The following is a 57,671-nucleotide window of genomic DNA, read 5'->3' as shown; positions in this document are numbered from 1 at the left end:
CCCTCTGGGCCAGCTGCGACCAGCTGCGCGGCGGCATGGACGCCAGCCAGTACAAGGACTATGTGCTCACCCTGCTGTTTATGAAGTACGTGTCCGACAAGGCCAGGGACAACCCCTACGCCATGATCCAGGTTCCCAAAGGGGCCGGCTTCGACGACATGGTCGCCCTCAAGGGGCACAAGGAGATTGGCGATAAACTGAACAAAATCATCAGCGCCCTGGCCGAGGAGAATGACCTCAAGGGCGTGATCGATGTGGCCGACTTCAACGACGAAGACAAGCTCGGCAAGGGCAAGGATATGGTGGACCGGCTCACCAAGCTGGTCGGCCTGTTCGAGGGCATGGACCTATCCGCCAACCGCGCCGATGGCGACGACCTGCTGGGGGACGCCTACGAATACCTGATGCGCCACTTCGCCACCGAGTCCGGCAAGAGCAAGGGCCAGTTCTACACCCCCGCGGAAGTGTCCCGCATCCTCGCCAAGGTGGTGGGCATCACCGGCGACACCCCCCAGTTCGCCACCGTCTACGACCCGACCTGCGGCTCCGGCTCCCTGCTGCTCAAGGCCAGCGACGAGGCCCCGCGCGGCCTGTCCATCTTCGGCCAGGAGATGGACAACGCCACCAGCGCCCTGGCGCGCATGAACATGATCCTGCACGACAACGCCACCGCCAAGGTCTGGAAGGGCAATACCCTCTCGGAGCCCCAGTGGAAGGACACCAACGGCCGGCTCAAGACCTTCGACTTCGCCGTGGCCAACCCGCCATTTTCCAACAAGAACTGGAGCAACGGCCTCAACCCCGCCGAGGACGAGTTCGGTCGCTTCACCTGGGGCGTGCCGCCGGAGAAGAACGGCGACTACGCCTTCCTGCTGCACATCCTCGCCTCGCTGAAGAGCACCGGCAAGGGCGCGGTGATCCTGCCCCACGGCGTGCTCTTCCGCGGCAACGCCGAGGCGCGCATCCGCGAGAACCTGCTCAAACAGGGTTATATCAAGGGCATCATCGGCCTGCCCGCCAACCTCTTCTATGGCACCGGCATCCCCGCCTGCATCATCGTGGTAGACAAGGAACACGCCCGGGCCCGCAGCGGCATTTTTATGATCGATGCCAGCAAGGGCTTTATCAAAGACGGCAACAAGAACCGTCTGCGCAGCCAGGACATCCACAAGATTGTCGATGTCTTCACCAAACAGACCCAGCTGCCGCGCTACAGCCGCATGGTGCCGTTGAGCGAGATAGCCGCCAACGACTACAACCTGAACATTCCGCGCTATATCGATGCCTCCGAGCCCGAGGACCTGCACGACCTCAGCGCGCACCTGCGGGGCGGCATCCCCGAGCGCGACCTGGACCAGCTAAAGAGCTTCTGGCGGGTATTCCCCAGCCTGCGTCGGACCCTGTTTGCGCCTTTTGATGAAGCGGGGCGCGACGGCTACAGCAGGGCGCTGGTGCAACCGGCCCAGGTCAAGGCCACACTGCTCGCGCACCCGGAGTTCACCGCCTTCCGCGATCGGGCGCTGCTGCCCTTCAGCCAATGGGCGGATGCCCAGCCGTTTTCAGCACTCAAGCGGGGCGATAAGCCCAAGGAATTTATCCACGGGATCTCCGAGGCACTGCTCGCCGCCTATATCCCCGTGCCCCTGCTCAGCCGCTACGACGTCTATCAGATACTGATGGACTACTGGGCGGAGACCATGCAGGACGATGTATACCTGATCGCCCAGGGCGGCTGGCGGGCCGCCGCGCAACTGCGCGTACTCTCGGCCAGGAAAGGCGAAAAGCTGCAGGAGACCCCGGACCTAGTGTTGAACAAGGTCAAATACAAGGCGGACGCCATACCCCCAAGGCTGATCGCCGAGTGTTTTTTTGCGGCGGAACTGGCGCAGGTCGATGCCGCCCAGCGCCGCCTGGACGCGGCCAGCGCGGAACTAGAAAGCTACCTGGAGGAGCAGGGCGGAGAAGAAGGGCTGCTCAGCGAGGCCGTCAACGACAAAGACAAGATCACCAAGGCGAGCGCCGGCGCGCGTCTGAAAGAGACCGCGGATGCCGAGGAAAAACAAGCGTTGAAACAGGCCAAGAAGCTGTTCGAGGCCGAGGCCGCGGCTAAAAAGGCCCTGAAAGAAGCGCAGGAAACACTGGATAAGTTGGTGCTGGCCAAGTATCCCAAGCTCAGCGAGCGGGAAATCCAAACGCTGCTGATCGACGACAAATGGCTCGCCAGCCTCGAAGCCGGTATCAACGCCGAGATAGAGCGGGTGACCCAGCAGCTGGCCAATCGGGTGAAGCAGCTGGAGGAGCGCTATGCCGAGCCGCTGCCGCAGTTGACCGCGCAGGTGGAAACGCTCAGCGACAGGGTGGCCGGGCATCTGCGGGCCATGGGACTGGAGTGGTAGTCATGGCGCAAAGTGATCAAGTGGCGGAGGCCAGCGCCAAGTATCTGGTGGACTTGCAGAAGGTGCAGCGGGCGGAAAGCGCCTGCCCGCCGGGCTACAAGCAGACAGAAGTGGGGGTGATTCCAGAGGATTGGGAAGTGAGAACTGTTGGCAGTTTCTCTCCATTTGTCACCAGCGGTTCCCGGGGGTGGGCTGAATATTACGCTGACTTCGGGAACCCTTTTATCCGCATCACGAACCTAAGTCGGGAATCCATTTATTTGGACTTGAGGGATACCAAATATGTTGCCCTCCCAAAAGAGTCAGCCGAGGGTAAAAGAACACAACTGTTGGATGGTGATATTCTCATCTCAATTACCGCGGATATAGGTATTATCGGTTACGTAAATGAAGAAATAGAAAAACCTGCGTATATTAACCAGCATATCGCTATGGTTAGGTTTGGCAGAAACGAGGTAGACACTAAGTTTCTTTCTTACTATTTGGCCAGCGAGTCGGTCCAAAAACTATTTAGGGGAGCTACAGATCAGGGCGCTAAGGCAGGGATGAACCTTGATGGTGTTCGAGCAATTAAATTTTCTTCACCGCCTCTATGTGAGCAAAGACACATTGCCAGTGCGCTTTCGGATACCGATGCCCTAATTGAAAGTCTGGAAAAACTGATCGCCAAAAAACAGGCCATCAAAGCCGCCACCATGCAGCAACTGCTCACCGGCAAGACCCGCCTGCCGCAGTTCGCCAAGCGTCCGGACGGCACGCCCAAGGGCACCAAGCAGAGCGAGCTGGGGGAGATTCCGGAGGATTGGAGAGCGGTTTCTTTGGCCAGTATCGGATCGTTTTCAAAAGGAAGCGGAATAAGCAGAGCAGAGGCAAACAGCGGTGAAATTCCTTGTGTTAGATACGGTGAGTTGTACACGAAGCACAATGACGTTATTCGAGAGTACTCCTCATTCATTTCGCGATCAGTAGCATTATCAGCTCAGAAACTGCAGCAGGGGGATATTCTCTTTGCTGGTTCAGGTGAGACTAAGGAAGAGATCGGGAAGGCGGCTGCCTTTCTGGACGAATTTGAGGCATACGCTGGCGGGGATATTGTGATCCTATCGCCCAGAAATTGCGACCCTGTCTATCTTGGCTACTGTCTCAATTCCCCCTATGTTTCCGTACAAAAAGCAAGTCGCGGACAGGGTGATGCCGTAGTCCATATCAGCGCTAGCGCGCTTAGTTCGGTGGCTATCATGCTGCCGGGGTCACTTGAGGAACAAGTAGCAATATCAACGGTTGTCTCTGAAATGGATCACGAGATCCACACCCTGCAACAGCGATTAGCCAAAACCCGCCAGATCAAACAGGGCATGATGCAGCAACTGCTCACTGGCAAGACCCGCCTGGTGCAACCAGAGGAGGCCACGGCATGACCCCCACACGCGGCTTTTACCGCATTATGGCCGGCCCCGGGAGCGCCCATGCCGAGGAGTGCTTCCGCGAGGGCTTTATCGGCGGCGACTGGGGTATCGAGGTCGATCTTACCGGCAAGTTGTCGGAGGACTGGCGGGAGTTCAATCGCGAGCTGATCCCCGTCTTCCTGCAGAGCAGGCCGGACAAGAGCAAGGTCACCGCCGGCCTCGCCTGCGGCATGCTGCACACCATCTGCAAGGGCATGCAGGCCGGCGACATAGTGCTCTGTCCCAACGGCCAGGGCCTCTACCGCGTGGGAGAGGTGGCCGGCGACTATTTCTATACGCCCGATGGCATACTGCCCCACCGGCGCAGAATCAACTGGTTCGACAAGGGCATAGCCCGCGACGAACTGAGCGAACCGGTCCGGAGGTCCGCCGGCTCCATCGGCACCGTCAGCAACCTGAGCAAATACGCCGACGAGCTGGAGAGCCTGCTCAAAGGCCAACAGCCGCCGGCGCTGGTGCACAGCGACGAAAACGTCGAAGACCCGACGGTATTCGCGCTGGAAAAACACCTGGAGGACTTTCTGGTCGCCAATTGGCAGTACACCGAACTGGGCCGGGACTACGAGATCTTCAGCGAAGACGGCGAACTGGTTGGCCAACAGTATCCCTCGGACACCGGCCCCATCGATATCCTCGCCATCAGCAAAAACCAGCAGACCCTGCTGGTGGTGGAGCTGAAGCGCGGCCGCGCCAGCGACGTGGTGGTGGGGCAGGTCCAGCGCTACATGGGCTACGTCAAAGAGGAACTGGCGGAACCGGGCCAGCAGGTGAGGGGCGTGATCATCGCCCTGGAAGATGACCTGCGCCTGCGCCGCGCCCTGAGCGTGACCGGCAATATCGACTTCTACCGCTACCAGGTGAGCTTCAAGCTGTTAAAAGACTAAAACCAGCATGAAAGAATCCCAGCACACCGAATTCAAGCGTCAATGGAAGGATGACTACCTGAGGTGGATCAGCGGCTTTGCCAATGCCGAGGGCGGTGTACTGTTGCTGGGGATGGATGATGACGGCCGGCCTATTGGCGTGCGCAATGCCGCCAAGCTGTTGGAGGATATTCCCAACAAGGTGCGCGATCTGCTGGGCATAGTCGTGGACGTAAACCTGCTGGAGCGCGACGGGCGGGATGTGATTGAGGTACGGGTGGAGCCCTATCCCTATCCCATCAGCTACAAGGGCGAATATCACTATCGCAGCGGTAGTACCAAGCAGGAACTGAAGGGCGCCGCCCTGGATCGTTTTCTGTTGCGCAGGCAGGGGCTGCACTGGGACGGTGTGCCGGTGCCCGGCCTCGAGGTCGGGGATCTGAACACTGCGGTCCTCAAGCGGTTCCGGCAGTGGGCTATCAACAGCCAGCGCCTGCCGGAGCAGGTATTGCAGGATACCGATGGGCTGCTGCTGGAGCGCCTGCGCCTGGTGAGCGGCGACTACCTCAAGCGGGCAGCAGCCCTGTTGTTCCATCCGGACCCGGAGCAGTATGTCACCGGCGCCTATATCAAGATCGGCTACTTTGAGCGCGGCCATGCGGACCTGCGCTACCAGGACGAAATCCACGGGGACCTGTTCGCCCAGGTTGATCAGGCACTGGATGTGCTGAGGCTCAAGTACCTGAAGGCCCTGATCAGCTACGATGGCCTGCACCGGCTGGAGACCTACCCCGTGCCCATGCCCGCCCTGCGCGAGGCCCTGTTGAATGCGGTGGTGCACAAGGATTACGCGAGTGCCATTCCCATTCAGATCAGCGTCTACCCGGATCGCCTGATGATCTGGAATCCAGGGGTACTGCCGGATAACTGGACGATGGCGGATCTGCTGGCCAAACATGCCTCCAAACCCTTCAATCCGGACATTGCCAATGTGTTTTTCCGCGCGGGCCTGATTGAGTCCTGGGGGCGGGGTATCGAGCGGATTGTAGATGCCTGTAAGAAGGGTGGCTGCCCCATTCCGGAGTGGAAGCTGGAAACCGGCGGCCTGTGGACGGTGTTTCACTACCCCGAGACCTACCTTGAAGAGTTGGCCGGTCAGGCCACTACTCAAGAATTAACCACGGAAGTCACCACGGAAGTCACCACGGAAGTGGGGAGATTGTTGAAGGCGATGCAAGGGGAGATGTCCCGCCAGGATATCCAGCGGGCTTTGGGTTTGGCAAATGCCGAGCATGTGCGGAAGGCCTATATTGCCCCCGCTTTGGAAATCGGGGTGATTGAGATGACAATGCCGGACAAGCCCAAGAGCTCCAAACAGAAATACAGGATCACAGCCAAGGGAAAGCAGTTGCTATGAGCAATGTCGGCCAACGGGAGCGCATTACCCAGAATCGCGTAATCAAATTGTTCCAGGAGGACCTGGGCTATCGCTACCTGGACGATGGGCTGGAGCGCGACAACAACCGCAATATCGAGCCGGAAATCCTCTCCGCCTGGTTGCGGGGCTGCGGTGTCAGCGAGGCGCTGATCAATCGCGCCCTGCGCCAGTTGGATGATGCGGCTTCCCTGGGAGAGGGGAAAAAGCTCTACTACGCCAACAAGGAGGTCTACCGCCTGCTGCGCTACGGGGTAAAGGGCAAGGAGGGCACTGGCGAGCTGAACCAGACTGTGTGGCTGGTCGACTGGCAGAACCCCGAGAATAACGACTTCGCCATCGCCGAAGAGGTGTCCGTCAAGGGCGAAAACAAGAAGCGCCCGGATGTGGTGCTCTATGTAAACGGCATAGCGCTGGCGGTGCTGGAGCTGAAGCGTTCCTCGGTGTCGGTTTCCGAGGGCATTCGCCAGAATCTGGACAACCAGAAAAAGGATTTTATCCGCAACTTTTTCACCACCGTGCAGCTGGTGCTGGCCGGCAACGACACCCAGGGGCTGCGTTACGGCACCATAGAAACGGCGGAGAAATATTACCTGGAGTGGAAGGAGGAGCGCTTTCCCAGTCCCTACGAGAGCCCACTGGATCAGCACCTGTGCCTGCTGTGCGGCAAGCGCCGCCTGCTGGAGCTGGTGCACGACTTTATCGTCTTTGATGCCGGTATCAAGAAAATCTGCCGCCACAACCAGTATTTCGGCGTGCGCGCCGCGCAGGAGCGTATCTACCGCCGCGAGGGCGGCATCATCTGGCATACACAGGGTTCCGGCAAGAGCCTGACCATGGTGTGGCTGGCCAAGTGGATTCGCGAGCATGCGGCCAACGCGCGGGTGCTGATCGTTACCGACCGCGCCGAACTGGACGAGCAGATAGAGCAGGTGTTCAGCGGGGTAGATGAGGATATCTACCGGGCAAAGAGCGGGGTGGACCTGATTGCCACCCTGAACGAGGTGAATCCCTGGCTGTTCTGCTCCCTGGTGCATAAGTTCGGCCGCGGTGGTGAGAATGACAGCGAGAGCGAGCGGGATAAGGCCACTGATACGTTTATCCGCGAGCTGACCGCCAGCCTGCCGGAGGACTTCCGTGCCAAGGGTGACCTGTTCGTGTTCGTGGATGAGTGCCACCGAACCCAGTCCGGCAAGCTGCACGAGGCCATGAAGAAGATACTGCCGACGGCCATGTTTATCGGCTTTACCGGCACGCCGCTGATGCGGAAAGACAAGAAGCAATCCCTGCAGGTGTTTGGCCCCTATATCCACACCTACAAGTTCGACGAAGCGGTGGCGGACGAGGTGGTGCTGGACCTGCGCTATGAGGCGAGGGATATCGATCAGCGGATCACCTCGCAGAAGAAGGTGGATGACTGGTTTGAGTCTAAAACCAGGGATCTGAGCCCGTTGGGGAAAACCCTGCTGAAGCAGAAGTGGGGTTCCATGCAGAAGCTGCTGTCCAGCAAGAGCCGTTTGGAGCAGATCGCCAACGATATCCTGATGGATATGAGCACAAAACCGCGGCTGATGGATGGCCGCGGCAACGCCATGCTGGTGTGTACCAGCGTCTACCAGGCTTGCAAGATCTACGAGATTTTCAGCCATACGGAACTGGCCGGGCAATGCGCCATCGTCACCAGCTACAAACCGGCGCCCGCTGATATCAAGGGCGAGGAGACCGGCGAGGGACTGACGGAAAAGCTGTTCAAGTACGATACCTACCGCAAGATGCTCGCTGACTTCTTCGAACAGCCGGAGGATGAGGCAGCCAAGCGGGTGGAGGAATTTGAGAGCAAGGTCAAGGAGCGGTTCAAGAAGGAGCCGGGGCAGATGCGCCTGCTGATCGTGGTGGACAAGCTGCTCACCGGATTCGATGCCCCCTCCGCCACCTATCTCTATATCGATAAGAGAATGGCAGATCACAACCTGTTTCAGGCCATCTGCCGGGTCAACCGCCTGGACGGTGACGATAAGACCTACGGCTATATCGTCGATTACAAGGATCTGTTCAGGTCACTGGAAAAGTCCATTGAGGATTACACCTCGGACGCCTTCGAAAACTATGACAAGGAGGACGTGCAGGGCCTGTTGAAAAACCGCCTGAGCGAGGCCAGGGAGGATCTGGATAATGCCCTGGAAGTGGTGCGCGCCCTCTGTGAGCCGGTGCGGGCACCGCGCAATACCGCCGATTATATCCGCTATTTCTGCGGCGAAGGCACTATGGAGGCGGATGCGCGCGCGGAGAAGGAGGCGCTGCGCCTGGCCTTCTACCAGACTGTGGCCAAACTGCTGCGCGCCTATGCCAACCTCGTCGGCGAAATGGGCGAGGCAGGGTACAGCGCGGCGCAGATAGAAAGAATCAGGCAGGATGTTACCCATTTCGAGAAGGCGCGCGACGAGGTGAAGTGTGCCAGTGGCGACCTGGTGGATATGAAGCGCTTCGAGCCGGGCATGCGCCAGCTGCTGGATATGTTTATCCGCGCGGAAGACAGTGAGCAGCTAATGGATTTCGAGGAGCTGGGGCTGGTCGAGCTGATCGTCAACCGCGGTGAGGAAGGCTTCGAGAAACTGCCGGAGGATATCCGCAAAGATGAGGAGGCCATGGCGGAAACCATCGAGAACAATATCCGCAAGGCCATCGTCGATGAAAACCCGGTTAACCCCAAATACTACGAGCGGATGTCCGAACTGTTAGCGGAGTTGATTGAACTGCGCCGCCGGCGGGCCGTCGATTATCAGGATTATCTGGAGAAGGTGCGCGAGTTGGCGGGCAGAGTGGTTGATCCCGCCGGCACCAGCGGCGACCGTTATCCGCCGTCCATGGATACGCCCGGTAAGCGCGCCCTCTACGACAATCTGGGCAAGGACGAGGTGCTGGCCATCAAGCTCGACACTGCCATTCGTCACACCAGGAAGGCCGATTGGGTAGGTGATCGCTTCAAGGAACGTGAAGTCGCCAACGCCATCCGCGAGGAGGCCGGTTATCACGTGGATATTAAGCAGGTGTTGGAGCTGGCCAGGGCCCAGAAGGAGTATCAGTGAGCGGGACCACCATGCGGGTGGGCAGCGTCGAGCTGATCCTCACGCGGAAGGCTATCAAAAACCTGCATATCAGCGTACACCCGCCCGAGGGCGCGGTGCGTGTATCCGCACCCGATCACTTGTCCGACAACGCTGTCCGCCGCGCCATAGTGCAGCGAATCCCCTGGATCAGAAAACAGCAGCAGAGTTTCGCTGAGCAGCCGCGCTTGTCGCAACGGGAAATGGTCAGCGGCGAGAGCCACTATTTCTTCGGTCGGCGTTACCGGCTTGAGGTGATCGAGTGGCGGGGCCGGTATGAGGTTCGGCAAAAGGGGAGGGCGAAACTGCAGCTGTTTGTCGGCCCCGGCACGGAGCGAGAGGGGCGACAGCGCGCGTTGGACGCCTGGTATCGACGGGAATTGAAACAGGAGGTGGCGCGGCTGATGGACTACTGGCTACCCGAGATGGACCTGAAGGGCTGTGCCTGGCAAATCAAACGCATGAAGACCAAGTGGGGCAGCTGTAATGCTGCGTCGCGTCGCATCTGGCTGAACCTGGAGTTGGTGCAGAAACCGCCGGAGTGCCTGGAATATATCCTGGTACACGAGTTAGTGCACCTGTTTGAGCGCCACCACAATGACCGTTTCAGAGCCTTGATGGATCAATACCTGCCAGACTGGCGCGAGCGGCGCGACTTGCTGAATCGGGCGCCGCTGGCGAATGCTTCTTGGCAGTATTGAGCTGTGCTGTTGAGCCTAAAAGGCCGTCCCCGGAAAGAAAGTGTGCCTTGTCTTGCCAGCGATTTACTTGTCGATAATTTCTTGCAGGCCCTCACTTTGCTTTAGGTGAAAACACTTGTTTAAAGACACGCTAATGTTATTTTTGGACTCCAGTTGAGGAGAGTAACTTTTAACAAACAGCGATATTTCCTGGAATTTTTCTGCTGAAATATTACTGCGTTCGACAATTCCACCGGTTATTGATCGTATATCATCGGTATCGTAGCCCTTCTCCTTGAAATGCCAAAATAAGCAGCTTGCCTGAGCATATTGGTACAACACCTCTTGATCACCTTCCCCGCTATTGGGTGATGGTGCACAGGAAGCAAGAACAAAAAGCACCGGAAAAAGAAAGCCAACCTTTGACATCAGAATGCCTCCCAAAACATTATTCGACTAGCCCTCTCACCATAATCTGACCCGACACATGCCGCCCCATCCCATAAGTCCGCATGTCCGGTCGCATCGGTCCAGCCGGAAACCTCAAAGATTATTATCCCCTTTTTGCCTGCGAGATCTGTCTTATAAGTATCAGAAGATATTAGTCTAGGCGGCCCGTAGGCCTCCCGAAGATACTGAGCAAGTATTCTAACTCTGTATATATACCAAAGCTTCTTCCCTCCAGATGACACCTGGACTACATCATTTCCATGGCTGTCTTGTGTCTTATAAAAGGGAATTTGGTGCATTTCTCCAGAATGGTTTAAGGCCTTTGATATTCTGGTCGCACAAGCATTGCTAAACACACCTATATCGTAATTCAGCTTAACTTTACCTCCAATCTCCGTGAAAACCTCCCCTGCGGGCTTGTCAGGAAAGTTTTTCAACAAAGTTTTCCATTGTGGCAACTTCTTCATCATTTCTCCTTGGTTTCACAAAAGCACTAACCAATCATCACGGAATGCTGTGTCAATCCAAAGCTCGACCCTTTGCCGGACACCGTTGTTCCATTTGTTAGTTTATTTCTATGCTGCTGGTGATGATGGTCAGGTGTGGTCTTGCTGTTTTTATGTCTTCATCACTTAAGCTGAAAACCGCAAAAACGTCGTATGGGTTATCGATTACTTTTGTGACTGTGAGTTCATAGTGAGTTTCCCCTAAGAAGGTGTCTTTCCATGTGATGGTTTCAGCGGGGTGCCCATTAACTTTTGCGGTGCTTCGTGTGAAGCCCTCTATGGTGTCTTTGGCTTCTAACTGGAGCTCGTCGATAAAACGATCCATTACCTGGCTGAGTCTGAGTTCTTTATCCTTTTCAATCAGAATGGTTGCTGAGGAGAACTCTGAAATCTCGAAACCTATACCTCGAGTGGTGTAGATGGAGGGAGTGCTGTCATAAGCCAGGGTCCAGGTGCTGGGGTAGTCTAAATTCAGACCGTCGTTTTGGTATGACTTGTAGTCGGCGAAGAAGGCGGTTTGGTCTGTGCCTTTGTCCAGTTCACAGCTGGCGATCAGTATCGAGGAGAGGATAGCGAGTAGTACCGCCCAGAGAGGCTGCCTGGGAATGGTCATTAGGCTTCCTTTTGATGATCTGTCCTTGACGCTTCGCCTTGGCGGAGCGAAGCGTGTAACAAAAAAGCCCGTGTTGGCAATGCAAGCGCGGGCTTTCGTATTTGGTACCAGAGGCCGGACTCGAACCGGCACGCTATCGCTAGCGGGGGATTTTGAATCCCCTGTGTCTACCAATTTCACCACTCTGGCTTAGCGGGGTAGCAATTATAGCCATCACCCTTAGACGGTCAACCGGATTTCGGGTACCCTTCGCCGCCGTTGCCAACTGCCTACACTGAGCCCATGCGCCGCCAGGATTTCCACTTCGAGCTGCCCGACGAGCTGATCGCCCGTGCTCCCGCAAAGGAGCGCCGCGGCAGCCGCCTGCTGTGCCTGGACGGTCCCAGTGGCGCGCTGGAGCACCACCGATTCGCTGAGCTGCCGGGGCTGGTGGCGCCGGGGGACCTGCTGGTGTTCAACGATACGCGGGTGATTCCCGCGCGGTTGTACGGGCGCAAGTCCAGCGGCGGCCAACTGGAGATACTGATCGAGCGGGTGCTGGACGGGGGGAGGGCGCTGGCGCATATCCGCGCCAGCAAGTCCCCAAAACCCGGCAGCGAGATACTGCTGGAGGACGGCACGCCGCTGCAAATGACTGCCCGGCACGAGGCGTTGTTCGAGCTGGAATTCCCCGCGGAGGGAGTGTTGCCGGTGCTGGAGCGCCTGGGGCATATGCCGCTGCCGCCCTATATCGACCGGCCCGACGACGATACCGACCGGGAGCGTTACCAGACGGTCTACAGCCGCACCGCCGGCGCTGTGGCGGCCCCCACGGCGGGGCTGCATTTCGATGACGAGATGCTGGACCACCTGCGCGAAATGGGGGTGGAAACCGCTTTCGTGACCCTGCATGTGGGGGCGGGCACCTTCCAGCCGGTGCGGGTGGACAATATCTTCGAGCACCGGATGCACAGCGAGGTGCTGGATGTGCCCCAACGGGTCTGTGAGGCGGTGGCGGACTGCCGTGCCCGCGGCGGTAGGGTGACGGCGGTGGGCACCACCAGTGTGCGCGCGCTGGAAAGCGCCGCGGCTCAAGGGGAAGGCGCCGCGGCCAGCGGCGAACTGAAGCCCACTGTGGGCGAGACGGATATCTTTATCTACCCGGGCTACCAGTTCCGGGTGGTGGACCGGTTGATCACCAACTTCCACCTGCCGGAGTCCACCCTGCTGATGCTGGTGAGCGCCTTCGCCGGGTACGAGCAGACGATGAGTGCCTATCGCGAGGCGGTAAAAGAGAAGTACCGTTTCTTCAGTTACGGGGATGCGATGTTGATTAACAGGCGGGACCCGGGAACTAGGGACCCGGGTCCCGGGCGCGAGACAGGTGGTGCCGATGAATAGTCCGGTGCTCGCGCTCAAAAGTTGGAAAAGAACCCGAAGATTCTTCGCGGCCTTCGGGCTTTCAATCCGGGTCCCGGGTCCCGGGTCCCGTGGTCCCGACCGACGAGGAGCTATCCGTTGACCCGCCACTGTTTCATGCAATTCGAACTGGACACCACCGACGGCCTGGCCCGCCGCGGGCGCCTGCGCTTTCCCCGCGGCGTGGTGGAAACCCCGGCGTTTATGCCGGTGGGCACCTACGGCACCGTCAAGGGCATGCTGCCGCGGGATATCGAGGCCATCGGCGCGCAGATTATTCTCGGCAACACCTTCCACCTGATGCTGCGCCCGGGGACCCAGGTGGTGAAGGAACACGGCGACCTGCACGACTTTATGCAGTGGCACGGCCCCATCCTCACGGATTCCGGCGGCTTCCAGGTGTTCAGCCTGGGGCAGATGCGCAAGATCACCGAGGAGGGGGTTTCCTTCAAATCCCCGGTGGACGGCAGCCCGGTGTACCTGGACCCGGAGGAATCCATGCGTGTGCAGCGGGAACTGGGTGCGGATATCGTGATGATCTTCGACGAGTGCACCCCTTATCCGGCCACATCCGACGAGGCGCGCAAGTCCATGGAGTTGTCGCTGCGCTGGGCGGAGCGCTCCAAAAAAGCCCACGGCGACAGCCCCTCCGCGTTGTTCGGCATAGTTCAGGGGGGAATGTACCCGGAACTGCGGGATGTCTCCCTGAGAGGGCTCAGCGAAATCGGCTTTGACGGCTACGCCATCGGCGGGCTGTCCGTGGGCGAGCCGAAAGAGGAAATGATCAAAATCCTCGACCACCTGCCCCGCAGGATGCCCGCGGACAGGCCCCGCTATTTGATGGGAGTCGGCAAGCCGGAGGACATCGTCGAGGCGGTGCGCCGCGGGGTGGATATGTTCGACTGCGTGATGCCCACCCGCAATGCGCGCAACGGCCACCTGTTCACCGCGGAGGGCGTGGTCAAGATCCGCAATGCCCGCTACCGCCACGACATCGGCCCGCTGGAGCCCGGCTGCGATTGCTACACCTGCGAGAACTTTTCCCGCAGCTACCTGCACCACCTGGATCGCTGCGGAGAGATACTGGGGGCGCAGCTCAACACCATCCACAATCTGCGCCACTACCAGCGGTTGATGCAGGGGTTGCGCGATGCGATTGCCGCGGGCGGGTTGGAGGCTTTCGTAGTGGACTTCTACCGCCGACTGGGCCGCGAAGTGCCGCCGCTGGCCGTGTAGGGGCTAACTCCGCTTTCGCCCGGACGGGCCTGCAGCCCGTTTGCCGGGCTGGGGCCCGTGTCCCCTTCGATTTGTACCGCGAGGGGATGCCCGTATAATCGGCCCCCGATTCGGGGGAGGCGGCGCCGTCTTGCAATCCGCGGGGGCCGCCCGCATATCTCCCGACACTGTCGCGAATGACCGGCCTTCCGGGCCTGAATACAACAATGAGAGCAGCATGAATCGCTACCCCTTCTGGAAGTACCTCCTGATTCTCGCGGTTGCGGGCCTCGGCTTCCTGTACGCCGCCCCCAATCTCTACGCACCGGACCCCGCAGTGCAGATCTCCGGCCAGTCCAGCACCACCAGTATCGGGCCGGCGGTGCTGGAGCGGGCGGAAAAGGCCCTCGATGAGGCCGGTATCGAGTATTTCGGCGGCGAGGTCGGCGATAAAAACTCCGTGCTGCTGCGCCTCGAGTCCATTGAGGAGCAACTGCCCGCCAAACGCGCCATCCAGGAGGCCCTGGGGCACGGTGACTATGTGGTGGCCCTGAACCTGGCCTCTACTACCCCCGAATGGCTGAGCAACCTGGGCGCCAGCCCGATGAAGCTGGGCCTGGACCTGGCCGGCGGCGTGCACTTCCTGATGGAAGTGGACACCAACTCCATCGTGAAAACCAATATGGAAGGCTACGAGGCCGACGTAAAAGCCAAGCTGCGCGCGGCGGACGCCCGCTACCGCAGCGTGGACCTGGTGGACGACCGTGAGATCGTCGCCCGCTTCCGCAGTGAGGAACTGCGCGACCTGGCCATGTCCACCCTGCGCAAGGAATTCCCGCAGCTGCAGCTGGCCGAAGCCGGCAGGGGTGAGAACCTGGAGGTGCGCGCGACCCTGTCCGACCAGGAGATCAAGCAACTGGAGGACTACGCGGTAACCCAGAACCTCACCACCCTGCGCAACCGGGTCAATGAACTGGGCGTGGCCGAACCCATCGTGCAGCGCCAGGGGCGGAACCGCATCGTGGTGGAACTGCCGGGGGTGCAGGACACCGCCGAGGCCAAGCGCATTATCGGCAAGACCGCCAACCTGGAATTCCGCATGGAGGCGCGCCAGGACGCGCTGGTGACCAACAAGGAATATTTCGAATACCGCAACGAGCGGGACCGCCAGATGTACGGCGGCGCCTGGCTGGAGCGCAAGGTGATCATCACCGGCGAGCGGGTGACCGACGCCCGTGTGGGGTATGACGAGAGCGGTTTCCCGCAGGTGAACATCACCCTGGACTCCCGCGGCGGCGAGATGATGCACCGCGCCACCTGGAAAAATGTCGGCCGCCGCATGGGCACCCTGTTTATCGAAAGCCGCTTTACCCCGGAAACCAGAGTGGATGCGGAAGGCAATGAAATCGTGGTGCAGAAGCGCACCGACGACAAGAAGATCATCAGCCTGGCCACAGTGCAGAGCGCCCTCGGCCGGCAGTTCCGCACCACCGGCCTGGACAGCCCGGCGGACGCCCAGGAGCTGGCTCTGCTGCTGCGCGCTGGCGCCCTCGCCGCGCCCATGTATTTTGTGGAAGAGCGGGTGATCGGCCCGTCGCTGGGCGCGGACAATATCGAGGTGGGTGTCACATCGGTACAGATAGGCCTGCTTGCGGTGGTGATCTGCATGCTGCTGTTCTACCGCGCCTTCGGCCTGGCCGCCAATATTGCGCTGGCGATGAATATGGTGCTGCTGGTGGCGGTGATGTCGATCCTCGGCGCCACCCTGACCCTGCCGGGTATCGCCGGTATCGTGCTTACCGTGGGTATGGCAGTGGACGCGAACGTGCTGATCTTCTCGCGAATACGGGAGGAACTGCGCAACGGTATGCCACCGCAATCGGCGATCACGGCCGGTTTTGACAATGCCTACAGCACTATCGTGGATGCCAATATCACTACCCTGATCGTCGCGGTGATCCTCTATGCGATCGGATCCGGCCCGGTACAGGGCTTCGCGGTGACCCTGTCCATCGGCATCCTGACCTCTATGTTCAGCGCCATTATGGGTACGCGGGCATTGATCAACTTGTTCTACGGCGGCCGCCGTGTACAGAAGCTTTGGATATAGGAGCGCCGACCGTGAGTGAGAGCAAAAGCAAAGCCACTGAAACAACAGTGGAAAACGGCAGGATCACCGAGTATATGGGCAAGCGCGTGTTCGAATTTATGCGCTGGCGCAAATTGGCCGCGGCCTTTTCCATCACTCTGCTAATCGCCTCCATCGCCGCGCTGGCGGTGAACGGCCTGCAGTTCGGCCTGGACTTTACCGGCGGCACCCAGGTGGAGGTGGGCTATGAAAATCCCCCGCGCATTGAGGACGTGCGCAGTCAACTGGTGGATGCCGGCTATGCCGGTGCCACTGTGGTGCGCTTCGGTTCCGACAACGAGCTGCTGATCAAGCTGCCGCCGGAAGTGGCGGAGGAGCAGACCCAGCGCAGCGCGCGGGATGAAGAGGCGACGGAGTCCATCGGCGACAATGTGGTGGATGTACTGCGCCAACGTGCTGACGGTGGGGTGGAGCTGCGCCGGGTGGAAATGGTCGGCCCGCAGATCGGTGAAGAGCTGCGCGACGACGGCGGCCTGGGAATGCTGTTTGCCCTCGTGGTGGTGATGGCCTATGTGGCACTGCGTTTCCAGTACAAGTTTTCCATTGGCGCGGTGGCTGCGCTGGCCCACGATGTGATAATCGTGCTGGGCTTTTTCGCGCTGCTCAAACTGGATTTCGATTTGACGGTACTGGCGGCGGTGCTGGCGGTGATCGGTTACTCTCTGAACGACACCATCGTGGTATCGGACCGCATCCGCGAGAATTTCCGCAAGGTGCGCAAGGCCAGCCCGGAGGAAATTATCAATATTTCCCTGAGCCAGACTTTGGGCCGAACCTTGATGACCTCCGCCACAACGTTATTGGTGCTGATGGCACTGCAATTTTTCGGCGGCGAGCTGATTCACAATTTCTCGCTGGCGCTGATTGTCGGCGTGTGGGTGGGTACCTATTCTTCCATCTACGTGGCCGCCAACACACTGATGCTGCTGGGAATCACCCGGGAGGACATGATGCCACCGGTGAAGGAGGGAGCGGAGCTGGAGGAAATGCCCTGAGGCTAGTGGATGGCGGTTAGTGGTCGGTGCTTTTCACCCTCGGTGCTTTTCACCACTGGCCACTAACCACTGTTAACTGCGGGGTTTCTTACCCAGGGTAATATGCTTGGGGCCGGAGGTGCTGGTCTGGCCACTCACTCCCTTCGGTACCTGCTGGATTTCACCGCCGGCGGCGAGGAAGGCTTTCACCTGCTCCTCGATATTCTCGCGGCTCTCGAGGGTGGTGGGTTGCTTGCGTTTGGAAGCGCTGGAAGCTTTCTTGGCCACAATAAATGTCCCGATTTTCTACGTGAATCGGCCATTGTACAACAGTTTGCACAAAAAATCACCCAAGTGCCTAAGCGCTGCTCAGCTGACTCAGGACTGCCCGGTAATCCCTGGCCAGCCGGGTCGGAGTGGTTGCGTCCAGCAGCCCGTAACGGCGCATTTTCTTTACCAGAGTGGGCTGCACGTGGATCAGGTAAAGGGTGGTGTGGCGCCCGGCCAGGTGCCTGGCGATAGCCTCCAGGTTTTCCATGGCGGTGGCATCCAACACCGCAACATCCCGCATATCCAGCACCACCGTGTGCACATCGCGGTCCACCGCGGTGACGATTTTCAGGGCCTTGTAGGCGGCGCCGAAAAACAGTGGGCCGTCCAGGTCGTAGAGCACTACCCCTTTTGCCTGCTGGTGTTCCGCTTCCTCGTGGGGTGTGATCAATGTGGTCTGCGTCAGTTCGGTCACCCGGCGGATAAACAGCACCGAGGCCAGCGCCAGGCCCGCGGCCACCGCCACCTGCATATCGATCGCCACGGTGAGCGCGAAGCAGGTGAGCAGCACCGCGGCGTCCGCCCGCGGCGCCCGGCGCAGGATATGCAGTGCGTGGCCCGCCTCGCTCATATTCCAGGCCACGACCAACAGCACCGCGGCCATCGCCGCCATCGGAATCAGCGACAGCCAGGGGGCCAGCAACAGCATGGCCAGGAGCACAAACAGTCCGTGCACCACTGCGGAGAGCGGGGTGCTGCCGCCGGAGCGCACGTTGGTCGCTGTACGCGCGATAGCCGCCGTGACCGGGATGCCACCGAAGAAAGCCACCGCTATATTGCCCATTCCCTGACCGACCAGTTCGCCGTCCGGATCGTGCTGCTGGCCGCTCATGCCGTCTGCCACTACCGCGCAAAGCAGGGATTCCAGCGCGCCCAGGAGGGCGATGGAAAACGCCGGTCCGATCAGCGCGCGCAGCAGTTCCCAACTGAAACCGATGGGTGTGCCGTCCGGCCCCGGCAATTGCCAGGGCAGCAAAAAGTGTGGCGCCACCGGCGGTATTCCGCTGCCCTCGACACCGCCCAGGGAAAAGCGGAAGCGCGAGGCAATGGTGTCCACGTCCGGCAGGTCGGCGTTGCCGTTGAACACCGCGGCGGCGAGACTGCCCACCAGCAGCGCCACCAGGTAGGCGGGAATGCGGCCGGGTGCCTTTTTCCACAATATCAACATGCCCAGGGTGAGTGCACCGATAGCGAATTCCTGCCAGCGAAAGCTGGGCAGCGCTGCCGCCAGTGCGCCCAGTTGCTGCAGAAAATGTGTGCCCCCCGGTTCCGGCTGCAGGCCGAGGAAGTCCTTCATCTGCAAAAAGGCGATCACCGTGCCGATACCGGAGGTGAAACCGACGATGACCGGGTAGGGGATAATCTGGATCAGCCGCCCCAGTTTCAGCAGGCCAAACCCGATGGTGATCAGCCCTGCCATCAGGCCAGCCATCAGCAGGCCGCCGAGGCCGAACTGCTGCACCACCGGCAGCAGCACCACCACAAAGGCGGCGGTGGGACCGGAGATATTCACCCGCGAACCGCCCAGCAGTGCCACCACGATACCGCCCACGATGGCGGTATAGAGCCCGTGCTGCGGCGGTACCCCACTGGCGATGGCGAGCCCCATGGACAGCGGCAGTGCCACTATGCCGACGGTGATTCCGGCGATCAGGTTGCGCGGCAGGGTATCGAAAAGGCTGCCGTCGGTGAGGGATTGGCGCAGGGCGGAGGCGAACAAGTGGAGAACTCCCGGTTTTCAGTGGCACAACCGGAAAGACCCGACAAAAAGCCGGGTCTTTCTGAAGAGCGGGATTATAGCGCCCCGCCGGGGGCGCTGTAAGTAGCGGGAATTAGTTCCAGCGGGCGCTACCCACCCATGGGAAACCGCTTACAGACGATTGTCTCAGGCCCTGTTGGAGAGCCTCCACAGCCAGATGCACAGTGTTGCGAGGATTATCAGCGCCAGTACGCTCGGCCAGACGGGCATGGGTGCGCCGCCAACCAATACTTCCGGGGTGGCGAATACCCGCCACAGCTGGCCCAGGGCCATCAGCCCGAACAGCACGCTGGCCACGCGCAGGCCACCTCTCGGAGTGTTCATACAACACCTCCTTTCACCAGTAGAAAAATCGCTTCTCCGCTGGATTCTAGTGCAGGAACCGGGGGCTTCCCCAGGGCTCGCGCGGGTTTCAGACTTTTTGGTGCGCACGGCGCACCCTACGGCTGGGTTTCCAGGTGGCACCGGGCATGGGGGTGTCGCTACCGTTGGCGAAGTAGTCCGGGGTCGTCTGGTTGCCGGTGCTGTAGGCGCGACCGGTGGTATTGTGGTAGTAGTTGTAGCCGGATTGTTCGGTGCAGCTTTCGCCACCGCTGCCGCCGTAGCAGGCCGCTGGTGGGCCTGTGAAGCGGCTTCAAACAGGCTTCCGGATTTGCAGATGGGCAAACGAGCGCAGCAAGAGCCCATCGCGTTCCGATGGGCTCTTGCTATTGTCCCTTTAACCTTACGCCGCAACCGCACCGTGCGGATCGATCACAAACTTCTTGGCTGCGCCGCCATCGAAATCCGCGTAACCCTCCGGCGCCTGATCCAGGCTGATCATCTGCACATTCACTGCCTTGGCGATCTGAATCTTGTCGAACAGAATCGCCTGCATCAATTGCCGATGGTATTTCATTACCGGGCACTGGCCGGTGAAGAATGCGTGGGATTTCGCCCAGCCCAAGCCGAAGCGCATGCTCAGCGAGCCTAGCTTGGCCGCGTCCTCCTGGGCGCCGGGGTCTTCGGTGACATACAAGCCGGGAATGCCGATGCGCCCGCCGGCGCGGGTCAGCTGCATGGCCGAGTTCAACACCACTGCGGGCTGTTCCTGGTGGTGATTACAGCCGTGGCAGCGGGCTTCGAAGCCCACGCAGTCCACAAAGGCGTCCACCTCGGGCTCGCCCAGAATCTCCTCGATCCGCTCGGACAACTCGCCGTCCTCACGCAGGTCCAGAGTCTCGCAACCGAAGCTGCGCGCCTGGTCCAGGCGTTCGGGAATCATGTCGCCGACGATCACGCAGGCCGCGCCCAGCAATTGGGCCGAGGCCGCCGCTGCCAGACCCACGGGGCCGGCTCCGGCGATGTAGACGGTGGAACCCGGCCCCACGCCGGCGGTGGCGCAACCGTGAAAGCCGGTGGGGAATATGTCGGACAGCAGGGTCAGGTCGCGGATTTTCTCCATGGCCTGGTCGGCGTCCGGGAACTTCAGCAGGTTGAAGTCCGCGTAGGGAACCATCACGTACTCCGCCTGGCCGCCGACCCAGCCGCCCATGTCCACATAGCCGTAGGCGGCGCCCGGCCGCGCCGGGTTGACGTTCAGGCAGATGCCGGTCAGGCCCTCCTTACAGTTGCGGCAGCGGCCGCAGGCGATGTTGAAGGGTACGGATACAACATCACCGACGCTGAGAAATTCCACGTCGCGGCCGCACTCGATGATCTCGCCAGTGATCTCGTGGCCCAGCACCAGTCCCTGGGGCGCGGTGGTGCGGCCGCGCACCATGTGCTGGTCGGAGCCGCAGATATTGGTGGTGAGCACTTTCAGAATCACGCCGTGATCACAGCGGCGTTTACCCAAGGCCAGTTCGGGAAAGGCGATGGATTCCACGCTGACTTTGCCGGTGCCTTGGTAGACCACGCCGCGGTTGGGTTGTTGACTGTTCATGGTCGGAATCTCCTGTTTATCAAACGCTGCGATGGGATGAACGAACGTCGTCGCTCAATCCTTTGTAAAGGCTGACACACATCAGAATCAGCACGATGGTGAACGGCAGTCCGGCGGTGACGGAGCCGGCCTGCAGGGCTTTCAACGCCTGGGCGCCGCCGCCGATCAGCAGGGCGGCGGCGATCAGGCCCTCCATGGTGGCCCAGAACACCCGATGGAAGAGGGGGGCGTTTTCCCGGCCGCCAGCGGTGATGCTGGCGATCACCAGCGAGCCGGAATCCGAGGAGGTGACGAAAAACAGCAGCACCAAAATGATGGCGGCGGCGGAGAGCAGCGGCGCCAGCGGCAGGTTGGCGAGCATCTGGAACATGGTGAGCGAGGCGTCGGTAACGCCCCCGGCCAGTTCACCGACATTGGCCTGCACCTGCTCCAGCGCGGTGCCGCCGAAAGCGGCTACCCAGATGCCGCAGACAAGTGTGGGTACGATCAGCACCGCGGTGATAAATTCGCGCACGGTGCGGCCGCGGGAAATTCGGGCGATAAACATGCCGACAAAGGGCGACCATGAAATCCACCAGGCCCAGTAAAAAACGGTCCATCCGTGGAGCCAAGTTTCGTCCGGGCGGTTCACCCAGTTGCCAAGCGGAATGATGTTTTGCACATAGGTGCCGAAGAGTTGGGAGAGGTTGGCAAACAAGCCGGAAAATGTACCCGCAAAAACCACGAACAGAAGCAGCGCCAGGGCCAGCAGCATGTTGATATTGCTCAGCACCTTCACGCCGCGATCGAGTCCGCGCACCACCGAAAAAATAGCCACGGCGGTGATCAGGATGATCAGGGCGATTTGGGTGGTGACGCCGTTCTCGATATCGCTCAGGTAACTCAGGCCGCCGGCCGCCTGCTGCGCGCCCAGCCCCAGGGAGGTGGCCAGGCCGAACAGGGTGGCCAACACCGCGAGAATATCGATTATATGGCCGATGGGCCCCCAGGCGCGGTCGCCGAGGAGGGGGTAAAACACCGAGCGCACGGTGAGGGGCAGGCCCTTGTTGTAGGAGAAAAATGCCAGCGCCAGACCCACCACGCCGTACATGGCCCAGGGGTGCAGGCCCCAGTGCAGCATGGTGGCGCCCAGCGCCAGGGATTTCGCTTCCGGCGTATGGGCGGCGACATTCAACGGGGTGCCGGACCAGCCGGTGTAGTAGGCCACGGGTTCGGTCACGCTCCAGAACATCAAGCCGATGCCCATGCCGGCGGCGAACAGCATGGCAAACCAGGACCGGCGCGTGAAGTCGGGCACGGCGTCGGCGCCGCCGATGCGGATGCGGCCCATGGGCAGTAGAATCAAGGCAAAGCAGAACAGGACAAACAGGTTGCCACTGGCCATAAACAGCCAGTCGAAATGATTGATGACCCAGTCCCGGGCACCCACCAGTTGGGTGTTGGCTTTTTCGGGAAAGGCCAGGGTGGCGAGCACGAACACCAGGATCAGCACGGCGCTGACGGCGAAACAGGGGTTAAGGAGTTCTAATTCTTTGAGGGAGCGGTTTTGCGTCTCCCCTCGGCCGTCGATCTCGTCAGTGCCGGTAACCGGTGGAGCGCCCGCGGCGGATGGAACGCCCGCAGCCGATGGAGCGCCCGCAGCCGATGGAGAGTTGTTATTCATAAAGTGCTTCTCCCGGTTGCGCTCGTTATTCGAATCTTTACGCGTAGGGCGGATATCAATCGGCAGTATTGCCGATTTGGACGCCGAAGCGCCCGCGGAGCGGGCGAGTCGCCAGGGATGGCGCGAGTCCACCGCCAGCGCATCCACCGCGAATCCGGTTGGGCGGGGGGTGCTAGCGCCTATCCACCTCGAAACCCGACTTTCATACTACTGCTTTGCGCCCCCGCGGGGATTCCGCAAACGACACCCGGGCGCCGTTTTGTTATCCGTAAACGTCATTGACGGATCACCCCCTCGGCGATCAACAGGTCGAGTATCGCCCGGGCCTTTTCCCCGCTGGATTCCCGCTGCAACACGCGGCCACCCTGGCCCTGGGGCTTGGCGGTGGCCGCCTTGAAGCGGTCGGCGGCGGACTTGGCCTTGACCACATTCAGGCGTTTGGGTCTCGGTTTGGCCGGGCTTTCCGTCCATTCGGAGCGCGCAACATCGATTTGTGCGGCGCCGGGTCGGGTCTCGAGCTGGCCGCGCCTGCCGGGGCCGAAGGCGTACTGCCGGGCATCGGCGGCGGCGCTGTCCACGGTGGCGATAAAGTGCAGGGGAACGCTCAGCGCCCGGCGCTGGCCCCGGGGCAGGGCCTGTAGTATTTGGGCGCGTCCGCTGTCGACGCTCTGGATCTGGGCGATGCGCGGTACCAGCGGCCAGCCGAGCTGCTCCGCCAGCAGGTAGGGCAGCAGGCCGGAGGCCTCGCCGCGCTCGGCCCGCACGCCGCACAGGACCATATCCGGTTGCAGGTCGGCCAGGTGCTGCGCCAGGGCGGGCAGGGCGTCCGCCTCCGGTGCCTGCTCCAGCACGGTCAGTTTGTCCAGCCCCATGCCCAGGTACTGGCGCAGCGCGGGCTGGCCGGCGTCGCCGGCGTGGATCAGCGACAGGGCGTCGCCGGCCAGGTCCAGGCCCAGTTCCACCGCGCGGGCGTCCTGATCGGCTCGGCGGGCGCGGCCGGAGACCGGGTGCTGGCCGATGCTGATCAATACGGCGATGTTTAGCGGCGTGTCAGCGGGCATGGTGTGCTTCCTCGGTATAAGTCTGCAAAACGGCGAAGGGCGCCGGCGTTGTCGGCCTATGCCACTTCCCGTGCCTCCGATTCTTTGTTGGGGGCGGTATCCGGCTCACCCCGATATTCACGCACCAGCGTCAGCAGCTCCGCCAGGATTTCCGAGCTGTCGCCGATAGCGCTCAGGTCGGCGCGCTTGACCATGTCGCAGCCGCCGTCGAGGTTGATGGCCACCACTTTTTCGCAGCGGCCGATGCCCTGCAGGTGCTGGATGGCGCCGGAAATGCCCACAGCGACATAGACCCGCGCGGTCACCCAGGTGCCGGTGGCGCCGATCTGGCGGAAGCGCGGCATGTGGCCGTCATCCACGGCTACGCGGCTGGCGCCCTCGGTGGCACCCAGGGCCGCGGCCACCCGGTGGAACTGGTTCCAGTCGCGCACGCCGTTGCCGGCGGAGAGAATGAACTCCGCCTCCGCCAGGGGAATGCGGCTGGGGTCCACCGGTATTGGGCCCAGGTCTTCGATGCGCGCCTGTGTGCCCGGAATGTCGTCGAGTTCAATCGGCAGGGCCTGGTGCCGGCTCTCGTCCACCGGCAGGGCGCACTCCTCCGCCAGCAACAGTATCCGCGGCGTGGATCGGCGGATGTCGAGGCGGCCGCCGCTGGCACGGCATAGGGTTTCGCTGTCGTTCACCTGCCAGGCGTTCACCACCGGCCGTTCGCCGAGCCGGGCGGCCAGGCGCGAGCCCAGGTCGCCGCCGCCGTGGACGCTGTCCGGGAACAGCCAGTAACGCGGCGCCAGTTGCCGCTCCGCGGCCTGAAGCACGGCCAGTTTACGCTCCGGGCAGTAGCCCTCCAGCGGCTGGCCGTGGCAGTGGGTGAGATGGATCAGACGGTCGGCGCCTGCGGTGTCGAATCCCGCCTCCCGGGCTTCGCCCAGGGCGATAGCCACCACCGCGCCTTTGCCGCCGCCGGCGTTCGCCAGTTGCTGCGCCTGGCCCAGAACGTCGCGGTCGTGATCGGTGAGACGGCCGCCCACCAGATCCAGCACTGCGGCCACATAAAAGTCCGGTTGCTCGATTATGTGCAGCGGCAGTTCCCGCGTTTCAGTTTGTGCCGAGCGGGTTCGGCGCGGGCTCTGGGCCGCCGGCTCGGCGCCGGCCAGGCTGCGGTCGATACGCTTCAGTCCGTTGGGTCCGATAAAACCTACCGCGTGGGGGTTTTTGCGCGGCAAACCGCTGGGGCCGAGTGCCGGAGCGCCGCTCAGACTTTCGTGCCCGGGGTGCAGGCGGTTGCGTTTGATCCGTTCGCTGCGCGGGTCGCGCCGAATCACATCGCTCATTGGTGCTGCTCCTCCGTTTGGCCCATGGCTGCTCTTGGCTCGTGGCGCTCGATCAGGGCGTCGGCCACCAACTCGGCCAGGTCGCGGATCTCCGGCCGGGGCTCCACTACACCTTCCAGCATGGCGGTGCACTGCTGGCAGGCCACGGCGATGGTGCCCGCCTCTACCGCGCGGGCGTCCTCCACCCGCATGTCGGCGATGCGGCGCTCGCCCGGCACGTCGGTGATGGGGGCGCCGCCGCCACCGCCGCAGCAGCGCGAGCGGTAGCCGGAGCGCGCCATTTCGCTCAGTTCGATGCCCAGAGCGTTGAGCAGAGCGCGGGGCGATTCGTACTCGCCGTTGTAGCGGCCCAGGTAGCAGGGGTCGTGATAGGTGACCGTGTCGCCCTTGTACGCCTTGAGTTGCAGCCGCCCGGACTGCACCAGTTCGTTGATAAAGGTGCTGTGGTGCAGGACGTCATAATGACCACCGAAGTCGCCGTACTCGTTTTTCAACACATGAAAGGCGTGGGGATCGGTGGTGACGATGCGCCCGAAGCGGTAGCGCTCGAGCACGTCGACGTTGTGCCGGGCCAGACGCTGGAAGGTGGCGTCGTCGCCCAGGCGGCGGGCCAGGTCGCCGCTATCGCACTCCTCGTTGCCGAGCACGGCGAAATCCACTCCGGCCGCTTTCAGAATCTGCACGAAGGCGCGCAGTATGCGCTGGCTGCGCATGTCGAAGCAGCCGTCGCTGACCCAGAAGAGCACCTCGGCCTGCCGCACCTCGCTCATCAGCGGCAGGTTCAGGTCCGCGGCCCAGTTCATGCGATTGCCCGGGTCGAAGCCGCCGGGATTGTCGGTGGCGATCAGGTTGTCCAGCGTCTCGGCGCCCTTGTTGGGCGTAGCGCCTTTTTCCAGTGTGAGGTAGCGGCGCATGTCGACGATCGCATCCACGTGTTCGATCATCATCGGGCACTCTTCCACGCAGGCGCGGCAGGTGGTGCAGGACCAGAGAGTATCGGCGCTGAGCAGGCCGTTGACGATGGGCTGGTGAGGCGCGCCGCTGGCGTTACCGGGTTCGACGCCAGGGTAGGGACTGCCGGCGTAACCGGCGTCGCTGCCACCGGCCAGGCCCACCACCATGTCCTGGATCAGTTTTTTGGGGTTGAGCGGCTGGCCGGCGGCGAACGCGGGACAGACCGCCTCGCAGCGGCCGCACTGCACGCAGGCGTCGAAGCCCAGCAACTGGTTCCAGGTGAAGTCTTCCGGCTTGGCCACCCCCAGGGTGGGCGCCTCCAGGTCCACCGGTTTGAGGCCGGTGGAGCGGCCGCCGCCGAAGCGCTCCGGGCGGCGGTGAAAGGCCAGGTGCAAGGAGCCTGCGAAGGCGTGTTTCATGGGTCCGCCCCAGCCCATACCGAAGAGCATTTCCGCCAGGCCGAGGGCGACACCCGCCGCCAACAAACCGCTCAGGGCCCAGCCGCCGAAGTTCTCCGGCAGCAGGCCGGAGCTGAGCAGGGTGAGTACAAAGAAGGAAGCGGAAAACACCAGCAGGTTCTTTGGCAGCCGCATCCAGGGGCCCCGGGACAGGCGCGCCGGCGGATGGCGCCGGCGCAGGAACACGAACACCGCGCCGCAGAACATAAGCAGGGTGGCCAACAGCAAGGCCAGATTGAGCCATCGGCTTTCCAGTCCGAACAGATGCACCGGCACGATCAGCAGCATGGAAAGGAGAAAACCGCCCGCCGTGGCCACGTGGGTGTTGGACATATAGCGATCGCGCTCTACCACATGATGCAAGTCCACCAAGTAGCGCCGGGGCATGGCCGCCAGGCCGGCCAGAAACGCCACGGGCTCGGGACGGCCCCGGCGCCAGAGGCGGATGCGGCGCAGGGCGCCGGCGAACAGCAGGCCCAGGGCCGCGGCCAGCAGGGCGGGAAGTAACCAGTCCAGCATCATCACCACTCACTTTTTTTTCGTACGCTTAGAGCCTGTTTGAGTTCTCCGGAATTCCAGGCCGCAGTGCGAGGCCGGATGGGGTGCCTCTTTCCGGGACACGGGCTGGGCGCCCCCCTTAAATACATCCCTGTACGCTCTCCACGGCCATCCATGGCCGTGAAAGGTCCCGGAAAGAGGCACCCCATCCGGCCCGGAGAGTTTTGTGCAAGATTCCAAACAGGCTCTTACAGGTCTTTGCACAACCGCAGGGCGTCATAAATGGCCGCGTGGGTGTTGCGCTGGGAGACGCAGTCGCCCAGGCGCCACAGAATCATGCCGTCGCCTTCTTTCGCCAACTCCGGCTGCGCCTTGCAGTCGAACAGCGCCTGCACGTCGATCTGGCCGCGGTTGCGGGATTCGGGTTTGAGTTCGTAGTAGAGCGCCTCGTTGGGACGCGTGCCGTTTTCGATCACCACCTGGTCCACCACCCGCTCTTCGCGCTGGCCGGTGTATTCGTTTTCCAGCACGGCCACTTTCTTGTCGCCTTCCGCGTAGACCTTTTCCAGCATCAGGTCCGATGTCATTACCACTTCCTTTTCGTAGAGGCTGCGGTAGTAGGTGGGGAAGGTGGTGCCGCCGATGCCGACGCCCGGTTTGATGTCGTCGGTGACCAGTTCCACCAGGGCGCCCTTGGAGGCCAGGTAGTCGGCGACGGACATGCCGGAAAACTCGCAGATGGTGTCGTAGACGAGTACGTTATTGCCCGGCTCCACGGCGCCGCTGAGAATGTCCCAGGAGGACACCACCAGGCCCTCGTCCGCGCCCCATTCCGGGGCTTGGGTGATAAAGGGCGTACCGCCGGTGGCCAGAATGCAGACGTCCGGGCGCAGTTCGCGCACCAGTTCGGCGTTCGCCTCGGTACCCAAACGCAGGTCGATACCCAGCCGTTCCAGCTCAAGGGCGTACCAGCGGGTGATGCCGGCGATCTGGTCGCGCTGTGGGGCGCGGGCGGCCAGGGTGATCTGCCCGCCCAGCTCCTCCGCTTTTTCCAGCAGGGTCACCTGGTGGCCGCGCTCCGCGGCGATTCGCGCCGCTTCCATGCCGCCCGGTCCGCCGCCCACCACGACGACCCGGCGTTTGGTCCCTTCGGTCTTTTCGATGATGTGGGGCAGGCCCATATATTCGCGGGAGGTGGCGGCGTTCTGGATGCAGAGCACGTCCAGCCCCTGGTACTGGCGGTCGATGCAGTAGTTGGCGCCCACGCACTGGCGGATCTGGTCCACCTGGTTCATTTTTATCTTGGCGATCAGGTGCGGGTCGGCGATGTGCGCCCGGGTCATGCCCACGAAGTCCACGTACCCGGCTTCCAGGATTCGCTGGGCCTGGTTGGGGTCCTTGATGTTCTGGGCGTGGATCACCGGCACGTCCACCACTTCCTTGATGCCGGCGGCCAGGTGCAGGAAGGGCTCCGGCGGGTAGGCCATGTTGGGGATGACGTTGGCCAGGGTGTTGTGGGTGTCGCAGCCCGAGCCCACCACACCGAAGAAATCCAGCAGGCCGGTGTCGTTGTAGTAGCGGGCAATCTCTTTCATGTCGTCCTGGTTCAGGCCGTCGGGGTGGAACTCGTCGCCGCAGATGCGCATGCCCACGACGAAGTCCCGGCCCACCTCTTCGCGCACCGCTTTTAGCACTTCCAGGCCGAAGCGCATGCGGTTTTCAAAGCTGCCACCCCACTCGTCAGTGCGCTTGTTGACTCGCGGCGACCAGAACTGGTCGATCATGTGCTGGTGCACGGCGGAGAGTTCCACGCCGTCCAGGCCGCCCTCCTTGGCGCGGCGGGCGGCCTGGGCGAAGTCACCGATCACACGCCGGATTTCCTCTTCCTCGATAGTCTTGCAGGTGGCGCGGTGCACCGGCTCGCGGATGCCGGAAGGCGACATCAGGTTGGGCCAGTGCTCGCCGTCCCATCGCGAGCGCCGGCCCATGTGGGTGATCTGGATCATGATCCTGCCGCCGTGTTTGTGCACGGCATCGGCCAGGTTCTGAAAGTGCGGAATGATGCGGTCGGTGGAGAGATTGACCGAGCTCCACCAGCTTTGCGGACTGTCGATGGAGACGACACTGGAGCCGCCGCAGATGCACAGGCCGCAGCCGCCCTTGGCCTTTTCCTCGTAGTACTTGACGTAGCGCTCGGTGGTCATGCCGCCGTCGGTGGCGTAGACCTCGGCGTGGGCGGTGCTGACGATGCGGTTGCGGATTGTCAACTGATTGATCTGCAACGGGCGGAAGAGTGCTTCGAACTGCGACATGTTTTATACCCTTGTTAAAACTGGCTCAACCCACGTAGGAGACCGGTAAAACATCGAACAAACCGTGGTCGACTCCTTCTTCCGCGGCGCTCTGGTGCTGCACCGCCCGGGTTTTGAACCCCAGGCCCAGGCTGTCGGAGATCTGATCCATGGCGCCGGCGAACCAGCCGGTGAACATGTATTCCACCTTGCGGTTTACCTTGCCGTATTCGTACACGAATGCGGAGTGATCGAGCCGCACCCGGGCCGCACCCGAATCGATGTCCAGACGCTCGATGGTGAACAGTCCCCAGCCGCGCTGGGACAGGCGCTTCATATAGTGCTCGAACACGGCGCGGCCGCTCAGGCCGTGCAGCGCCGCTTCCTTTTCGCACCAGTGATAGGCGGATTTGTAGCCGGCCTTATAGAGGATCTCGGCGTAGCGCTCGGGGCCGATCTCGTCCTCGATGGCTTTGTGGTTGTTAATGAAAAAGTGCCGCGGCACGTAGAGCATCGGCAGGGCGTCGGTTGTCCAGACGCCGGTTTCTTCGTCTACCTGGATCGGCATTTGCGGTGCGTGGCTGGTCATGTCGGTATCTCTCCCCAGGTTTGTTCGTCAGTGCGGTAGGGTGCGCCGTGTCGTCGCCTGGTCGTCCGCAGCGCTTCCCGGTGCGCACGGCGCACCCCACGATAGCTTGAGTTCCGAGTTTTATTCGCCCCAGACTTCGCCCAGTATCCGGAGCCAGTTTTCCCCCATCACCTTGCGCACCAGCCGCTCGGAAAAGCCGTGGCGCAGCAGGGCTTCGGTCAGGTTGGGGAACTCGCCCACGGTGCGGATGCCTTCGGGGTTGACGACCTTGCCGAAGTCGGTCAGGCGGCGGGCGTAACCCTTGTCGTGGGTCAGCCACTCGAAGAAGTCCTTGCCGTGGCCCTGGGTGAAGTCGGTGCCTATACCCACCTGGTCTTCACCGGCGATGTCGACGATGTAGCTGATGGCTTCGACGTAGTCGTCGATGGTGGAGTCGATGCCGTTTTTCAGGAACGGCGAAAACATGGTGACGCCGATAAAGCCGCCGTGATCGGCGATAAAGCGCAGCTCCTCGTCCGATTTGTTGCGCGGGTGCTCTTTCAGACCGGACGGCAGGCAGTGGGAGTAACACACGGGTTTTTTCGATTCCAGGATCACCTCCTGGGAGGTTTTCGAGCCTACATGCGACAGGTCGCACATAATGCCGACCCGGTTCATCTCCGCCACCACTTCGCGGCCGAAGTCGGACAGGCCGCCGTCGCGCTCGTAGCAGCCGGTACCGATCAGGTTCTGGGTGTTGTAGCACAGCTGCACCACGCCGACGCCCAGGTCCTTGAACACCTGTACGTAGCCCAACTGATCCTCGAAGGCGTGGGCGTTCTGAAAGCCGAGCAGTATGCCGGTTTTGCCGGCTTCCTTGGCCCGGCGGATGTCCGCGGTGGTGTGCACCTTCATCACCAGATCGCTATTGGCTTCGATGAGGTTGTTCATCTCGACGATGTTGTCGACGGTGCTCTGAAAACTCTCCCAAACCGACACGGTGCAGTTGGCGGCGGTGAGGCCGCCCTTGCGCATATCCTCGAAAAGCTCGCGGTTCCACTTGGCGATGATCAGGCCGTCGATGACAATGGCGTCGCGGTGCAGTTCGCTGGCGTTCATGAGTCGGTTCCCGTGATTTGTTTGGTGGCTAAGCAGGGAGTGTATGCACGGGGGGAAGGGGTCAGTTCACTGGATGCGACAGGTGCGAGACTAAAATCGGCATGCTTGGCAAGGAGATTGTCGGGCGGTACCGCACGATGCGGGTTCGTGCCGGGCGTAAAAGGTGCGCCGCACCCCGCCATCCATGGCGGTCGCGCACGTGCGGTAGTTTTGGGTGAAGGTCGGCGTTAACCGACAGAAACCAGCGCCAGAGGCGCTGCTATAAAACGCACCGCACCGTAGGTGGGCTCGGCCTTGGCCACCTGCAGGGCCTTGTGCGAGGAGGGCTGAGACTCGGTGCCGTCCGCCGGTGAATCCAGCTGTTTCATCGACCAGACCGCCGCCCGCTCCTCCTTGGGGGAGATGCCGACGTACTTGCGATAACAACGACTGAAATGCGGCGCCGATACGAAGCCGCACATGGAGGCCACTTCGATGATGGAGCAGGTGGTTTGCTTCAACAGCTGCCGGGCGCGATCCAGCCGCAGCTTGAGATAGTAGCGCGAAGGGGTGCAATTCAAGTGCTTCAGGAACAGCCGCTCCAGCTGTCGGCGGGAGATGCCGACGTAGCTGGCCAACACTTCCAGCTCGATCGGCTCCTCGATGTTTGCCTCCATCAGTTCGGTCACCTCGGCCAGCTTGGGTTGCGCCGAGCTCAGCAGGCGGCGCAGCGGGGTCTGCTGCTGTTCGCTGTCCGGCCGTATCCGGTCGCAGAGAAACATGTCGCAAATGGCGCTGGTCAGCGCCTTGCCGTGTTGGCGAGTGACCAGGCTGAGCATCATATCCATGGGTACGCCGCCGCCGGTGCAGGTGATGCGGTCCCGGTCCAGGGTGTAGAGGCGGTTGGTGCAGTTCACCTTCGGAAAGCGCTCCTGCAAAGCCGCCAGGCACTCCCAGTGGGCGCTGCAGGTGTAGCCGTCCAGCAGGCCCGCGCTGGCCAGCACATAAGCGCCCGTGCACACGGCGCCCAGGGTCACATGCTTCTGCGCATGGGCCATTTGCTGCAGCCAGGTCACTTCCCTTTTGGTGAAACTGCGGGTGATGTCCACGCCGCCGACCACGATGACGATATCGAACAGCCGGTTGTCACCGATGGGCGCATCCGGCGTGATGGCGACGCCGTCGCTCGCCTTTACGGGTTCGCTGCCGCCGTCCGAAAGCAGTTGCCAGGTATAGAGCTCCCGCCCGCTTAGCTGGTTTGCCATGCGCAGTGGCTCGATCGCTGCGGCCAGGGCCACAAGGGTGAAATTCTGAATCAGCAGAAAGCCGACCCGGTAGGGTTGAACATCGGCGTTTGTGGCTTGCGATACAGTATCGTTATGCATGGACTTACCCTCCAGCCATCATGTAAGTCCAGTCGCCACGGCGGCGACTGTATTATTTTTATCGGGAAGCGCCGTTGCCGGTGCAGATGGCGCCGCTTCCAGGCCCGGGAGTACTCCGTTTTCTCATCGCTTCACCTCTCTGCTCCTTTCTCTGCTCCTTACCGGAAGGCGGGAGGGGGAATGTATATTTGAAATTTATATTACGGCCGATTTTTCGATCACAGTTATCCAAAAGCGACATTCTGGGGGTGTCTATGGACCTGATTGCGACATATGGGTTGCGCTTTACTGGCTTTTGTAATGAGAATCAATCTCATGAAAGCTCCGTCCATGCTCTGAGGTTACTCTATACGATCGGGGCAGTTCTCGAAAGGGCCTGGCCGGCAAGAGGGCCCCGCGCTGGCGTGCAGTACCATAGATCGCAAACAGGCTCTGAGGATTGCGCTGTAGAAGCCTGCTTGCAGGCGAGCATTCCCGGTGCCTTGCCGCGACCTCAATTCGCCTGCAAGCAGGCCCCTACAGGGGGATTCCACTTAACTTAGTACCATTGTGCGCCGGGACTCATCCGTCGATGACCACATTGGAAAGCGGAGTGCTGCAGCAGGACAGTATGAACCCCTCGGCCAAGTCCTCCTCGGTAATCCCCCCGTTGTGTTGAATGTCCACTTCGCCGGACACTTTTCGAACCTTGCAAGTGCCGCAGATTCCAACCCCGCAGGCCTTGGGAATGGTCAATCCCAGCCGGCTGGCCGCAGTGTGCAGCGTCTCGCTGGGCGCCGCCTGTACGCTCATGCCCGACTGTACAAACTCTACCGTGAACAGATCCGAGTCCTTGGTCTCCTCTGCCTCGCGCACCGCGATCTCCGCTTGATCCAGGGCGTCTTGTGTGACTTCCGCCGGCGTCGCACCGAAGGACTCCTCGTGGTAAAAGTTCATGTCGAAGCCGACGTCCTTCAGCACGGACCGCACCGCTCTCATATAGAGCGGGGGGCCGCAACAGAAAATCCGCCGCGACATGTAATCCGGTGCCACCATCTCCAGTTTCGTCTTGTCCAGAAACCCCCGGTAACCGTTCCAGGCCTGTCCGATCTCGATGCGTTCGCAGATCACCGACAGGCTGAAGTTAGGAACCCGTGAGCACATGTGCTCCAGTTCGCGATGAAAGATGATGTCGTTGGGGGTGCGGGCACTGTGGATGAATGCCATGTCCACATCGGTGTTGGTGTCGAAGTACCAGCGCGCCATGGACATCACTGGCGTAATACCCACGCCGCCTGAGAGCAGTAGCACCTTGTCCGCCGGGTGATCGATGCAATTGAAATCGCCTACCGGGCCGTGCACCGCCAACTCGTCCTGCTCCCTGAAATTGTCGTGCAGCCAGTTGGACACCAGCCCGCCCGGCACCCGCTTCACGGTGATGGAGAAGCTGTAGGGCACCGAAGGGGAGCTGGAAATGGTATAGGAGCGCATAACCTGCTCGCCGTCGATCTCCAGTTCCAGGGTCACGAACTGGCCCGGTTTGAAGAAGAACAACACCGACTGTTCGGCGTTGAAGCAGAAGGTCTTCACGTCCCAGGTCTCCCGGATCACCCGCACGCAGCGCACCTGATGACGGCCATTGGCCCAGACCCGGGTGTTCAGGGGGTTGAAGGCGGTTGAAGACTGGGAAATATCGGTCGCGCTGGTCATTGCAGTGTCTCCGTGGGAGTGGCAGCCGTCGGGCAGTTGCGGTCATTTTGTTTAAAAATCTCCGGCGGCAGTTAACCATTTGCGACACGACCTTGTTCGTATACTCCAGCGCCCCATGGGGCGGGGGCACAGGAGCTCCCGGCGAGTCGAAAAGGAAACCCGGGGTGTCGTTAACGGACAAATGCCCGGGCCAACCTTTGCCGAGAATTGCTTCAGAATCAGGCACGGCTTCACCCGAAGGAAAACGCAGATGAACGAATACGACCTGTTGAACCTGACATACAACAGTATGGAGGAGGCGCGGCGGCAAATGGTGCGGTTGCTGGAGGAGCGCTCGCGCACCTACTCGCTGCCCCGGCCCCTGTATAACGACCCTCTATTATTCCGCATCGACATGGAAGAGGTGTTCGAGAAGGAGTGGCTGTTCGTCGGTATGACCTGTGAGTTGCCCGCCAAGGGCGACTATATGACAGTGGAGATCGGCCAGAACCCGGTATTGATCGTGCGCGATCGGGACGGGGAGATCCAGGCGTTTCACAATGTCTGCCGCCACCGGGGCTCCCGACTGTGCACTAAGGCCAGCGGCAAGGTGGCCACCCTGACCTGTCCCTATCACCAATGGACTTACGATCTGAAGGGCAACCTTATCTTCGCCAGTCCGGAGATGGGGGAAAACTTCGACCGCAATGAGTACGGCCTGAAACCGGTTCACTGCAAAACCGCCGGTGGTTTCATTTTCGTCTGCCTGCGCCATGGCGAGCCCCCGGCCATCGACGACTTCCTGAGCGCCCTGGCCGAGTACATGGAGCCCTACGATATGGAAAACACCAAGGTGGCGACGGAGTCCACCCTGGAGGAGCAGGCCAACTGGAAGCTGGTGATCGAGAACAATCGCGAGTGCTACCACTGCTCCGGCAGCCACCCGGAACTGTTGCGCACCTTGCTGGAGTGGGACGACACCACCGACCCGCGCGCCACGCCGGAATTTCTCGAACACTGTGAGCGCCAGGCCCAGAGCTGGGACCGGGAGGGGATTCCGCACCGGCACCTGGAGGTCGGCCTGCGCAACCGCATCGTGCGCATGCCGCTGAAAGAGGGCACCCAGGTGATGACCATGGACGGCAAACCCGCCTGCCGCAAAACCCTGGGGCGGGTGCAGAACCGGGAATTGGGCTCCATGCGCATCCTGCACCTGCCCAATTCCTGGAACCACATGCAGAGCGACCACCTGATCGTCTTCCGGGTGCTGCCGGTCTCGGCCCAGAAAACCCTGGTGACCACCAAGTGGCTGGTGCACAAGGACGCAGTGGAAGGTGAGGACTACGAAGTCGAGCGCCTGCGCCAGGTGTGGGACGCCACCAACCGCCAGGACCGCGATCTGGCCGAGGAAAATCAACGGGGGATCAATTCGCTCGGTTATGAGCCGGGGCCTTACTCCGAGACCTATGAGTTCGGGGTGATCAATTTTCTGGACTGGTACGCCGAGACGGTGCTGAACAACGGCAAGCAAGGCAGGTTTTGACTGGGAGGCTGTCGGCGCTTACCCTTGTGGGCTTGTCGCAAACCGATCGCCCAGTGTCGTCCCTGAGCTCGTGAGCATTGGGTGCCCATTTTAGTATCGGTTGACAAACTTAAAAATAACGAGGGGAGTTGAGTCATGTTCAAGCAAACTGCACTAGCTAGCGCCATAGTGACAGCCATAGCCTCCGGTTCCGCGAACGCCTCGCGCATCGAGGAAGTAACGGTCACCGCGACCAAGCGGGCCGAGAGCACACAGGATATCCCCGTCGCCGTCTCGGCGATGAGCGAGGAAAAACTCGAACAAACGGGCGTGGCCAACTTTGCCGATTACCTGGTGCAGATGCCGGGCGTCACGGCCGGCGGCAGTGGTCCGGGGCAGAACACCATCTACATTCGCGGCGTCGCCTCCACCACGCCCAACCTGACCACCGCGGGGGTGGCGGGCCTGGCGCCCAACGTGGCTCTGTACCTGGACGAGCAGCCGCTGGCCCAGCCGGGCCGCAACCTGGATGTCTACGCCGCCGACTTGCAGCGGGTGGAAGTGCTGGCCGGTCCCCAGGGCACCCTGTTCGGGGCCAGTTCCCAGGCCGGCACGGTGCGGCTGATCACCAACAAACCGGACTCGACCTCCACCGACGCCAAAGTGAAATTCGGCACCTCCTTTACCAGCGGCGGCGAACCCAGCAACAACGTCGAAGCGATGCTCAACCTGCCGGTGGCCGACAACCTGACCTTGCGCGGCGTGGTCTACGTCGACCACAAGGGCGGCTACATCGACAATGTGTCCGGCACGCGCAGCGCGGCCGAGTCCGCGCGCTTCCGGCCGGCGGGGACCATGCGCGACAACGGCGTGGCGGTCAGCGACCGGCGGGCCGGCATCCAGTCCACGGCGGATTTGAGCGACGTCACCTTCCTGGAAGCGGACAACTCCGACCGCACCGAGGACGATTTCAACGATGCCACCTATACCGGCGGCCGGCTGAGCGGCCTCTGGGACATCAATGGTAACTGGAGCCTGCTGCTCGGCGCCGCCCAGCAGACCATCGAGTCGGAAGGCGTGTTCTTCGTCGACCCGGAGCTGGACGACCTGGAAATCCAGCGCTTCTCGGAAGACTCCCTGGAGGATTCCTTTGAAAACGTCAACTGGACCCTGGAAGGGCTCCTGGGGGAGCTGGAAGTGGTCTACACCGGGGCCTTCACCAGCCGCGAAGCCGATCAGGTGGTGGATTACACCGACTACCTGTTCGTGGGCCAGTACCTGCCCTACTACATTTGTGACAGCTCGGTGAGCTATGGAGACGCGCCGCTCAGCGGCACCTGCCAGGCGCCCAACCTGTTTGTCGACTCCACCACCGAAACCGAGGTGAGCACCCACGAACTGCGCTTCTCCACCCCCGCCGACAATCGCATCCACGCCACCTTCGGCGCCTTCTACAGCGACCTGGAGCTGCGCGAGCGCAACGACTTCACCTACCCGGGCTCCACCCTAGTGAACGGGATCGGTTTCGCGCCCAACTACCCGTTCACCACCGGCTACACCTCGGACCCGGGGCCCTTCCCCGCGGGCGTGATCTTCCGCAACGACGTCAAGCGCACCGACCGGCAAATGGGGGCGTTCGGGGAGGTGACCTTCGAGCTGAGCGATACCTTTTCGGCGATTGTCGGCTCCCGTTACTACGATATCGAAGTGGATTTCGAAGGCAGCGCCAACTCCTCATTCGGTAATCTCTCCGGGGAGGACGGCGACGATGTCAACGCCTACGGCACCGACATCAGCGACCTCTACAACGGCGACGGAGAATACACGTTCCGTGGCCACTGGAACCCTGATCGGCATATCACATATACGCGGGATATGTCGCTGGAGGAGATCATGGCGACGGATCCGGAGCTCACCGCGGCGCAGGCTAACCAGATCTTCAAGGCAACCCGGGCGCCGGACGTGGCCGCCACCGACGGCACCATCTTCAAGTTCACCCTGCAGTGGATGCCGACGGACGACTACCTGTTGTACGCCACCGCCTCGGAGGGCTTCCGCCCCGGTCTGCTGAACCGGCCCGGCGGTGCACAGGGCCCCGGCGACTACACCGTGCCCTTCGCCCTGGACACGGACGACACCACCAACTACGAGCTGGGTTGGAAGCTGGACGTGCTGGACGGTCAGTTGCGCTTTAACGGCAACCTGTTCTTCGTGGACATCGAGAAGATGCAAACCACGATTTTCGATCCCAGCATCACCAACCTGTTCTTCTCGGACAACGCCGCCAATGCGGAAGTCAAAGGCGTCGAAGGGGACTTCGTCTGGGCGCCGGAGGCCCTCTCCGGGCTGATGGTCAGCGGCTCCTTCTCGATCCTCGACACCGAGATCACCGAAGTGCTCACGCCCACCGATGACGTGCAGGTAGGCGACGAACTGGCCTTTGCGCCCCGCTTCCAGGCCAATCTGCAGGCGCGCTACGAGTGGTACGGCGACCTGACCTACCACGTTATGCCCCACGTGTCCTACTCCGACTCCTCCTACACGGATATCATCAGCATCAACCGGGCCGAACTGGACAGCTGGGCCCTGCTGGGGATGACTGCGGGCTTCACCGGCGATCACTGGTCGGCGGAACTGTTCGCCGACAACCTTACGGACGAGCGCGCGGAAGTGAGCGGCAGCTTCGTGTTCGACCGGCACCGCGTCAGCATGGTGCGGCCACGGACGCTCGGTGTGCGGGGTTCGTACCGGTTCTGATAGACTCAGGTTTCGGAGTTCAAGGGTCTGCCGATGGCAGAAGCCTGTGGTGGACTCCGAAACTGGAGTAATTAGCGATGTCGCAAGTTCAAACCGGGTTGGATTTGACCGGGATTCAAAAAAAGGTCGTCGCCGGGGAATACGGCGACGCCCTGGTCGATCTCGAACAGGTGCTGAGCTCGCGGCCCGATGAGCCCGAAGCGCTCTACATGCGGGCTGTATGCCAGCGCTACCAACGCCGTTTCGACGAGGCCGCCGAATGCCTGGAGCGGCTCAAAGCCGTTGCGCCCGACCACGGGCGCGGGCACCAGGAAGAGGGGCACCTGTATCGCGCGATGGGCGATGATCACAGCGCCCTGTCGGCCTATGGCCGAGCCTGTCAACTCAACCCCGCCCTGGTCGCCAGTTGGAAGGCGCAGCTGGAAATTCTGGTTCAACTGGGTCGAACGGCCGAAGCGCAACAGATCAAGGCCCAGTTGGAGTGGCTGCAAGCCCTGCCCAAGCCCCTGGTGGCGGTCATGGACCTGATATCCCAGGGCAAGTTGCTTAAGGCGGAAGACATCTGCCGGCGGTTTTTACAAAAGATCCCCCACCACGTCGAGGCCATGCGGCTGCTGGCGGATATCAGCATAGGCTTCGGCATTTTGGAAGACGCCGAGTTTCTGCTCGAAAGCGCGCTCAAGTTCAAACCCGACAATATTCGGGTCCGAATGGACTACATACAGGCGTTGCGCAAGCGACAGAAGTTTGAAAAGGCGCTGGCCGAAGCGAAAACGTTGCTGGACACCTCACCCGACAATGTTCAGTTCCAGTCCCTGTATGCTATCGAGGCCATGCAGACTGGCGACTACGACACCGCCCTGGCCCTGTTCGATAAAATCCTGAGCCGCGTGCCCGGGGATGCCAACACCCTGACCTCCAAGGGGCACGCGCTGAAAACCTGTGGCCGGGTGGACGAAGCGGTGGGCTGTTACAAGGGCTCCCTGAAGAGCAACCCCAATCACGGTGAGGCCTATTTCTCCCTGGCCAACCTGAAGATCTACACCTTTTCCGATTCCGAAATCGAGGAAATGCACCGTCAGGAAGCCAACACCAACCTGACGCACATGCAGCGCGTCTACTTGTGCTTCGCCCTGGGCAAGGCCTACGAAGACAAGGGCGAATACGCATCGGCCTTTAAATATTACGATCGCGGCAACCACTTGAAAAAGCTGCAGAGCCGCTATCGCGCTGAGAGTATGACCGGCGAGATGCGCGCGCAACAGGCGGTGTGCACCCGGGAGTTGTTCGAGCGCCGGTCGGGCGCCGGGCACCCGGCGCCCGACCCCATTTTTATCGTCGGCCTGCCGCGGGCGGGCTCGACCCTGCTGGAACAGATTCTCTCATCCCACAGCCAGGTGGACGGCACTCTGGAGCTGCCCAACATACTGTCGCTGTCGCAGCGCCTGCGCAGGATGGGACGCGACAAAGGATGTGCGGACTATCCGGAGATACTGGGGCATCTTTCCGACGAAGAGTTGCAGCAGTTTGGCGAAGAGTACATCCGGGATACGCGCATTCACCGACGGGGCGCGCCCTTTTTCATCGATAAGATGCCGAACAACTTCCGACACATCGGCCTGATCAGACTGATTCTGCCCAACGCCAGAATCATCGACGCGCGCCGTCACCCCATGGCCTGTTGCTTCAGCGGCTACAAGCAGCTGTTTGCGGAGGGGCAGGAGTTCAGCTACGACCTGCGGAATATCGGCACCTATTACCGGGACTATGTGGAACTGATGGATCACTGGGACCGGGTACTGCCCGGCTTTGTATTGCGCGTGCAGTACGAAGATGTGGTCGCCGATCTGCGGGGCCAGGTGCGCCGCCTGCTGGAGTTCTGCGGCCTGCCCTTCGAGCAGGCCTGTCTGGAGTTCCACAAGACCGAGCGGAACGTCCGCACACCCAGTTCCGAGCAGGTGCGCCAGCCCATTTTCCGCAGCGGCGTCGAGCAGTGGCGCTATTTCGAGCCCTGGCTGGCGCCTCTGAAAGAAGCGCTCGGCGAAGCGGTGTTGGAACGCTGCGAGCAATCATCGCAGCAGGATTCGAGCATCGGGGGTGTTGGTACTTGATGGGGCTATGGACGTATGCAATGTGCCCGGTGCCATCCCTCCCTGTCACGCTCAGAAACGCGAGATTATGAACAGGCTCTAAGAGCCTGTTTGCGATCTATGGTGCTGCACGTCCAGCGAGGGATCGGGAGGGGTGCCTCTTTCCGGGACACGGGCTGGGCGCCCCCCTTAAATACGTCCCTGTACGCTCGTAATCGGCATCCCTGCCTCATACGGTCCCGAAAAGAGGCACCCCTCCCGACCTGGAGAGTTCTTCGCGAGATTCTAAACAGGCTCTAACGGAACAGCTCCAGAATTTCCTCTCCGTTCAACCGCGAGAGTGCGCTGCCTTCGCCGCTGAGCAGGGCGTCGGCGAGGGACTGCTTGCGCTGCTGCAATTCCTGGATGCGCTCCTCGATGGTGCCCTCGGCGATCAGCTTGTAGACGAAGACCGCTTTCTGCTGGCCGATGCGGTGGGCGCGGTCGGTGGCCTGGTTTTCCGCCGCCGGGTTCCACCAGGGATCGTAGTGGATCACCGTGTCCGCCGCGGTGAGGTTGAGGCCGAAGCCGCCGGCCTTGAGGCTGATCAGGAACAGCGGCACCTCGCCGGACTGGAACCGATCGATCGCCTCGTCCCGCTTGCGGGTGCGCCCGGTGAGCTTGCTGTGGGCGATGCCGCGCCTGTCCAGTTCGCGCTCGACGATCGAAAGCATGCTGGTGAACTGGGAAAACAGCAGTATTTTACGCCCCTCGGCGAGCATCTCCTCAAGCATTTCCAGCAGGGCTTCCAGCTTGGCGGACTGCTTGACCTTGACCGCGCTGGGAATTTTCACCAGCGCGGGATCGCAGCAGATCTGGCGCAGCTTGAGCAGGGCGTCCAGCACCTGGATATGGCTCTTGGCCAGGCCCTTGTTCTGCAGTAGCTTGCGCACCTCTTTTTCCATGCTGGCGCGCACGGTCTGGTAAAGCTTCTGCTGGCCGCTGCCCAGGGTCACGGACTGCACGATCTCGGTTTTCGGCGGCAGCTCGCCGGCCACCTGCCCCTTGGTGCGCCGCAGCATAAAGGGCGCAGTGCGGTTGCGCAGCTGGCGCTGGCGGGTCTCCTCGCCGTGCTTTTCGATGGGGTTGCGATAGAGGCGATTGAAGGATTTGTCGTTGCCGAGCAGTCCCGGCATCAGGAAATCGAATTGGGCCCAGAATTCCCCCAGATGGTTTTCCAGCGGTGTGCCGGTCAGGCACAGGCGCTGCGCGGCGCTGTAATTGCGCAGTGCCTGGGAGACCTTGGCGCGCGGGTTCTTGATTGCCTGGGCCTCGTCCAGTACCAGCAGGCTGAAGGGGTAGGGAGCGAGTATCTCCGCGTCCCGCTGTGCCAGGGCGTAGCTGGTGATCACCAGGTCGTAGTCGGCGAGTTTGCGCAGTTTCGGTTTTCTGTCGGTGCCGTGGCTGACCACCGCCCTGAGTCCCGGAGTGAATTTCTCCGCTTCGTGCAGCCAGTTGCCCAGCAGGCTGGTGGGGGCGACGATCAGCGCCGCTTCGGGCAGTTCGCCGCTCTCTTTCAAGTGGAGAATAAAAGCCAGGGTCTGCAGGGTTTTGCCCAGGCCCATGTCGTCGGCGAGTATGCCGCCGAAGCGGAAGCGGTGCAGGAAGCCGAGCCAGTTGAGGCCCTCCTGCTGGTAGTGGCGCAGCTCGGCATTCAGCCCTTGCGGCGGCGCGACCGCTTCAACCCCCTTGAGGTTTTTCAGTTGCCGCGCCAGCGCGCGGCGCTCCTCGCCGCCGCTCCACTGGAGTTCGCGCTCGCCCAGCGCGTCCTCGAGCTGTGTGAGTGGCGCCAGGTTGTGGTGGTGCAGCTTGAGGCGGCCGTCGGCGTCCAGATCCGGCTCCTCGTGCAACTCAATCAGGGTATCGAGCACCGGGCGCAGCCAGTCGCTGGGGATGTTCAGCCACTGGTCCGGTTCCAGTTCCACCATCAGCCCGCCCTCGGGCAGTTGGTCCCCGTATTCGAGGGCGCGCACCAGCAGCGGCAACAGGGCGAGTTGTTCATCGCCGAAATTGACCCGGATGCCGAGGCTGTCTTCTCCCAACTCGCCCGACAGGCTTTCGGCGCGGGTGATATTGAGCTGGAAGCCCGGGTCCGTTTCCACCTGCCAACCCTGCGCGCGCAGGGCATCCGCGTCCCGCTCGAGGAATTCCTGCCAGCGCAGCGGCGAGGGGAGTATCTCGTCGTCGGGCAGCAGGAAGCCGATATCGCCGTGGTCCCCGGCGGACAGGCGGTAGCCGGTGAAGCCGAGCCCTTCCAGTTCGTCCGCGGCGTCGCTCTCGAAATCCTCGTCGCGCGCCAGTAGCAGCCGTTGGTTCTCTGTTTCCACAATCTGAGTGGGGCGGGAGGGGAAGGCCGGGACCCGGTATTCCCCGTAGAGGAAATGCAGGCTGGCGTAGAGGTATCCCTGAGGCTCCCGGCGTGCCAGCCGCAATACCGGCACCGGCTTGCCGGCGACGCCGGCGGGCTGCTCCACTGGCAGCGGCAGGCTGTTGGAGGGCAGCTTCTCCGCCAGCAGCTGTGCTATTTCCAGCCGCGAGTGCTCCGGCACCGGGGGCATTTGCATCAGCAACAGTATCTGCTCGCCGGTGAGCGGCGTGTCGATGACGCCGCAGAGGCCGGTTGCGGGCTCCAGGTAGTGGGGCGGCTCGGTGGCGGCGGCCAGCCATTCGCCGGGGCAGCCCTCCAGCATCACCCGCAGCTGTGTCTGTTCCGCCCCGCCGCTGTCGTCCCAGGTGAAGGTCAGGCGTCGTTCGCCGCCGGCGGTGACGGGGAGATCGGCGGAGCCGAGGAAGGCGCGGCCCGTGGCCAGTATTTCCGTCAGCGCCAGGGTGCCGAGGCGGCCTTCGGGGGTGAAATCCCAGTCCGCGTTGCCGCAATCCGCGAGCAGCTCCACGATGGTGTCGTCGCTGGGGGACAGGTGTTCGTTGCTATCGTAGGTCCAGGGGTTGCGAGGAATGGACACTATCTTGCCCCAGCTGCCATCCTTCCTGCGCCTGGCCCGGCGCATGCTCACCTGAAATCTACCGTCGGCGGAGCGGTCGAACAGGTAGATCACCCTCTGGTCGCGGCGCTCCGGCAGTGGGGTGGAGGCGCGACTGGTGGCGTGGAGGCGCCGCTGCCAGCTGGACAGGGCGAAATTGCCGCTGGAAGCATCGCCGCTTTCCATCTGCCGCATGACGGTGAGCAGTACGGCGACCACATGCTTGCAGTTGAAACCCACCGGGCAGTCGCAGTAACCGCTGATGCGCGCCTGCCGCTGGCCTGGCGTCAGGTGGATTTCCTGCTCATAGATGACACCGCCGGATACCTCGCTGTAGACGACGCCGGCTTCCCCGTCGACCCTGACGTCCGCTACCCGCTGGTCCTCGGCGTACTGCTGGCCGCGCTGAAAGGCGCCGGCGCCACAGGCGGCGAGTATGGCGCCGCGGGTGACAGTCGGTAACGACATGGGAATGGCTCCGTGCGGGGAAAAGGCGAAATCCTATGCCACTGTCGGGGAGGTGTCGAGGGGCTGGCGCCTGTGGCGATGCCCGCTCGGCAACACCGCCTTCAGAGCGGCAACTGGCCCAATGTCCAGCGCAGCAGGAAGAACACCAGCAGCCCGCCGCCGATGGTCGCCAGCAGGTGCCGGGTGAGGGCGGCGATGGCGATGGTCGCCAGCCCGGCCAGCAGGTAGGCATTGTCCGGACCCACGGACCAGTGCTCGCCATCCGGCAACAGCATGCCCGGCACCACGATGGCGGTGAGCACCGCGGTCGGCACGTAGTGCAGGCCCTGGCGCACCAGCGGCGGGAAGCGCAGGTCGGGAAAGGCGAACAGGCTGTAGCGGATCGAAAAGGTGATCGCCAGCATGCCGAGAATCAATAGCCAGTTGTCCATCAGGCCAGCTCCTCCACCATCTGTTCCTTGCGCCGCTCCAGCATCACGCCGACGGCTATCCCGCTGAATGCCGCCGCCATCAGGCCGAGCTTGTACGGCAGGCCATAACAGGCCAGGGCCACCGCGGCCGCCACCAGGGCTGCCGCCACCTGGGGGCTGTTGCGCAGCGTGGGCACGACGATGCCGATAAAGGTCGCCAGCATGGCGAAGTCCAGCCCCCACGCGCTTAGATTTGGCACGCTCTTACCGAACAGTACGCCGATCAGGGTGCTCAGTAGCCAGTTCAGGTACATGGCCAGCGCCGCGCCGAAAAAATACCAGTGCTTGTTCGGCGAGACATCGGACCCGGTGTAGCGATGCAGCACCACCGCGTAGGCCTCGTCGGTCAGCCAGAAGGCCAGCGGCATCCGCCAGCGCTTGGGCAGATGGCGCACGAAGGGCTGCAGGCTGGCGCTGTAGAGGGCGTGGCGCAGGTTGACGACGAAGGTGGTGAGCAACAGCACGATCAAGCCGGTGCCGGCGTTGAGCAGGCTGATGGTGATAAACTGGGCCGAGCCGGCGAACACCAGCAGCGACATGCCGAGGGTCTGCCAGGCACTCAGCCCGGCGGCGCCGGCCAGGCTGCCGAAGATGATGCCGAAGGGCATGGCGCCGAGCAGCATCGGCAGCATGTCGCGGGCGCCCTGGGTGAATTCTTGCAAGCGGGTCATGGACGTTCTCCTCCTGACCCGGAAGCCTAGCGCCGCCGCTGCGCCAGGTCTTGAACGATCTTGCGCAGTTGTGCGGCGGATATCTACCGGGTGCAGGCCCTGCGATATTCGCCGGGGCCGACGCCATAGGCCTGCTTGAACTGGCGGGTCAGGTGGCTCTGGTCGGCGAAGCCAAGTTGCAGGGCCACGTCGAGCGGCGCGCAGCCATCCTTCAGCAGGGCGCGTGCATGCTCCAGGCGTCGCTGCCTGAGCCAGGCATGGGGCGGCAGGCCGGTGGCGCGGCGAAAAACCCGGGCGAAGTGGAACGGCGACAGGTTGACCGCCGCCGCCAGTTGCTCCAGCGATGGCGGCTCGGCCATACGGCTGCTCAACAGTTCCTTCGCCAGCGCCACTGCCTGCGGCTCGCGCCCCGGCGACGGCGCCTCGGGAATATGGGCATGGCGCTGGAACAGCAGGAGGATCGCCTCGCGCCAGGCGGTCTGTTGCTGCAAGGCGCTGGCGCCGCCGTCGAGCAGGCGGTGCAGCTGGGCAAAGCGCCGGTGTAACTGCGGGTCATGCAGCACGCTGGCCGAGAATGTGGGCAGCCCCCTCCGGCCCAGCTGCAGCTCCTCCAATACTCCGACAACCTGGGCATTGTCCGGGTAGAAACCGCGGTAACTCCATCCCTGCTCATGCGCCTTGGAGCCGGTGTGCACTTCGTCGGGATTGATCAGCACCATGCTGCCCACCGGCGCCAGGTGTTCGCCTCCCTTGTGGCGGAAGCGCTGGGCACCCCGTTCGATCACCGTGAACACAAAGCCTTCATGCACATGGGGGGCGAAGCGCTGCTCAAGATATTGCGCGTGCAGCAACTCCACTCCGCCGAGCTCACGGGATTGCCAGAAACGGGTCTGTTCGCTGCTGCCCTTGGCCATCGTTTACGCGCTGAATTCTTTCGGTTGTTGCTTGCGGCCAGTGACCGTCGAACAAGTCAGTCGCCGCTTGATTCCCGCGGGGGCCATCCCCCCAGTTCCCGCCATCGATTCACGATACCGCAGAACAGTTCCGCGGTCTTCTCCGCGTCGTATTCGGCGGAGTGGGCGCTGCTGTTGTTGAACTCGATACCGGCCGCCTGGCAGGCCTTGGCCAGTACCGTCTGCCCGTAGGCGAGGCCGGCGAGGGTGGCGGTGTCGAAGCAGGAAAAGGGGTGGAAGGGGTTGCGCTTGATGCCGCAGCGGTCCACGGCGGCGTTGATAAAGCCGAGGTCGAAATGGGCGTTGTGGGCCACCACCACGGCGCGGGTGCAGCTGTGTTTCTTTACCGCTGCGCGCACCTTGCGGAAGAGTTCCGGCAGGGCGATTTCCTCGGGAACGGCGTCGCGATCCGGGGATTCCAGGTCCACGCCGATAAAGTCCAGCGCCGACTGCTCTATATTGGCGCCCTCGAAAGGGTCCAGGTGGAAACTGTGGGTCTCCACCGGTTTGAGCACGCCGCTTTCGTCCATATCCAGGATCACTGCGGAGATTTCCAGCAGGGCATCGGTGCGCGCATTGAAGCCGCCGCACTCCAGGTCCACCACTACGGGCAGGAAGCCGCGAAATCGCTGCGCCAGGAGGCTTTTGGGTCCGGTGGGTTCTTCCGCGGGGGTCACTTGGGGTCCTTAAAAATCAAAAATCTGACTTGGTTTCGAAGCTTATTTGTAGGATGGGCACACTTCGCTTTGCCCATCCTACGGATCTTTCCCTGTAGGAGCCTGCTTGCAGGCGAAAAGAACAGAACTCCGTAGCTTTTCGCCTGCAAGCAGGCTCCTACGGCACAATCCCGGAAGTTCCGAGTCCCGAGTCCCGAGTCCCGAGTCCCCAATCATACCAACCGCCAGCTCAATACCTCCCCGGCGGCCAGGGGAATCAATTGTTCCTCGCCCATGGCCAGGCTTTCCGGCAGGGCCCAGGGCCGCTTCTCCAGGGTGATGGTATCCGTGTTGCGCGGCAGGCCGTAGAAATCCGGGCCGAACTCGCTGGCGAAGCCCTCCAGCTTGTCCAGCTTGCCGACGCGGTCGAAAGCCTCGGCGTAGAGTTCGATGGCGCTGAAGGCGGTATAGCAGCCGGCGCAGCCGCAGGCGGTCTCCTTCTTGTGCTGGGCGTGGGGCGCAGAGTCGGTGCCCAGGAAGAATTTCGGGCTGCCGCTGGTGGCCGCTTCGATCAGCGCGGACTGGTGGTAGCTGCGCTTGAGGATCGGCAGGCAGTAGTAGTGGGGCCGGATGCCGCCTACCAACATGTGGTTGCGGTTGTACAGCAGGTGGTGCGCGGTGATGGTGGCGCCCACGCCGTCGCGAGCCTGGCCGACAAATTCCGCCGCCTGGGCGGTGGTGATATGTTCCAGCACGATTCTCAGCTGTGGAAAGTCGTTCACCACCCTGGACAGGATCTTTTCGATAAATACCCGCTCGCGGTCGAAGATATCGATATCCGCGGTGGTGACTTCCCCGTGCAGCAGCAGTTTCATGCCACATGCCTGCATGGCCTCCAGCGCCGGGTAGATGTTGGCGATATCGGTGACCCCGGAATCGGAGTTGGTGGTGGCGCCAGCGGGATAGAGTTTGGCGGCGACCACGCCGGCCCGATGGGCCTGGCGGACGACTTCCGCACTGGTCCGGTCGGTCAGGTAGATCACCATCAGCGGCTCGAAGGAGTTGCCCTCGGGAATCTGCTTGCGGATGCGCAACTGGTAGGAGAGGGCGTCTTCCGCATCTACTACCGGCGGCACCAGGTTGGGCATCACGATGGCGCGGCGAAACTGCCTGGCTGCGTCGCCCACGGTGCGCGGGAGAGCGGCGCCGTCGCGCAGGTGGATATGCCAGTCGTCCGGAGTACGTAAAGTGACGCGGAGGGTGGGTTGCTCCATCATAGGCTGTGGTCAAATGGCCGGTGGTTAGTGGATGCGATCAGCGCCGCGAATGCTACCCGAAGCGCGGCCAAATTGCGATGAATTGTCTGGTTAAGAAATGTACAATGGCGAGTCGGTAGCCTGCTGGCGCTAGTCGTCCGCGAGTTGAGGCGCTACAATCGCGCCCCGAAAAAGGCGGGCCAACCGCTTATCATGGGTACACTTCCAACAATAATCCCTCCCAGACCGACACTCTCCGGGGCGTGGTAGCGCTCTGTGTGGCGGCTTATTCCCAGCAGAGGACAGCAATGAGCAAAATCGACAAAGTGGTACTTGCGTACTCCGGCGGACTGGACACTTCCGTGATTGTGCGCTGGCTGCAGGAAACCTATGACTGCGAGGTGGTGACCTTCACCGCCGATATCGGCCAGGGCGAGGAGGTGGAACCGGCGCGCGCCAAGGCGCAGGCGCTGGGGGTGAAGGATATCTATATCGACGACCTGCGCGAGGAGTATGTGCGCGATTTCGTCTTCCCCATGTTCCGCGCCAACACCATCTACGAGGGCGAGTACCTGCTGGGCACCTCCATCGCCCGCCCGCTGATCGCCAAACGCCTGATCGAGATCGCCAACGAGACCGGTGCCGATGCCATTTCCCATGGGGCCACCGGCAAGGGTAACGACCAGGTGCGTTTCGAGCTCGGCGCCTACGCGCTCAAGCCGGGTATCCAGGTCATCGCCCCCTGGCGGGAGTGGGACCTCACTTCCCGCGAAAAGCTGATGCAGTACTGCGAACAGCACAAGATCCCGGTGGACTTCTCCTCCGGCAAGAAGAAGTCCCCCTATTCCATGGACGCCAACCTGCTGCATATCTCCTATGAGGGCGGTGTGCTGGAGGACCCCTGGGCGGAAGCCGAGGAGGACATGTGGCGCTGGAGCGTGAGTCCGGAAGCGGCGCCGGACAAACCTCTCTATATCACCCTGACATTTGAGAACGGCGATCCGGTGGCCATCGACGGCGAGCGCCTGAGCCCGGCGACCCTGCTGGAGAAGCTGAACAAACTGGGCGGCGCCAATGGCATTGGCCGCCTGGATATCGTCGAGAACCGCTACGTGGGCATGAAGTCCCGGGGCTGCTACGAGACTCCCGGCGGCACCATCCTGCTCAAGGCGCACCGCGCCATCGAGTCCATCACTCTGGACCGGGAGGTGGCACATATGAAAGACGAGCTGATGCCGCGCTACGCCAAGCTGATCTACAACGGCTACTGGTGGTCCCCGGAGCGCCGCATGCTGCAGGCGGCCATTGATGAATCCCAGCAGGTTGTCAACGGTGAGGTGCGCCTGAAGCTGTATAAAGGCAGCGTCAGCGCCGTGGGCCGCCGCTCCGCGGAGAGCCTGTTCGACGAGCGTATCGCCACCTTTGAAGAGGATGCCGGTGCCTATGACCAGAAGGACGCCGAGGGTTTCATCAAATTGAATGCCCTGAGACTGCGGATTGCCGCCGGCAAGGGAAGAAAATTGATATAGATCAGTTCCCGCCGGCAACGGGTGCGTTTAAATCCCTGCCCGTGAGATACATCTGTGTAGCCGGCCGCGAGAGCACGAATTTTAAAAAGTAACGGAAGTAAGACGATGACGACAACCGTGGCAAAGGCCGGCGATACGCCGGACTATGACTACACCGTAGTACGCCAGTTCACCATTATGGCGGTGGTGTGGGGTATTTTCGGTATGGGTATGGGGGTGCTGATCGCAGCGCAGCTTGCGTGGCCGGAGTTGAACAACTTCTGGCAGCCCTTCAGTCACTTTGGCCGCCTGCGCCCGCTGCACACAAATGCGGTGATCTTTGCCTTCGGCGGCAGTGTGCTGTTCGCGACTTCCTATTACGTGGTGCAGCGCACTTGCCAGACCCGCCTGTGGGGCGGCTGGCTGATCCCGTTTACCTTCTGGGGCTGGCAGGTGGTGATTGTCGCCGCGGCCATCACCCTGCCCATGGGCTACACCTCCACCAAGGAGTACGCGGAGCTGGAGTGGCCGATCGATATCCTGATCGCGCTGATCTGGGTTGCCTACGCACTGGTGTTCTTCGGCACCATCGCCAAGCGCCGGACTTCGCACATCTATGTGGCCAACTGGTTCTTCGGTGCCTATATCATCACCATCGCCGCGCTGCATATCGTCAATAACCTGGAAATCCCGGTCGCGCCGTTCAAGTCCTACTCCATCTACTCCGGTACCAAGGACGCGATGATCCAGTGGTGGTACGGGCACAACGCGGTGGGCTTCTTCCTCACCGCCGCCTTTCTCGGCATCATGTATTACTTCGTGCCCAAGCAGGCGGGCAGGCCCATCTATTCCTACCAGCTGTCCATCGTGCACTTCTGGGCGCTGATTTCCATCTACGTCTGGGCCGGCGGCCACCACCTGCACTACTCGGCGCTGCCGGACTGGACCCAGAGCCTGGCGATGGTGATGTCGATCATCCTGCTCGCCCCCTCCTGGGGTGGCATGATCAACGGCATCATGACCCTCTCCGGCGCCTGGCACAAACTGCGCACCGACCCGACCCTGCGCTTTTTGGTGGTGTCCCTGTCGTTCTACGGCATGTCCACCTTCGAGGGGCCGATGATGTCCATCAAGACGGTCAACGCGCTGTCCCACAACACCGACTGGACCGTGGGCCACGTGCACTCCGGCGCCTTGGGCTGGGTGGCGATGATTTCCATCGGCGCCATCTATCACTTGGTACCGGTGCTCTTCCACCGCAGGCAGATGTACAGCGTGCAGCTGATCAACGCCCACTTCTGGCTGGCTACCGTGGGCACCGTCCTGTACATCGCCGCCATGTGGGTCAATGGCATCACCCAGGGCCTGATGTGGCGCGCCTTTAACGCCGACGGCACGCTGACCTACAGCTTTGTGGAGAGCGTGATCGCCAGTCACCCGGGTTACGTAGTGCGTTGGCTGGGCGGGGCCCTCTTCCTGCTGGGGATGTTCATAATGGCCTACAACGTGTTCCGCACCGTCACCGAAGAGGAAGATGTGGCCCGCAATGACAACACAGCGCCAGTGCCGCATGCGGTTTAGGAGGTCGAATCGTGAAAAATCATGACATAGTAGAGAAGAACGTCGGCATCCTGATCATATTCACCATCATCGCCATCAGCTTCGGCGCCCTGGTGGAAATCGTGCCGCAGTTTTTTATCGAGGCGAACGTGGAGCCCATCGCCGGCCTCAAGCCGCTGGGGCCGGTCGAACTGGAAGGGCGGGATATCTATATCCGCGAGGGTTGCCACGTGTGCCACACGCAGATGGTGCGCCCCCTGCGCGCCGAAGTGGAACGTTACGGCCACTATTCCATGTCCCAGGAGTCCGTCTACGATCACCCCTTCCTGTGGGGTTCCAAGCGCACCGGCCCGGACTTGGCCCGCGTGGGCGGCCGCTACTCCGACGAGTGGCACCGCGCGCACCTGTACAACCCGCGCAACGTGGTGCCGGAATCCAATATGCCTTCCTTCCCCTGGCTGTTTGACAATGTGGTCCACGGCGATCGCACTGCCATCAAGATGCGCGCGCTTCGCACAGTGGGCGTGCCCTATACCGATGAGGATATCGCCAAGGCCGGCGAGCCCTTTGTGGGCGGCCGGGTAAAAGAGATCGACGCGCTGGTCGCCTACCTGCAGCAGTTGGGTGTTCTGGTTCAGCAGAAACGCTAACGGAGCGGGATATTCGTGGATATTGACACATTGCGAGTAATCGGCGTCGTCCTGGGGACGCTGGCATTTTTGGGAATCTGTTGGTGGGCTTTTTCCCCCAAGCGCAAAAAGCGCTTTGAAGAGGACGCCGAACTGCCGTTTGCCGATGAGGAGCTGTCCGAGCGGTCAGCGAGAAAGGCTGGCGAGAAAAAAGAAAGCGAAACACCGGCAAAACAGAATACGAGGCAAGACGATAAATGAGTACCTTCTGGAGTATATGGGTCATTGTGCTCACTCTCGCCAACCTGGCACTGGTCGCCTGGATATTATTCGCCAACCGCCGGGTTGCGGTGAGCGACCAGGAAGATCCGGAAAACCGTACCACCGGTCACGTGTACGACGGTATCGAAGAGTACGACAACCCCCTGCCCAGGTGGTGGTTTCTGCTGTTTGTCGCCACACTGGTTTTTACCGGCATCTACCTGGCGATCTACCCCGGGCTGGGCAACTTCAAGGGCTTCAGCGGCTGGACCTCCGTAGGCCAGTTGGAGAACGAGGAGGCCAAGGCCCGAGAGCAGTTTGATGAGACCTTCGGCCGGTATGTGGAAATGTCTGTCGAAGAGATCGCCGACAACCGCGAAGCGCTGAAAATGGGCGCGCGCATCTTCGCCAACAACTGCGCCGTATGCCACGGCGCCGATGGCGGCGGCAACTACGGCTTCCCGAACCTGACCGACAACGATTGGCTCTACGGCGGCTCTCCGGAAGACATCCTCAAGACGATTCACGACGGTCGCCAGGGTACTATGCCGCCCCAGGGGGCAGTGATCGGCGAAGAGGGTGTGAGGAATGCCGCGGAATACGTACTGGCTCTGAACGGGCTGGAGCACGATACTGCCATGGCCGCTGAGGGCCAGAAGATCTTCGGCGCTGTGTGCCATGTCTGTCACGGTGCAGACGGCAAGGGCAACCAGGCCATGGGCGCCCCCAACCTGACCAACAATATCTGGCTCTACGGTGGTAGTCGCGAGCAGATACAACACACCGTCCGCAGTGGCCGCAGCAACGAGATGCCGAAGCAGGAAGACAAGTTGCGCGAAGACAAGATCAAGCTGGTGGCGGGCTATGTATATAGCCTCTCCCGCCAGGAAGAGGTACAGCAATGATGAATGCGGAATGCTGAATGCGGAATATGCGATCTGACACTGTATTTGTTGTAGGAGCGGCCAGCGGCGGATGGCCGCCCCGCCGCTCCTACAGCGCGAATGCCCAATCGCGCATTCACAGCCTTCGGCTGTGCAAATCGGCGATCTTCGAACCATGACCGATCGAATTCCCACGCGCGAAGAGCAGGACGGCGATGGCGAAGTGCGCTATCGCATGCTCTACGAGTCCGAAGACAAGGTCTATATCCGGCATATCCGCGGGTTTTACACCCGTATCCGCAAATACACCGGCCTGCCGCTGCTGGCGCTGTTCTTCTTTATCCCCTGGCTGAATATCGAAGGCCGCCAGGCGGTACACTTCGATGTGCCCGCGCGGCAATTCCACATTTTCTGGACCACCTTCGGCCCCCAGGACGGCTTCCTGCTCGCCTGGCTGCTGATCATCGCCGCCTTTGCGCTGTTTGCGGTCACCACCTGGCTGGGGCGGGTCTGGTGCGGTTTCACCTGCCCGCAAACGGTGTGGACCCTGATGTTTATCTGGGCTGAGCGCATCTGTGAAGGCGACCGCAACAAGCGCATGAAGCTGGACGCCGGCCCCTGGAGTGCGGAAAAGATTTTGCGCAAGGGCGGCACCCACGCCATCTGGATTTTTATCTCCCTGGCCACGGCGCTGGCATTCGTGGGTTATTTCTACGGTATTCGCGACCTGGTGGTGGACCTGGCCGGTTTCCAGGCCCATCCCCAGGGGATCTTCTGGGTGGGCTTCTTTACCCTCGCCACTTATATGAACGCCGGTTTCCTGCGCGAGCAGGTGTGCAAATACATGTGCCCCTATGCGCGCTTCCAGTCGGTGATGTACGACCGCGACACCCTGACGGTGCACTACGACGCCCGCCGCGGCGAGACCCGTGGCCCGCGCAAGAAAGGCATCGACTACCGCGCCGAGGGGCTGGGGGACTGCATCGACTGCTATTGGTGCGTGCAGGTATGCCCGGTGGATATCGATATCCGCGACGGCCTGCAGTACGAGTGCATCAACTGCGGCCTTTGTGTGGACGCCTGTAACAGCGTGATGGACAAAATGGAATATCCGCGCGGGCTGATTCGCTACACCTCGGAGGACGAACTGGAAACCGGCAAAACCCAGTTGCTGCGCCCGCGCCTGTTCGGCTATGCCCTGGTGTTGCTGTTGATGGCCGGACTGTTCGTGCAGCAGGTGGTTACCCGCAGCCCCATCGAGGCGGAAGTCCTGCGCGACCGCGGTGCGCGGTTGTTCCGGGAGACACAGGGACTGATCCAGAATGTGTACACCGTCAAGATCAACAACATGGACCAGGCCCCACACGAATTTTCCATCCGCGTGGAGGGTAAAGTCGGATACGACTATACGTTGCGTATGCCGCGGGATATCTACCTGAAGGCCGGCGAAATTTTTGCCGTGCCCATCCGCGTGAGCATACCGAAGGAGCAGTTGAAGGATGCGAAGCACGATATTTATATCGTGGTGCAGGCAGTGGATGAGCCGGAACTGGTGGACAAGCGCCAGACGGTGTTTATTGGACCGAAACCGTAATATTGAGGGCTCAGGGGAAGGCTACTGGAGCTTAATGAGAAGGTCCTGATGCCGGGGGCTTTTTGCCAGACCTTACGCGGCCATGGATGGCCGGCAGCAGGGCCGCCACCCGCCTGGCTATAGAGCGCCGGGGAAGAGGTAACCATTTTTAATAGCATTATGAACGAACACAATTCGAAACCCTGGTACCGCGAGCCCTGGCTCTGGCTGGTGCTGTCGCCGATTATTCTGGTGGTGGTGGTCGGTGCGATTATGGTGACCATCTCGGTGCGCTATGCCGACGACACCGTGAGCGACACCTACTACAAAGACAGCCGCATGTATCGCTACAGCGCCCACCAGGACGAGCGCGCCCGCGAGCTGGGGCTGGCGGGGATGCTACAGTTCCAAAGCAGCGCCGGCAAAGTGGTGCTGGAACTGAACGGCGATCTCGAATACCCGCAGCGGCTGCTGCTGACCCTGAGCCACCCGGTGGAGGCGGACCAGGACCGGCATATCCTGCTCACCCGCGAGAGCGGAGGGCGCTACGCCGGGTCCATCGACCAGCCTCTGCAGCACCGCTGGTACCTGCGCCTGATGCCGGAACTGCACCCGGCCCGACACCTGAAGGCGGAGTGGCGCCTCAAGGGCGAAATCGATTTCGACCTGGGAGACGCCGCACCCCTCAATCCCGCCAGCCAATGAGCGCAATTAGTTGCTTTCACTGCGGCCTGCCGGTGCCCCCCGGCAGCCGTCACTCGGTGCTGATCAACGGAGCTGAACGACCCATGTGCTGCCCCGGCTGCGAGGCAGTGGCCGGCGCCATTGTGGCCGGGGGCCTGGACAACTTCTATCGCTATCGCGATACCTGCAGCGAGCGCCCGGAGCCGGCAGTGTCGGGTTCCAATTCTGCCAGTTGGGCCGCCTACGACCTGCCGGAAGTTCAAAAACAGTTTGTGCGCGAACATGAAGACGGCCTGAAAATTGCCGGTCTGCTGGTGGGCGGTATCAGCTGTGCCGCCTGTGTTTGGCTGATCGAAAAGCACCTGGGTCGCCTGCCCGGGGTTGGAAAAGTCTCGGTCAACGCGAGCAGCCAGCGCGCACAAATCTGTTTTGATCCCCAGGCCATACAGCCGTGCCGGCTGTTTGCCGAACTGGCGCGCATCGGTTACCGACCGGCGCCGGCCACCGCAGCTGAAAGCGAGCGGCTGATCCGGGACGAACAGCGCAGCGCCCTGCGCCGCCTGGGCGTGGCCGGGCTGGGCACCATGCAGGTGATGATGTTCGCCATCGCCCTCTACTTCGGCGCCAGTTCCGGCATCGATCCGCAACTGGAGCGCTATCTGCGCTGGGTGTCGCTGCTGGTGGCCACCCCGGTGGTCCTCTATGCCGCGCGGCCTTTTTTCTCCGCCGCCCTGCGCAGCCTGCGCGGCGGCCAGTTGAGTATGGATGTGCCGGTATCCCTGGCCATCGGGCTGGCCTACGCGGCGAGCTTTTACGCCACGGTATTCAATACCGGCGACGTGTACTTCGAATCCATCTCCATGTTCACCTTTTTCCTGCTGCTGGGGCGCACCGTGGAAATGCGCGCGCGCCATCGCGCGGGGCTCGCCCGGGGCGGGCTGGCGCAGTTGCTGCCGCTGACCGCGACCCGCCTCACCGGCTCCGGCGAGGAGTCGGTACCGGTGGCGGCGCTGGCACCGGGAGATCGCCTGCTGCTGCGCCCGGGGGACACCATTCCCGCGGACGGCGAGGTCTGCGACGGAGAGAGCGGGGTGGACGAATCCCTGCTCAGCGGCGAGTCGGCACTGCAGCAAAAAACCGTAGGCGATCGGGTTTTTGCCGGCAGCGTCAACGGCGATTCCCCGCTCAGGATAAAAGTGCTGGCCGCCGGCGAGGCCACCCGCCTGTCCGCGATCGAAAAACTGGTGGAGCGGGCGCAGCTGGAAAAGCCGCTACAGGTGGCGCTGGCGGACCGGGTCGCCGGGGTGTTTGTCGGCCTGGTGCTGCTGGCGGCGCTGGGCGCCTTCTCTTTTTGGTGGCAGGTGGAGCCCGACCGGGCCTTCTGGGTGGCGCTGTCGGTACTGGTGGTGACCTGTCCCTGCGCTCTGTCCCTGGCCACACCGGCGGCGCTGGCGGCGGCCACCCTGCGCCTGCAGCAGTTGGGACTGCTGGTGGCCGGCGGCCATGTGCTGGAAACACTGCCCCGGCTCACCCGGGTGGTGTTCGACAAGACCGGCACCCTGACCCGGGGCGAGCCGCGCATCCTGCGCATCGAAATCCTGCGCGAGGGTTGGACGCCGCAGCGAGTGAAGGATTGTGCGGCGGCGCTGGAGTCGGAGAGCAACCATCCGCTGGCGCGGGCTTTTCGCGCCTGGACCGGCAACCTCTCCGCAACCGGGTTGCGCGTGCACACCGGCCGGGGGTTGGAGGGTGTGATCGAGGGTGTCCGTTACCGGCTGGGGCGCGCCGACTTCGCCCTGTCACAGCCCCTGCAGGTGCCCGCGGGCGAAGGACAGTGTCTGTTGCTGTCAGATGAGGGTGGGGCTGTCGCCTGGATAGCCCTGGGCGATCGCCTGCGCTCCACGGCGAAAGCGGCGGTGGATCAGTTGGCGGGGGCGGGGCTGGCGGTGGAACTACTCAGCGGCGACCAGTCCGCGGAAGTGGCGCGCCTGGCGGCGCAGGCCGGCATTGATGAATATCGCTCCGGCGCCTCCCCGGAGGACAAGCTGGCGCGGCTGCGCGAGCTGCAGCAGCGCGGCGAGCGGGTGTTGATGGTGGGCGACGGCCTCAACGATGTGCCGGTGCTGTCCGGTGCCGACGTGTCCGTATCGATGATGTCCGCCGCGGACCTGGCCCAATCCAGGGCCGATGCGATTCTGTTGCGCGGCGACCTCGCCGTGCTGCCCCGGGCTGTGGCGCTGGCACTGAAATGCCGGCGCATCGTGCGCCAGAACCTGGCCTGGGCGCTGGGTTACAATGCGCTGGCACTGCCGCTGGCGGTGTGCGGCCTGGTGCCGCCCTGGGCGGCGGCCATCGGTATGTCCGTCAGCTCCCTGGTGGTGGTGCTCAATGCGCTGCGTCTTTCCCGGGGCGAGGGGCAGCCTGCGGACACCCCCTCCCCCAGCCCCTCCCCCGCAATCGGGGGAGGGGAGT

Annotated in this window: 43 protein-coding genes and 1 tRNA gene (1 of these 44 running past the window's edge); 21 read left to right on the top strand and 23 right to left on the bottom strand. The window is 62.1% G+C overall.

Annotation, left to right across the window (positions count from 1 at the left end; translation table 11 throughout):
* The 6 genes in view from ACRC0P_RS15710 to ACRC0P_RS15685 are tightly spaced (at most 7 nt apart) and all read left to right on the top strand, a layout consistent with a single transcriptional unit that may run on beyond the window.
* On the top strand, window positions 1-2,396 hold the 3' portion of the coding sequence (locus ACRC0P_RS15710; RefSeq protein ID WP_438632246.1) for a type I restriction-modification system subunit M. It extends 31 nt beyond the left edge of the window; 2,396 of the gene's 2,427 nt are visible here — the last part of the coding sequence; the start codon falls outside the window, past its left edge; the stop codon is at window positions 2,394-2,396.
* Between the two features lie 2 nt (window positions 2,397-2,398).
* Window positions 2,399-3,814, top strand: coding sequence for a restriction endonuclease subunit S (locus ACRC0P_RS15705; RefSeq protein WP_438632245.1), 1,416 nt, complete (start codon window positions 2,399-2,401; stop codon window positions 3,812-3,814).
* Entirely contained in the window at window positions 3,811-4,746 is a 936-nt protein-coding gene (locus tag ACRC0P_RS15700; RefSeq protein WP_438632244.1) for an endonuclease NucS domain-containing protein, read from the top strand. The genes ACRC0P_RS15705 and ACRC0P_RS15700 overlap by 4 nt, the downstream gene beginning before the upstream one ends.
* A 7-nt stretch (window positions 4,747-4,753) precedes the next feature.
* Window positions 4,754-6,142, top strand: a complete 1,389-nt coding sequence (locus ACRC0P_RS15695; RefSeq protein WP_438632243.1) for a Fic family protein — start codon at window positions 4,754-4,756, stop codon at window positions 6,140-6,142.
* On the top strand, window positions 6,139-9,246 hold the full coding sequence (locus ACRC0P_RS15690; RefSeq protein WP_438632242.1) for a type I restriction endonuclease subunit R: 3,108 nt from the start codon (window positions 6,139-6,141) through the stop codon (window positions 9,244-9,246). Before ACRC0P_RS15695 ends, ACRC0P_RS15690 begins: the two co-directional genes overlap by 4 nt.
* Window positions 9,243-9,965: a M48 family metallopeptidase gene (locus ACRC0P_RS15685; protein WP_438632241.1), complete on the top strand. Its 723-nt coding sequence runs from the start codon at window positions 9,243-9,245 to the stop codon at window positions 9,963-9,965. The genes ACRC0P_RS15690 and ACRC0P_RS15685 overlap by 4 nt, the downstream gene beginning before the upstream one ends.
* 63 nt (window positions 9,966-10,028) lie before the next feature.
* Here the strand turns inward: ACRC0P_RS15685 and ACRC0P_RS15680 are convergent, their stop codons facing one another.
* The 4 genes from ACRC0P_RS15680 to ACRC0P_RS15665 all read right to left on the bottom strand — a co-directional run bounded on the left by ACRC0P_RS15680 (window position 10,029) and on the right by ACRC0P_RS15665 (window position 11,702).
* Complete coding sequence (locus ACRC0P_RS15680) at window positions 10,029-10,373, bottom strand: hypothetical protein (RefSeq protein ID WP_438632240.1); 345 nt, start codon at window positions 10,371-10,373, stop codon at window positions 10,029-10,031.
* Entirely contained in the window at window positions 10,373-10,864 is a 492-nt protein-coding gene (locus ACRC0P_RS15675; protein WP_438632239.1) for a type VI secretion system amidase effector protein Tae4, read from the bottom strand. Before ACRC0P_RS15675 ends, ACRC0P_RS15680 begins: the two co-directional genes overlap by 1 nt.
* Window positions 10,865-10,958: 94 nt before the next feature.
* Entirely contained in the window at window positions 10,959-11,513 is a 555-nt protein-coding gene (locus tag ACRC0P_RS15670) for a hypothetical protein (RefSeq protein ID WP_438632238.1), read from the bottom strand.
* Between the two features lie 102 nt (window positions 11,514-11,615).
* Window positions 11,616-11,702, bottom strand: a tRNA-Leu gene (locus ACRC0P_RS15665).
* Window positions 11,703-11,795: 93 nt separating this feature from the next.
* Between ACRC0P_RS15665 and queA the strand changes: the two genes are divergently transcribed.
* The 4 genes from queA (at window position 11,796) to secF (ending at window position 17,270) form a co-directional block, all read left to right on the top strand.
* Window positions 11,796-12,893: a tRNA preQ1(34) S-adenosylmethionine ribosyltransferase-isomerase QueA gene (gene queA / locus ACRC0P_RS15660; RefSeq protein ID WP_438632237.1), complete on the top strand. Its 1,098-nt coding sequence runs from the start codon at window positions 11,796-11,798 to the stop codon at window positions 12,891-12,893.
* A gap of 135 nt (window positions 12,894-13,028) precedes the next feature.
* Complete coding sequence (gene tgt, locus ACRC0P_RS15655) at window positions 13,029-14,147, top strand: tRNA guanosine(34) transglycosylase Tgt (RefSeq protein WP_438632252.1); 1,119 nt, start codon at window positions 13,029-13,031, stop codon at window positions 14,145-14,147.
* Window positions 14,148-14,364: 217 nt separating this feature from the next.
* Window positions 14,365-16,236: a protein translocase subunit SecD gene (gene secD / locus ACRC0P_RS15650; RefSeq protein ID WP_438632236.1), complete on the top strand. Its 1,872-nt coding sequence runs from the start codon at window positions 14,365-14,367 to the stop codon at window positions 16,234-16,236.
* A gap of 74 nt (window positions 16,237-16,310) precedes the next feature.
* Entirely contained in the window at window positions 16,311-17,270 is a 960-nt protein-coding gene (gene secF / locus ACRC0P_RS15645; protein WP_438632251.1) for a protein translocase subunit SecF, read from the top strand.
* A gap of 72 nt (window positions 17,271-17,342) precedes the next feature.
* Here the strand turns inward: secF and ACRC0P_RS15640 are convergent, their stop codons facing one another.
* The 13 genes from ACRC0P_RS15640 to ACRC0P_RS15580 all read right to left on the bottom strand — a co-directional run bounded on the left by ACRC0P_RS15640 (window position 17,343) and on the right by ACRC0P_RS15580 (window position 34,258).
* On the bottom strand, window positions 17,343-17,537 hold the full coding sequence (locus tag ACRC0P_RS15640) for a hypothetical protein (protein ID WP_308368261.1): 195 nt from the start codon (window positions 17,535-17,537) through the stop codon (window positions 17,343-17,345).
* Window positions 17,538-17,607: 70 nt separating this feature from the next.
* Window positions 17,608-19,299 carry a C4-dicarboxylic acid transporter DauA gene (gene dauA, locus ACRC0P_RS15635; protein WP_438632235.1) on the bottom strand — a complete coding sequence of 564 codons (1,692 nt, stop codon included), beginning with the start codon at window positions 19,297-19,299 and terminating at the stop codon, window positions 17,608-17,610.
* Between the two features lie 165 nt (window positions 19,300-19,464).
* Window positions 19,465-19,662 (bottom strand): hypothetical protein, encoded by a 198-nt coding sequence (locus ACRC0P_RS15630; RefSeq protein WP_438632234.1) that lies wholly within the window; start codon window positions 19,660-19,662, stop codon window positions 19,465-19,467.
* Window positions 19,663-20,062: 400 nt separating this feature from the next.
* On the bottom strand, window positions 20,063-21,262 hold the full coding sequence (gene fdhA, locus ACRC0P_RS15625) for a formaldehyde dehydrogenase, glutathione-independent (protein ID WP_438632233.1): 1,200 nt from the start codon (window positions 21,260-21,262) through the stop codon (window positions 20,063-20,065).
* 19 nt (window positions 21,263-21,281) lie between these two features.
* Window positions 21,282-22,925, bottom strand: coding sequence for a BCCT family transporter (locus ACRC0P_RS15620; RefSeq protein WP_438632232.1), 1,644 nt, complete (start codon window positions 22,923-22,925; stop codon window positions 21,282-21,284).
* A 275-nt stretch (window positions 22,926-23,200) separates the two neighbouring features.
* Window positions 23,201-23,986 (bottom strand): electron transfer flavoprotein subunit beta, encoded by a 786-nt coding sequence (gene etfB / locus ACRC0P_RS15615; RefSeq protein WP_438632231.1) that lies wholly within the window; start codon window positions 23,984-23,986, stop codon window positions 23,201-23,203.
* A gap of 56 nt (window positions 23,987-24,042) precedes the next feature.
* A complete protein-coding gene (etfA, locus tag ACRC0P_RS15610; RefSeq protein WP_438632230.1) occupies window positions 24,043-25,317 on the bottom strand; it encodes an electron transfer flavoprotein subunit alpha in 1,275 nt (424 codons plus the stop codon).
* Window positions 25,314-27,248, bottom strand: a complete 1,935-nt coding sequence (locus tag ACRC0P_RS15605) for a (Fe-S)-binding protein (RefSeq protein WP_438632250.1) — start codon at window positions 27,246-27,248, stop codon at window positions 25,314-25,316. Before ACRC0P_RS15605 ends, etfA begins: the two co-directional genes overlap by 4 nt.
* A gap of 227 nt (window positions 27,249-27,475) precedes the next feature.
* Window positions 27,476-29,539, bottom strand: coding sequence for a dimethylglycine demethylation protein DgcA (gene dgcA / locus ACRC0P_RS15600; RefSeq protein ID WP_438632229.1), 2,064 nt, complete (start codon window positions 29,537-29,539; stop codon window positions 27,476-27,478).
* A 25-nt stretch (window positions 29,540-29,564) separates the two neighbouring features.
* Complete coding sequence (locus ACRC0P_RS15595; RefSeq protein WP_438632228.1) at window positions 29,565-30,107, bottom strand: DUF5943 domain-containing protein; 543 nt, start codon at window positions 30,105-30,107, stop codon at window positions 29,565-29,567.
* A gap of 120 nt (window positions 30,108-30,227) precedes the next feature.
* Window positions 30,228-31,205: a dipeptidase gene (locus ACRC0P_RS15590; RefSeq protein ID WP_438632227.1), complete on the bottom strand. Its 978-nt coding sequence runs from the start codon at window positions 31,203-31,205 to the stop codon at window positions 30,228-30,230.
* 227 nt (window positions 31,206-31,432) lie between these two features.
* Complete coding sequence (locus ACRC0P_RS15585) at window positions 31,433-32,569, bottom strand: GlxA family transcriptional regulator (RefSeq protein WP_438632226.1); 1,137 nt, start codon at window positions 32,567-32,569, stop codon at window positions 31,433-31,435.
* Between the two features lie 561 nt (window positions 32,570-33,130).
* Window positions 33,131-34,258 (bottom strand): FAD-binding oxidoreductase, encoded by a 1,128-nt coding sequence (locus ACRC0P_RS15580; protein ID WP_438632225.1) that lies wholly within the window; start codon window positions 34,256-34,258, stop codon window positions 33,131-33,133.
* A 250-nt stretch (window positions 34,259-34,508) separates the two neighbouring features.
* Between ACRC0P_RS15580 and ACRC0P_RS15575 the strand changes: the two genes are divergently transcribed.
* The 3 genes from ACRC0P_RS15575 to ACRC0P_RS15565 all read left to right on the top strand — a co-directional run bounded on the left by ACRC0P_RS15575 (window position 34,509) and on the right by ACRC0P_RS15565 (window position 40,627).
* Window positions 34,509-35,780 (top strand): aromatic ring-hydroxylating oxygenase subunit alpha, encoded by a 1,272-nt coding sequence (locus ACRC0P_RS15575; RefSeq protein ID WP_438632224.1) that lies wholly within the window; start codon window positions 34,509-34,511, stop codon window positions 35,778-35,780.
* Between the two features lie 135 nt (window positions 35,781-35,915).
* Window positions 35,916-38,516: a TonB-dependent receptor gene (locus ACRC0P_RS15570; RefSeq protein ID WP_438632223.1), complete on the top strand. Its 2,601-nt coding sequence runs from the start codon at window positions 35,916-35,918 to the stop codon at window positions 38,514-38,516.
* Between the two features lie 77 nt (window positions 38,517-38,593).
* Window positions 38,594-40,627, top strand: coding sequence for a tetratricopeptide repeat-containing sulfotransferase family protein (locus tag ACRC0P_RS15565; protein ID WP_438632222.1), 2,034 nt, complete (start codon window positions 38,594-38,596; stop codon window positions 40,625-40,627).
* A 275-nt stretch (window positions 40,628-40,902) separates the two neighbouring features.
* Here ACRC0P_RS15565 and ACRC0P_RS15560 read toward each other — a convergent pair whose 3' ends face one another.
* The 6 genes from ACRC0P_RS15560 to pyrC all read right to left on the bottom strand — a co-directional run bounded on the left by ACRC0P_RS15560 (window position 40,903) and on the right by pyrC (window position 48,118).
* Window positions 40,903-44,094, bottom strand: coding sequence for a DEAD/DEAH box helicase (locus tag ACRC0P_RS15560; RefSeq protein WP_438632221.1), 3,192 nt, complete (start codon window positions 44,092-44,094; stop codon window positions 40,903-40,905).
* 101 nt (window positions 44,095-44,195) lie between these two features.
* Window positions 44,196-44,525, bottom strand: a complete 330-nt coding sequence (locus ACRC0P_RS15555; protein ID WP_438632220.1) for an AzlD domain-containing protein — start codon at window positions 44,523-44,525, stop codon at window positions 44,196-44,198.
* The gene (locus ACRC0P_RS15550; RefSeq protein ID WP_438632219.1) at window positions 44,525-45,235 is read right to left on the bottom strand and encodes an AzlC family ABC transporter permease; all 711 of its coding nucleotides are present in this window, start codon (window positions 45,233-45,235) and stop codon (window positions 44,525-44,527) included. The genes ACRC0P_RS15555 and ACRC0P_RS15550 overlap by 1 nt, the downstream gene beginning before the upstream one ends.
* An 83-nt stretch (window positions 45,236-45,318) precedes the next feature.
* Window positions 45,319-46,149: an AraC family transcriptional regulator gene (locus tag ACRC0P_RS15545; RefSeq protein WP_438632218.1), complete on the bottom strand. Its 831-nt coding sequence runs from the start codon at window positions 46,147-46,149 to the stop codon at window positions 45,319-45,321.
* Between the two features lie 56 nt (window positions 46,150-46,205).
* Window positions 46,206-46,865: a ribonuclease T gene (gene rnt, locus ACRC0P_RS15540; protein WP_438632217.1), complete on the bottom strand. Its 660-nt coding sequence runs from the start codon at window positions 46,863-46,865 to the stop codon at window positions 46,206-46,208.
* Window positions 46,866-47,077: 212 nt separating this feature from the next.
* Entirely contained in the window at window positions 47,078-48,118 is a 1,041-nt protein-coding gene (gene pyrC / locus ACRC0P_RS15535; protein WP_438632249.1) for a dihydroorotase, read from the bottom strand.
* A 290-nt stretch (window positions 48,119-48,408) separates the two neighbouring features.
* Between pyrC and ACRC0P_RS15530 the strand changes: the two genes are divergently transcribed.
* The 8 genes from ACRC0P_RS15530 to ACRC0P_RS15495 all read left to right on the top strand — a co-directional run.
* On the top strand, window positions 48,409-49,629 hold the full coding sequence (locus tag ACRC0P_RS15530; RefSeq protein WP_438632216.1) for an argininosuccinate synthase: 1,221 nt from the start codon (window positions 48,409-48,411) through the stop codon (window positions 49,627-49,629).
* Between the two features lie 105 nt (window positions 49,630-49,734).
* Window positions 49,735-51,189: a cytochrome-c oxidase, cbb3-type subunit I gene (gene ccoN / locus ACRC0P_RS15525; RefSeq protein ID WP_438632215.1), complete on the top strand. Its 1,455-nt coding sequence runs from the start codon at window positions 49,735-49,737 to the stop codon at window positions 51,187-51,189.
* An 11-nt stretch (window positions 51,190-51,200) separates the two neighbouring features.
* Window positions 51,201-51,818, top strand: a complete 618-nt coding sequence (gene ccoO / locus ACRC0P_RS15520; RefSeq protein ID WP_438632214.1) for a cytochrome-c oxidase, cbb3-type subunit II — start codon at window positions 51,201-51,203, stop codon at window positions 51,816-51,818.
* Between the two features lie 15 nt (window positions 51,819-51,833).
* Window positions 51,834-52,058 (top strand): cbb3-type cytochrome oxidase subunit 3, encoded by a 225-nt coding sequence (locus tag ACRC0P_RS15515; protein WP_438632213.1) that lies wholly within the window; start codon window positions 51,834-51,836, stop codon window positions 52,056-52,058.
* Window positions 52,055-52,963: a cytochrome-c oxidase, cbb3-type subunit III gene (ccoP, locus tag ACRC0P_RS15510; RefSeq protein WP_438632212.1), complete on the top strand. Its 909-nt coding sequence runs from the start codon at window positions 52,055-52,057 to the stop codon at window positions 52,961-52,963. The genes ACRC0P_RS15515 and ccoP overlap by 4 nt, the downstream gene beginning before the upstream one ends.
* Before the next feature lie 154 nt (window positions 52,964-53,117).
* Window positions 53,118-54,536 carry a cytochrome c oxidase accessory protein CcoG gene (ccoG, locus tag ACRC0P_RS15505; protein ID WP_438632211.1) on the top strand — a complete coding sequence of 473 codons (1,419 nt, stop codon included), beginning with the start codon at window positions 53,118-53,120 and terminating at the stop codon, window positions 54,534-54,536.
* A 159-nt stretch (window positions 54,537-54,695) separates the two neighbouring features.
* Window positions 54,696-55,220: a FixH family protein gene (locus ACRC0P_RS15500; RefSeq protein ID WP_438632210.1), complete on the top strand. Its 525-nt coding sequence runs from the start codon at window positions 54,696-54,698 to the stop codon at window positions 55,218-55,220.
* On the top strand, window positions 55,217-57,671 hold a 2,455-nt coding region (locus ACRC0P_RS15495; RefSeq protein ID WP_438632209.1), incomplete at its 3' end, for a heavy metal translocating P-type ATPase. The genes ACRC0P_RS15500 and ACRC0P_RS15495, both read left to right, overlap by 4 nt.

This window comes from Microbulbifer sp. (assembly GCF_051659245.1).
In the GTDB taxonomy this organism is placed as follows: Bacteria; Pseudomonadota; Gammaproteobacteria; order Pseudomonadales; family Cellvibrionaceae; genus Microbulbifer.
Note: the sequence above shows the minus strand (reverse complement) of the source record. Positions and strands in the feature narration are given on the sequence as shown.

Excerpts from the sequence above, each read along its gene's own strand:
- ACRC0P_RS15705 (WP_438632245.1), top strand. The coding sequence starts at position 2,399 with ATGGCGCAAAGTGATCAAGTGGCGGAGGCCAGCGCCAAGTATCTGGTG.
- ACRC0P_RS15700 (WP_438632244.1), top strand. The coding sequence starts at position 3,811 with ATGACCCCCACACGCGGCTTTTACCGCATTATGGCCGGCCCCGGGAGC.
- ACRC0P_RS15695 (WP_438632243.1), top strand. The coding sequence starts at position 4,754 with ATGAAAGAATCCCAGCACACCGAATTCAAGCGTCAATGGAAGGATGAC.
- ACRC0P_RS15690 (WP_438632242.1), top strand. The coding sequence starts at position 6,139 with ATGAGCAATGTCGGCCAACGGGAGCGCATTACCCAGAATCGCGTAATC.
- ACRC0P_RS15680 (WP_438632240.1), bottom strand. The coding sequence starts at position 10,373 with ATGTCAAAGGTTGGCTTTCTTTTTCCGGTGCTTTTTGTTCTTGCTTCC.
- ACRC0P_RS15675 (WP_438632239.1), bottom strand. The coding sequence starts at position 10,864 with ATGATGAAGAAGTTGCCACAATGGAAAACTTTGTTGAAAAACTTTCCT.
- ACRC0P_RS15670 (WP_438632238.1), bottom strand. The coding sequence starts at position 11,513 with ATGACCATTCCCAGGCAGCCTCTCTGGGCGGTACTACTCGCTATCCTC.
- queA (WP_438632237.1), top strand. The coding sequence starts at position 11,796 with ATGCGCCGCCAGGATTTCCACTTCGAGCTGCCCGACGAGCTGATCGCC.
- tgt (WP_438632252.1), top strand. The coding sequence starts at position 13,029 with ATGCAATTCGAACTGGACACCACCGACGGCCTGGCCCGCCGCGGGCGC.
- secD (WP_438632236.1), top strand. The coding sequence starts at position 14,365 with ATGAATCGCTACCCCTTCTGGAAGTACCTCCTGATTCTCGCGGTTGCG.
- secF (WP_438632251.1), top strand. The coding sequence starts at position 16,311 with ATGGGCAAGCGCGTGTTCGAATTTATGCGCTGGCGCAAATTGGCCGCG.
- ACRC0P_RS15630 (WP_438632234.1), bottom strand. The coding sequence starts at position 19,662 with ATGAACACTCCGAGAGGTGGCCTGCGCGTGGCCAGCGTGCTGTTCGGG.
- fdhA (WP_438632233.1), bottom strand. The coding sequence starts at position 21,262 with ATGAACAGTCAACAACCCAACCGCGGCGTGGTCTACCAAGGCACCGGC.
- ACRC0P_RS15620 (WP_438632232.1), bottom strand. The coding sequence starts at position 22,925 with ATGAATAACAACTCTCCATCGGCTGCGGGCGCTCCATCGGCTGCGGGC.
- etfB (WP_438632231.1), bottom strand. The coding sequence starts at position 23,986 with ATGCCCGCTGACACGCCGCTAAACATCGCCGTATTGATCAGCATCGGC.
- etfA (WP_438632230.1), bottom strand. The coding sequence starts at position 25,317 with ATGAGCGATGTGATTCGGCGCGACCCGCGCAGCGAACGGATCAAACGC.
- ACRC0P_RS15605 (WP_438632250.1), bottom strand. The coding sequence starts at position 27,248 with ATGCTGGACTGGTTACTTCCCGCCCTGCTGGCCGCGGCCCTGGGCCTG.
- dgcA (WP_438632229.1), bottom strand. The coding sequence starts at position 29,539 with ATGTCGCAGTTCGAAGCACTCTTCCGCCCGTTGCAGATCAATCAGTTG.
- ACRC0P_RS15595 (WP_438632228.1), bottom strand. The coding sequence starts at position 30,107 with ATGACCAGCCACGCACCGCAAATGCCGATCCAGGTAGACGAAGAAACC.
- ACRC0P_RS15590 (WP_438632227.1), bottom strand. The coding sequence starts at position 31,205 with ATGAACGCCAGCGAACTGCACCGCGACGCCATTGTCATCGACGGCCTG.
- ACRC0P_RS15585 (WP_438632226.1), bottom strand. The coding sequence starts at position 32,569 with ATGCATAACGATACTGTATCGCAAGCCACAAACGCCGATGTTCAACCC.
- ACRC0P_RS15580 (WP_438632225.1), bottom strand. The coding sequence starts at position 34,258 with ATGACCAGCGCGACCGATATTTCCCAGTCTTCAACCGCCTTCAACCCC.
- ACRC0P_RS15575 (WP_438632224.1), top strand. The coding sequence starts at position 34,509 with ATGAACGAATACGACCTGTTGAACCTGACATACAACAGTATGGAGGAG.
- ACRC0P_RS15570 (WP_438632223.1), top strand. The coding sequence starts at position 35,916 with ATGTTCAAGCAAACTGCACTAGCTAGCGCCATAGTGACAGCCATAGCC.
- ACRC0P_RS15565 (WP_438632222.1), top strand. The coding sequence starts at position 38,594 with ATGTCGCAAGTTCAAACCGGGTTGGATTTGACCGGGATTCAAAAAAAG.
- ACRC0P_RS15560 (WP_438632221.1), bottom strand. The coding sequence starts at position 44,094 with ATGTCGTTACCGACTGTCACCCGCGGCGCCATACTCGCCGCCTGTGGC.
- ACRC0P_RS15555 (WP_438632220.1), bottom strand. The coding sequence starts at position 44,525 with ATGGACAACTGGCTATTGATTCTCGGCATGCTGGCGATCACCTTTTCG.
- ACRC0P_RS15550 (WP_438632219.1), bottom strand. The coding sequence starts at position 45,235 with ATGACCCGCTTGCAAGAATTCACCCAGGGCGCCCGCGACATGCTGCCG.
- ACRC0P_RS15545 (WP_438632218.1), bottom strand. The coding sequence starts at position 46,149 with ATGGCCAAGGGCAGCAGCGAACAGACCCGTTTCTGGCAATCCCGTGAG.
- pyrC (WP_438632249.1), bottom strand. The coding sequence starts at position 48,118 with ATGGAGCAACCCACCCTCCGCGTCACTTTACGTACTCCGGACGACTGG.
- ACRC0P_RS15530 (WP_438632216.1), top strand. The coding sequence starts at position 48,409 with ATGAGCAAAATCGACAAAGTGGTACTTGCGTACTCCGGCGGACTGGAC.
- ccoN (WP_438632215.1), top strand. The coding sequence starts at position 49,735 with ATGACGACAACCGTGGCAAAGGCCGGCGATACGCCGGACTATGACTAC.
- ccoP (WP_438632212.1), top strand. The coding sequence starts at position 52,055 with ATGAGTACCTTCTGGAGTATATGGGTCATTGTGCTCACTCTCGCCAAC.
- ccoG (WP_438632211.1), top strand. The coding sequence starts at position 53,118 with ATGACCGATCGAATTCCCACGCGCGAAGAGCAGGACGGCGATGGCGAA.
- ACRC0P_RS15500 (WP_438632210.1), top strand. The coding sequence starts at position 54,696 with ATGAACGAACACAATTCGAAACCCTGGTACCGCGAGCCCTGGCTCTGG.